We start from the raw sequence: 56204 nt of genomic DNA, 5'->3' as shown, positions 1-56204 counted from the left end.
ACCTGCCGATGACTGTGGAGCGTGAACAACTGCAGCTGCAGCCTGCTTAAGCCAACCAATCTTTTTCCCGCAAGCCTTTACGCCCGAGCTGATCGTCGATGAGCCTCACATCTCCACTGTTTTTCGCTTTCCTGGCCGGAGTCATTCTCGCCTATCACATCAGCGAGTCCGTTCCGTATCGCAGGTTGGTGCTCGGATTCGGCAATGCAATCTTCATCGCCAGTTACCTCACCGACTACATCCAGATCCTGCCCCTGCTTGCTTTTCTACTCTTGGGCTATGCATGCGTTTCGATTCTTTCCGTCTGGAAGTCTTCGCTTGCGCTGGGTCTCGCGGTCCTTGGCGTTCTGGCCTGCTATGTCTTCCTGAAGCGGTTTTCCTTCTTCGATGATCTCGGTCGTCTCCCCTTTCCATATTTGACGATCGGGCTGTCCTATATCCTGTTCCGAATCCTGCACATAATGGTCGATGTCCATTCGGGGGACCTCGAAGAGCGAATCGGGCCGACCGCATTCTTCCGCTACACGTGCAATTTTCTGTGCTTTGTGTCCGGTCCGATCCAGCGCTATCAGGACTTTCGCGCCGCAGATGGGATCGCCGTTGTCAAGCTCGACGCAGACGCCGTATTCCGGGCCTTTTCCAGAGTGGTTGCCGGCTACGCGAAATTTGTGATCATCGCCGCTGTGGCAGAGTACGCGTTCTCGTTCCTGAAGCCGCAGCTATTTCAGGCTGGCGACCCGTCGTTCGCGAGGCTGTGCATGCTCTATGCTGCCGCCGCTTCGCTCTACACCGTGTATCTGTACTATAATTTCTCCGGATACATGGACATAGTTCTCGGCAGCGGGGTGCTACTCGGTCAGACCCTGCCGGAAAACTTCGACAAACCTTTCTCTGCCCGCAGCTTCCTCGAGTTTTGGCAGCGTTGGCACATGACGCTCTCACAGTGGTTCAAGTTCTATCTGTTCAATCCGCTCGTCATGCTCCTGATGTCTTGTTTTCCTGCGCCCGCGCTCACGGCCTATCTTGGCGTTTTCGCTTTTTTCGTCACGTTTCTCGTGATGGGCGTTTGGCACGGGACCACGGCCGTGTTCGTCGTCTACGGATTGCTGATGGGGGCTGGCGCTAGCATCAACAAGCTATGGCAGGTCGCCTGCGCGGAACGCCTTGGAAAGAAGCGCTACAGGACGATGACCGAGACCTTGGGCTACGTCTATTTTGCGCGCGGCGTCACAATCAGCTATTTCGTGTTGGCCTTGACATGTCTGTGGACGCCTGAATTGTCCGATTTCACGCGTTTGATTGGCCGGCTTGGCCCTGCCGGGATGTCGGCTGCGTTTGCCGGGATTGCGTTTGCGTTTGGACTGTTCTGGTGGCTGGCTGATCGGGTCGCCCCCCGCCTGACCGCGCCAGCCTTTCTGGCAACCGCGCGCGACAGCCTTGTCGGCCGAAACCTGACGCTGGCGAGCCAGATGATGGTCATCGTCGCGGTCACCGCGTTGCTCCATAAGTCTCCCGACTTCGTCTACAAGGCGTTCTAAGTTGAGATATATCCTTCGACAGACCGCGCTGACCTTTGCATCATTCGCGTTTCTCTATGTTCTGATTGGCGGCCTGTCCTACTTGGTGTTCCCAGACCCTTCGCACGGAGGGCCTCGCGACTTTCAGGTGGCAGAGCGCACACTGTTCATGACAGTGCCGAAGTACGTGTTCCTCGGGCGCAGCGTGCTCGACACTCCGGACAGCAAGGTGCTTATCGTAGGAGCCTCCAACACGGCCGTCGGCTTCATCCAGAAGCTCATCCAGCCGAAACTGGCGTGCGCCAAGGTTAGCAATCTCGCGATGGGCGGCGCAAACATATCGGAGGTTGCTCAGGTCATCGATCTTGTGCGCGAGACGCAGAGCAGGCCCAGTGCTGCGCACAATACGTTCGTCATTGGGGTTTGGTATGGGATGTTTGCGGATTCCGACATCAGATTTGCTGATCCCGATCGGAATCGCGGAGAATCCGACCTCGATATTGAGAAGTACCGATACGGCTTCTACCGCCGGACCGCCAATGGCCCCGTCGCGGTCCTACCTTCCAAGTGGCTGGATGCCGGCGTCATGGCAATTCGCCCGCTTCTCCTTGTCGAGAAGGCTGCACGCGAAGCCAGAACGGGCGTCAATCTGCTCCTGACCGGGCGCCGGTCCGCACAACGGACCGAGGTTGAACGTGAGGCTGCGGTGATGTCGGAACAGGACAAGAAAAAGGCCCTAGAATATTGGCAGGAAAGCATGGGGTTCAAGAGTGGGATTTCCGAGACGCAGTTCAACCTACTGAGGAGCACGGTTGCGTCGTTACTTGATTCGGGAGAGCGGGTCGTACTCGTCGATCTTCCGATCCCGTCGTGGCACCGCGACGCAAGTCCGTATCAGCTCGGCTACGAACAAAAGCTTCAGGAATTGTCCGGGCAGTTCAAGGAACGATCAAATTTCATCTCAATATCGATGGGCGATCTTGACGGAAATTTGGATTACTCTGACGAGGTGCATGCAAAGCGACACTTGGCCAACATCTGGTCGGAAAGATTGGCTGGCATCTTGAGTTCTTTTGCCTGTCAGGAGAAGACTAACAAGCCAAAGGTCTCATCGAGAGCTCCCGAACAGGCTACGGCAGCCTCGTCCGATCATTGAATAGTCACCAACGGTCAATGCGCGAACATCGACGTTAAGGATATTCACTATGGATCAAGCTCAAATCTACGCGAAGCTCACATCTGTCTTCCGCGACGTGCTCGATGAGGACGACCTCGCCCTGACAGCGGCAACCACGGCCGATGACGTTGACGGCTGGGATAGCTTGTCTCACATTCGTCTCGTTCTGGCGGTCTCGAAATCCTTTGGCGTGAAGTTCTCCGCATCTGAGATCGGCGGATTGAAGAACGTTGGCGAGTTCGTCGAACTGATCCAGAAGAAGAGCTGAGAGACCGAGTTGTCGGAATCCAGCGAGATTGCTCCAGCCTTGGCTAACCTCGCCTTTCATCATTTCGGCTTGGCTGTCGCCTCTCCGGATGACGCATTTCGGTATCTGGCGTCGCTTGGCTATCGCGCGGGGAATTCGGCGTTTGACCCACTCCAGCGGGTCAACCTTGCCATGCGCCACCATCCGATGATGCCTGACGTTGAGGTGATTTGGCCTGGTGATGGCCCCTCTCCGATCGACAGGCTGATCAAGAAAACAGGCACGATGATCTACCATTTATGCTACGCATGTGCCGACGCTGACGCGGCGCTTACCGCCCTTTCGGCCGCTGGCATGGAGATCCTAACGGTTAGCCCCCCCACGCCAGCCATTTTGTTCGGTGGCCAGCACGTTTCGTTTCACCATATTTCAGGTTTCGGTCTCATCGAGATTTTGCATACTGGCTCGCCTGGGACCGTAAATGTCCGGCACATGGACAGTCGATGACAAGCAAGACCATTCGAAGAATTCCAACGCAAGCCAGCGTTGTTTTCGGAGCACTGCTGATCGCGCTGGCGATCTCCGGCAGATCGGCTCAAGCTCAACTCGGAAGAACGACCGCGCCCGTTTCCGGTGGCACGGGAGTTGCTTCGCAACCTCCCAATGCCTTTCAGGGAATGACCGGAACGTACGCGCCGCCACACAAGACGCCGGATGGCCGAGCCTGCATCGCGGTCCACCCCATGACGCGCGCGCAAATCGTCAACCCCAAAATCATTGATCAGATCGTTATCATCAACAACATATGCGGCCAGTCGATCAAAGTCCGAGTCTGCTATGCCGGCAGCAACGATTGCATTAATGTACCTTTGGGGGGATATGAGAGGTTACAGAGAACGTTGGGCGTTGGGGCCGGCTCAACTTCCTTCAGATATGAATATCGTGAGCTATACTGAACTTCTTGCAGCCGCAGCGCTCAGGCTCGCCTGCATGCCTAAGACGCGCGATATCCACTGGCTCGGGTCCCCGAGCACGGGCACACTGATGAAGAGAGTTCGACCCAAAGCCTATACGGCTCGTTTCACGTCGCGCGGCGTTGCCGGGTTTAGTCTTGCCTGCGTATTGGCCGCGTTCATTTTCATGTCGCTGACTTCCTCCCCAAGCCAAGGGGGAGAGCTTCCGGCCGCGGAGTATACCCTCCAACTCAATCGCGCCATATCGCCCGCGTCGGGCGGAACGATTCTGGCCGCCTCTGACGGTCTGTTCACGCGGGCAGGGCTTAGCGTGCGCGTGGTGGCCGGCTCGGGAGACGCTGACGCAATAGGTGCAGTTGCGGTCGACGAGAATACCATTGGGATCGCATCGGCTGCGGCGTTCCTCAAAGCGCGATCGGAAGGGCTCGCAATAGTCGCCTTCGCCGGATGCTATGCGGCGAGTCCAGTCGAGTTTTTTACCCTGCCCGACACCACGCTGCTGCGGCCATCGGATCTGGAGGGAAAGCGAATAGGGTACAAGAGGGGACCCGAGCTTTCTGTCGTTCTCTACGAGTTTGTTGCGAAGAACTCCCTGGCACAAAGCAAGCTCCTCCCAATCGAAAGTGAGGACCCTTTGCAGGATCTGCTGGACCGGAGAATAGACGTGCTTCTTGGTCGCCTCGACATTGAAGGTCAGGAGTTGGCGCGGAGGAACATAGGGTACAAGACGCTAAGTCCCGCCTCCTATGGCGTGCGCGCAGCAGGACCAGTCTACTTTGTTCAAGAGCGCACCCTCGGTAAGCGGCGCAGTCTCGAGAAATTCGTCATCGCGACCGCTGCGGGCTGGAACGCTGCATACGCCGACTACGAGCGAACAATCCCCATCATCGCCAACTCTATTGATACGCCTCTTTCGCGGCCGCTGATTGCTCGACTCATGGATGCGCAGCGTGGTTTCTTGCGACCCTATGGGACAAGGTTTGGTGAGCTGGATGAGAGGCGCATTCACGTGCTTCATGCACAGCTTTTGCAGCGACGTCTCCTACAAGAAACGGTCGATCTGACCCGCGCGGTCAACTACGACATTCTGAAAGAGGCCTATCGTAGCGAGGCGAATAACCTAAGTCGCGATGAGCGCTGATCAGATGTCTAACGCTACTCAAGCTATCATTTTTGGCGGCGCAGGTTTTATTGGAACCCATCTGGCAACATGCCTCGTGGCATCGCAAAGGTATAAGCGCGTCGTATCGGTCGACATCGGCCAGCCCAGGGCCAATGTAGCCGGCGTCGAATACCTGCACCATGATGTGCGGCAGACCATCGATCCCGGCATTTCGGACGGGAGCCCCACCGACATTTTCAACCTCGCTGCGATCCATGTTACCCCGGGGCACCCGGACGGTGATTACTATTATACGAACGTTCTTGGAGCCGTGAACGTCTGCAGATTCGCCAACGCGATTGGCTGCAGCAACATAGTCTTCACAAGTTCCATCTCGATCTACGGACCAAGCGAAGCAGCCCTTGATGAAGAGGCCACGCCCGCGCCCGTGAGCGCTTACGGGCGCTCAAAGCTCGCAGCCGAGAAAATCCATCTGCTCTGGCAATCCGAAGCCCTTGATCGGAAGCTCACGATCGTTCGCCCCGCCGTCATCTACGGACTTCACGAGCGGGGAAACTTCACCAGGCTTTCGCGGCTGCTGAAAAGGAACTCCTTTGTCTATCCGGGGCGGACAGACACGATCAAATCGTGCGGCTACGTAAAAGATCTCGTCTCGTCCATGATGCACATGTCGAACCAGCATGACGGTGTGTCCATCTATAATTTCTCTTTTGAGCGCAGATATACAATCAGCGAAATCTGCGCTGCGTTCTCGTGCGTCGCTGCCTACAGAAAACCGCGGCTGACCATTCCAATCTGGTTCATGAATCTCGCCGTACTTCCCTTTGAAGCCCTGCATTCGGCTGGCCTCAAGACGGGCATCAATCGGGACCGCGTAAGGAAGCTATGGTTCTCGACGAACATTCTGCCTAAACGACTTGTCGAAAGCGGCTTCAAATTTTCGTACGATCTGGAGAGCTCGCTTGTCGAATGGAAGCGCGAGTCGGCTCTAAGGGACTTCGATTGATGTCGTTACTTGGTCGCGATCAACAATCCTTGATCAAGAGCAGAGCGGATGTTCGTACAATCGGCGATGAAGAGAAGCCTAGTTATCCAGCGATGCTCGCAGCATCGGGTCTCTGTACCCTGATTGCCTTGGCACCGCTTCCCTTCGCATCCATGGATATGCGAATTATCGCGGTTTGGGTGTTGTTGCTTTCCGGGGTGCTTTTGCTGACGGTCCCGCAGGAGATTAGCTCGCGAGACCTTGCTTTCCTGTGCGGATTCGCCGCGATCTCGTTATCTTGGGTATTCGTCGTCAGCGAGCAATTGAGTGAAACGTCGCTGCTATCTCGCCGACTGGCGGCCCCAATTTGGGGGCAGACTTCCGCAGTCCTGGGCGAGCAATTGAGCGGCTCGATTTCTGTAGCCCTCAATCAGCCCTTCTTCTCGGCCGGATCGCAGATCGCTTGCCTCCTGTCCATGCTGTGCGGGTATCTAGTTGGCCGCAACCGGCACACCGCCCGCTTGTTGCTGGTGTCATTTTTGGGCTCGACCTTGGCCTATGCTATCTATGGACTGATCGCCCATAGTTTCTGGCCGGACTATTTGCTATGGCACCGGAAGTACAACTATTTGGGTTCGCTCACTGCAACCTTCATCAATCCGAATGTTGCAGCTTGCTATTTCGGGGCCGCAACCATTGGATGGGTTCTTGTCTTCGCTGCAATGGGAGGAGATCGCCCCAGCGAACCGCCGCTTCCGTGGCGCGAGTGGGTCAGGTCTCGCCTGCACACCTTCTCGCCGCTAAGAACTCTTGGTCTGCTGGCATGCTTTGCAATGCTCTCCACAACGATGCTGACGGGATCGCGCGCGGGCTCGGTCCTAGCGCTGCTGTGCCTGGCCGGTGCGCTTGGAACCTACTTTCGCCGGGGGCTGCAGAAACGGGGGCTGCTCTGGATTTTTCCGATTGCGGCCATGCTTCTGATTGTCGGCGTCATTTCGATCCTCGCGCCCATGGTCAACCGAAGGTTCGGCGTGCAAGGATTCTTTGATTCGGGTCGCTGGCAGGCCTACGCATCGACGATGGAAATAATCAGAGACTTTCCCTGGCTCGGTTCTGGCCTGGGCACCTTTCGCTGGGTCTTTCCAGAATATCGAAGCGGCGACATTGCGTCATATGGGGTCTGGGATCAGGCGCATAATTCGACGCTCGAAGCGGCCGCCGAAATGGGCATTCCCTTCGCCCTTTTCTTGGGGATCGGTTGGCTCGTTTCCTTGGTCGTCCTGGTCCGAGGAATGTTAGGGCGTAACCGTGACGCGATCCTCCCGACCGCGGCCTTTTGGATTGGCCTATTGGCGATCCTTCATTCGCAGGTTGATTTTCCGCTGCAAGTTCCTGGCTTCGCTCTGGCAATCTGCCCCATTTTGGGCATGGGCATGGCTCAATCATTTTCGAGTAGAGCCAACGCGTTAACCCATCCTTTCAATAGGTCCTGAGCGGCTGTACATTTGCCTAATATTCTTTTAAAAACACCAAATTAGCAGGTCGGAAGAGGCTGGAATTATGAGCATTACGGGACGCCGGTTGTCGTCAAAGCTGATGTTTTCAGCCATGTTTTGTGCGTTTGCGTTCTGTCTGCCCAAAGGCGCGTTCGCCGCTTGCGTGAACGATCCTGATACCGCCCAGAAGGCAGCTGCCTTTACCACTAATCCGTCCTCGTTGCTCGAAGGACCCAATGGACCTCGTAGCCCAGATGACGTAGCCGCCGATGTACAAACCTTCGTGGCGTCCTATCCTCAGGCGCTTCCTGCGGTGCTGGCCATTTTGAAGGATCTGGAAAACAAGGGGCCTTCGAGTTCCGCGCTGCAGAAGGCCATTGGCACCGGCCTCGGAAAGGCGGCGAACGTCTGCAAGACGACCGATTTGACGTTTTCCCTGGAGATCCAGGGTGACTTGGGTGCCGCAGGATCGGCTGATGCCAACGCGCAATACGCGGCGCTTACCGGAAACGATCCAACCCGAAGCGTCGCTCTCTCAGGCGCCACAACCGGTTCCTCGGGCGGCGTGGGCGGCCAAACGTCAGCGACGGGCGGAACATCGGCTACCGGCTCGTCCTTTCAAACTTTTGTCGCCAACAGCGTGTCCAACAATCCGACAAATTATTTCAGTTCAAGCGTTAGCGGGGCGGGCTCAGCGGGCGGAACGACCACGGCGATCGTCTGTACCGTATCAGGTTCGTGCTGAGCTTTTGGCCTTCCTCCAACGATCCATCCGAATTTTTCGGCGTTCGGATGCGGTCGCTTTGATTTTAAGTAGCCGCGACGAATATCAGTCAGGATAGACCGGCCGGATGCTTCAAACACGAATCCCAAATGCTCATGCCTCGACGCAAATCCAAAGCGACGATACGGCGTCGTTTGAGCACACCGTTTCTGTAGCCCTTGGCCTGATCAGTCGGCAATACCCGGTGATGATCATCACGGTGCTGTTGTGCCTTGGCATGGCGGGGGTTTACTTGTTGACCGCACCCAAGCGCTACACCGGCACCGCCGTCCTTCTGATGGATAGCCGCAAGATGCAGGGGCTGCAAACGCAGGTCGGAGCGTCAGGAGACATTCCGATCGACACCGCCATGGTTGATAGCCAGGTCGAGGTCTTGAAATCAGAGACCATTGCCTCGGCGGTCATCAAGGATTTGCGGCTCTTGGATTCTCCGCAGTTTATGCGCGAGGACGCGGGTTTGTTAAGCGGAGTAACCCAGCTCTTCGCAAGCCTCTTCCCGGAAGAGAAGCCCTCCGATAACGAACTCATGCGAACGGCGATCGGGCGGATTGTAAGCGGGCTGACCATCAAGCGCGTCGCCCAAAGTTACGTCATCGAAATATCATACCAATCACTCTCGCGTGATCTGGCGTCTCGAATAGCAAATGCAGTCGCAGAGAATTACATTACCGATACCTTGGAATCAAAATACCAGGCCTCGCGCCGCGCCGCGGTTTGGCTCCAAGATCGTTTGAAGGAGCTTCGTGCTCAGGCGTCCTCTGCCGAACGCGCGGTGGCCGATTATAAGGCCAAGAATAATATCGTGGACGCCGGCGGGCGCCTGCTGACTGAGCAACAACTCGCTGAGATTAACAGCGGACTGACAGAGGCTCGCGGAAAGCGCGCGGAGGCCGAAGCCAAGCTGCAGCGGATCACCGCAATTCTCAATGCCGATGAGAGCGACTCTCAGGTCATTTTGAATGATTTGGCAACCGTCAATGATTCAATGGCCAATCCGGTCATTACGAAACTGCGCGGAACTTATCTTGATTACGCAGCTAAGGCGTCCGACTGGTCCAACCGTTACGGCCCAACCCACCTTGCTGTGGTAAATTTGCGCAATCAGATGCGCGAGATCCGGCATTCCATCCTAGATGAGCTTCGCCGGACCGCTGAAGCCTACAAGAGCGACCTTGCGATCGCCAACGCTCGCGAGGCAGCGAGCCAGAAGAGCCTCAACGATACGATCGCCGTATCAAATGATACGAGCCAAGCGCAGATCGTGTTGAGGGATTTGGAAAGCAACGCGCAAAGTGCCCGCGCCTTGTCGGATAATTTCCTGCAGCTCTACATGGTCTCGGTGCAGCAGCAATCCTTCCCGATGACGGAGGCGAGGGTCATCACTCAGGCCTCTGAGCTATCTTCGCCGAAGACTTCCCCCAAGACGGCCTTGGTTCTCTTGGCGGGTATCGTCGGTGGCGGCATTCTCGCAGGTATGGTTGCGATCTTCCTTGAAATGCTCGACCGCGTATTCCGAACCGTCCATCAGGTCGAAAGACTGATCCAGACCAATTGTCTCGCCTCTGTCCCGATCGTTGGTTTCGGAGCAGACCAGGGCGCAAATGGCTCGCTGAGCCGCCTCAAGGGATGGTTGCCGTTCGCGCGCGATTGGATGCCGGGCTCTCGCCCGACCGTTGCCACGGGTCAGCCGAGCTGGACCATGGAGGCGGGACCGGCTCATGGGACCCGCCCGGGCGATCGTCAGCTTAGAATCGACGACAGCGTTGGGCGCTTCGCGATCAATTCGCCATTTTCGCGGTTCGCGGAAGCGTTCCGTTCGATCAAATTGGCGACCGATCTGAGCAACTACGGCTCACCTCATAAGGTCGTCGCGATCACTTCAGCTCTTCCCAACGAAGGGAAATCGACGGTGAGCGAGGCTTTGGCTCAAACCACGGCGCAGAGCGGACTGCGCACCCTTCTCATTGATGGCGACATTCGTAATCCAAGTCTAACCCACCGTCTTGGTCGTTCGGCTGACGTTGGTCTCATCGAGGTCGTGTTCGGGAAGGTAGGCTTAAAGGACGCGCTCTGGGTCGATCCGCAGACCAATCTACACTTCCTGCCGTGCGTGGTAGCATCACGGTTCTCGAACTCGAGCGACCTGTTGGCCTCCGCGCAAATGCAAAAGTTCTTTCAGGATCTGCGCGAGCAATATGACCGCATCATCCTGGACCTCAGTCCGTTAGCGCCGGTTATCGACGTGCGCGCGACAGGTACGTTGGCCGACTCGTACATTTTGGTTATTGAATGGGCGAAATCGAAGGTCGACGTCGTCGAGCGTGTCATCCAAGAAACCCCAATGGTCCGTGAGCGCCTTATGGGCGCGGTTCTCAACAAGGTGAACGTCGCCGCCATGAGCCGTTACGATACGCACAGCGGAGGCTATTACCGCAATCGATATTACTCGCGATACGGGTACGTGGACTAACCGGTAGCGAATGGCCAATGCCGTTGGCAGATCAATCCTCGTACTGATCGCCCTCGTTTCAGCAGGCTGGGCCGTAATGTTTTTTTGGGGTCCAGCTCAGGACGTGCAGCTGGACAACATTGCCAACGCGGTTCTCTCCGGGACGGTGTTTGAGCGGAATTCGATTGCCGAAACTGCATTGGCTGCCGCCGAAAATCGGGCAACCTGTAACCCTCGCGAAATCAGGGCAGCGGCGATTATCCGCCTGCGTCTCTATGAGATGGCTGTAAGCTCCCTTGATGCGCGCCTTGCGAATGAGCGCCTAAGCTCGCTTCGCTCGTCTGTAAGAAGAGCCCTAGGCTGCGTCCCGACCGACGGGCTCTTATGGTTCATTGAGTATTGGAGCGCGATCAATCAGGGCGGCCAGGTCAGCGAGCATCTCGACGAATTGCGGATGTCGTATCGCCTTGCGCCGTATGAGGGCTGGATTGCTTTGCGCAGCCCATATGTGCTGGCGATCTATGACGTGCTTCCAGCTGACCTGCAGGAGAGTGCCCGCAAGGAATTTGTCGCCATGGTCCGAACGGGCTTGATCCGCGACGCGGTCAAGGTGCTGAAAGGGGCCGGATGGAGACACCACGATGTGCTCTTGGCCGGCCTTGCAACAGTAAGACTGGATTTTCGCCTTCAACTAGACCGCGCACTGAGGGGTGAAGGGCTGATCGCCGATATTCCGGGCGTGGAGCCCCGCGAGTTCAGGCCTTGGCGATACTAGCGGCGCTCGAACCGTGCCTGATCTGTGCCGATTTCAGGCGCCAATAAAAACTCGGCCACTCCCTCAACTAAGAAATTTTGACAGAGCGGCAGCCTGACGAAGAATGCGACTGGGACGTTGCAGCTGTTGGACGTTTGGACGGAGCCGGAGAAACGGAGCCGCAAAGAAGCGAGTTCGCTTGGACCTATGCGATCGTAGGTAACCAGTATAGACGCGCAGCCAGTCGGGTTACCCAGCAACTGCTGGCTTGAGGCGTGACCTGCCCCCTGTCAACCGCAACAAGTTCGCTTGCGGATATTTGCCCAGCCAAAGCGCCACGTAAATGGTACGTGGCGCGGGGCTCACTATTGCCGCAAGTTGAGCTTGAGGATCTGGGCGTTATTCGCCGTAACGATCGTATCGTTAGCAGTCGCGATCACGACACGAACGAACTGTAGGAATTTGGCCGTATCAACCGTCGCCGCATTGGCCGCGAAGAGCACGTCCTTGTCCCGCATGTCAAATTTGGTCGCAAGGAAGTAGGCGGCCGGATCCCTGAAATCCGCGTTGTAGACGATCGGCACGGTGGGACCGACGAACTTGGAACAATCCACTCCCAGCCGCTCCGCGAGCTCACGCGGCTCCCGGCGGTAGACATAGACACCACTGGGCTCGGCCTGAGCGTCCAGCAGACCTCCGGCCTTGGCCATGGCCTGGGCCATGTTGATTTTCCACATATCGAACGGGAACTGCCCCTGTGATCCCGACGCGCCAAAGGCCAGGAAGATCTGCGGTTCGCGATAGACGTAGATCGTATCGCCGGGATGCACCCAAACGTTGTTCGCCGGGGTGTAAACCAGGGCTCCAAAGGGAACCGTTGCGCGCTTTCCGTGACGCTCAAGCGTCACCCAGGTTTCCCATCCCTGCCCCTTCGGACCGCCGGCCCGGGAGATCACGTCCAGGATGCGCTCGCCGGCCGCGTTTGCGGTGAGACGCGTCGGAGTGTTGACCTCCCCGAGGACACTGATCAGCGACGTATTTTGGGTGATCAGTGACACCACCACCTGCGGTTCGATGGCACGATTCCCGATCGCCTTGACGATGTCCTGCTGAATCTCACTTGGCGTACGACCATTCGCCTTGATCGCACCCGCATACGGAACCGTGATGAATCCGGCAGAATCGACATTTTGGTTGGGCAGCGAAACAAAGTTACCCGGGCGAACGCCAGCCTCGGCCGGAATGAAGAGGCCGCCTGCGGCCGCTTCGAAGATCGATACTGATACGACGTCGCCGATACCGAATTTGATGGAGGGCGGCGGACGATTATCCGGGAAGGACCCAGCAATGGCTCCAGGACCGTATTCCCTGACGATGTCGACGACGGTGGGGGTGAGCTTCACCAGCCCGTAGTCAGGGCCGTTGACCGTCCGCTCGCTCTTGATGACGTGGTCCTCAGGACCCGACATCGGCATAATCGCGCACCCCGCCGAACTGAGCAGGACCGCGGTATACACACTCACCAGAACGAAGCCCCGTTTCAACAACACCCAAGTCCCCAATTTATCAGCCCGCAAACTCAGTGAATTCCTCAAGTGAGTCAACGAATAGAGGGCTGAAAAGGCCCGTCGCGACGACGAAACCCGGAAGTTGTTGCATTGCAGTTACAGGGCGCAAGGCCACTTCGGCACACAGGCTCAATACGCATTCCGGCGGTTTGTAAGTTCCAGACAGGTGAGCAAGAGAACCTTGAAGTCCAGCGCGAGGCTCCAGTTGTTAATATACCAGAGGTCGCAATCGATGCGTCCCTTCATTTGCTCCACGAGGGCGGTCTCGCCTCGATAGCCCTTGACTTGGGCCCAGCCGGTAATGCCCGGTTTGACATGGTGCCGGAACGCATATTCCGACAGCAATCTGCCATAGTGGCTATCATGCGCCAGCGCATGCGGCCTCGGCCCCACCAGCGACATGTCCCCCATCAGGACATTAATGAGTTGGGGAACCTCATCGATGCTGCTTCGACGGAGGAGGCGTCCAAACCTGGTGAACCGCGGATCAAACCGCTTGGCCTGGACAACCGTGGCACCATCCTCCATGACGGTCATCGTCCTGAACTTGAAGATGGAAAACTCCTTCGCGTTGAAGCCGTTGCGTTTCTGCCGAAAGAAGACCGGTCCAGGTGAGTCCAGCTTGACGACGATCGCGCTCAGAATCATCAAGGGAGCGAACACGACCAGCCCGACCAAGGCTCCGACGATATCGAGCAGGCGCTTGGATGCCTGTTCCGCCCGCGACAGCGGTCCCCGCTGAATTTCCACCGAAAGCGAGTTCTGCAATCTGAACGAGGGATTTCCTGCCAGCGAGCGGATTCGCCGGTCCGGCAACAATCGAACCGGAAGCGGCGAGATCCTAAGCCCATCGCGCACGAGTTCGACCTTGCGGGTATCGCTCCAAGGAAATGCCAAAACGATTGCTTCGGCCCCTCGAATGCGTGCAACCGCGATCGCGTGCTCTAGCGTGGCGGCCTCGCCCGTACTCATCGCAAACCCGCCTCGTCCGGCCGGGAACGCCACGCGCTCGACTTCGGTAAAGCCAAATTTTTCCAGCAATTCTTCGAGACCAAGTGCGGCCAGTTCCTCGCTTGTGCCCAGCAAAACGGCACGCTGACCCTCGACCTGCCCGTCAGCCACCACACCGGCCACGATGCGCTTGGCAAACCGCCGACAACCGACCAGCAGAAGAGGCGCAAGCAGACTGAAACAGATGACAGAGCCGCGGGAGTAGACGGCACCGCTCTTCATCAAGAACGCCAACGACGTAAGCAAAAGAATAACCAGGGTCCATTGTGCGAAGATCCGACCCGCATCCCTTTGCTTCTTTGCAAGCGCGGCACGAACATCGTACAACCCGGTCGAGTAGCCAATCAGCACATAAAGCAATGCCGCAACAGGGCCAATTCCGAACATTGGCTCAAGGTGATCAAGGCCGCTATTGGCAAGAATTTGGTAAAGTTCAGTCCCAACCACGCTCGCGAACAGGATCACCGCGGCGTCAAACGACGCGACCAGATGCGCAAGAGCGGAGTAGGGGATTTTGACGCCGACGCGACGATTTTGCCGATCTTCAATTAACGGCGCATTGTCGATTGGACCCTCCAATGACGCCGGCTCGTCCGGCGCCCGGTGACCGTCGGCTGAGGTTGAGGTTTGAGGGAACAAAATCGCCTCCTTGACAATGCCAACGCTTAATTGAACCTGCCACTCACCAGCAGATCATCGGGAATGCTGCATTGCAATAAAATAATGCGGTGCATTAATTCAAATTTGAATGGAGCCCGCTAGTGCCAAAAAGGTGAGCAGGGAGTCAAGTCACGGTTTGCAACGTCAGTCTGAGTTTCGATGAAGAATCTCCATTGCGTCCTCGCAATCATCGCGCTGGTTTCAATTCCCGACGCACGATCGCAGACCAACTCCGGAACGCGGGGGTGCGTTACCGGGGTCGGAGCTGCTCGGCAGCAAGAATGCGACAGCGAAGTCTCTAAACAGGTCGGCAGCGGCAGCAACATTATCCTACTCGATGGGGGGTGGCAGCTGGTCAAAACCAAGGACCCTTCAGGCGGACCAGATGCGGTCTCTATTATGCACGTTGCTGATGCGAAGAGGTCCGACATTGGGCTCGCGGGCCTCAGCCTCCAATGTGGCCGTCAAGGCATCGAAGTCCTTCTAATCATCCTGGAGCGGATGTCGCGCGGCGAGCCGAAGGTCACCCTGACGTCCGGGAACGGCCGAATTGAGGTGTTTGATGCATCCGTCGTGCAGGCAGGCCAAGCTCTGTTGTTACCTCGCAACGCTGCGGAGTTCGTAACCCGTGATTGGCAGCAGGCAAACGAGCTCTCTGTCGAAATTGAGGGAAAATCCGCTTCGATCCGCGGAACGGTCCCGATCGGCGGAATTGCTGCCGCTTACCAAATGCTAACCGAGAGCTGTCCTGCACGATGAGGAGGCGCCTTGTTCGGGAACCAGTTCACGGTTCGTTAGGAAAGCAGGTGGAATGGTGGCGCCGGAGACACACAATGACCCCGGTTGCCATATTTCTATTTCTCGCCGGCGCGGTCCTGGCTTGGCGTTTTCGCGTGTGGATTTTGGTGCCTTTCAGCCTGATCGCGGTCGTTGTCACGTTCCTGACCCAGCTATCGCTTGGTGCAGGACTAGCCGTCGCGTGCGGATACGGGTTTCTGATGGGTTTCGTCCCCCAAACCGGCTATGCCTTCGGCCTGTTGGCACAGACCACGTTGCTGGCCCGTTATTCGCGGAAGCAAACGTTTTCTCGCAAGGCATCCGTAGCAGCGCTCTACAGACGAACGTCAGCTGACCACACCGGACGGTAAATGGCCTGCAGGTTTTACGTCTTCAGATGCAGCCGACTGGCTCAAGGTGCCGCCAAAAAGGCGTTTGGCGGCGTTGATTCCCCGTGCGATAGTAAATCGATCTGCGGATCGTCGCCGGCTCGCCCTCCCCCTCACTATTTTGAAGTCTTCAATTGTCGATCGCCTTTTTCCTTCTGATCGCGCTGTTAGTCGCAACTCCAGCCGCACCATTCATTAGCTATATCTTCGTCCAGCATGCCCTGTATTTGGTCGCCGCGATCATGCTGGCGTCCGTCGCTATTGCGGCGAGCCCGGCGGATATCATTGCGGCTGCGACGCTCCGCAGATTTGCTTGGGCAGCGCTCTTCCCCATCGTCTGGATGATGATTCAGATTGTCCCGCTTCCAATTGCATCGCTTACCAGTCCAATCTGGCCCACCGCAGCGGTCGCTCTAAATGACCCCACTTTGGCCAGCCGAATCAGCATCGATCCCGGAAGCACCTTGCGGAGCCTGACCTGGTATTTGGCCGTGCTATCATTGATCATCTCGACGATCCTGATCGCCAGAGATCGAGAAAGGGCAGAAACCCTTCTGCTTACATTGACGGGCGCGGCGACATTCATTGCGCTTGAGAGCTTGGCTGATCAAATCGAGTTCCTCGCGACAGCCGTGCCTGACATCGGTCAGTCAAATAGCCATTCCTTTGCTATGGCTGCTGTCATTGCGGCACTCGGAAACAGTGCAACGATTGCCATGGCAATAGAGCGACATTCAAACCGCGCTGGCGCCGTCTTACCTCTAAGCACTCCTGTGCTGTTGCGCATGTCCCTCGGCATCACCGGAATCGTTGTTTCCCTTGCTTCCTTTGCCGCGCTCGGACAGGGAATGCTGCTTGGGCTGACCGGACTTGGGTTTGCGATCATGCTTTTCGTTTTAACCGTCCGCCGCCTTGGATTCCGGCCCTGGCCATCCGCAATCTTGGCAGCAGTCCTGATCGCAATGGCAGCCGTGGCAACGCTACCCCTGGCACGATCCACTCCTTTCGTTGATCTTCTGGGCTTTGTTAGATCCGACGATCAAGCATCTCTCGCCGTGGCGCGGCGCGCCATGTCCGACACCTCCTGGACTGGAAGTGGCGTCGGTACGTTCACACGGGTCGCGCGGATTTATCAAGATTATGGTGTTGGTAGCGCAGTGGCCGCCCCTTCGACGGCAGTTTTGGTTGCCATCGAATGGGGACGCGTGGCCATGCCAATTCTCGCAGGGTTTACGCTTCAGCTTTTCTTATTCGCCTTGCGCGGCGCCGTCGGGCGCGGACGAGACTCGTTCTTCGCGTCCGCAACGGCCGCTATCGTGGTTGTCGCCCTTTGCGACAGCTTTACCGACGCAAGCATGTTGAACCCGACGGCCGAGATCATGCTAGCCGCGGTGATCGGCCTAGGGCTGGCCCAAAGCACAGGACGAACCAGCTCAATCTGAGGCAACCCAGACCCTGCTGCTTACGATCGTCGTCCAGAGCTTTGAGTTGGGCATCTGCATGCGCACCCAACGATAGGGGACGCGCGACCACGGCTTGATCTGCGAGGTCATGTTATCGAGCACCAAATCTCCACTCGTGGTACGGACAACGAGAATGAGGTGATGCTCGCCGGAATTCACAACAACCTCGCTCAACAGTAGGGCCCGGGCCGGCCAGCCACGCGCCAGCAATTCATGCCGCTTGCTGACCGCATAGTCGTTGCAATCGCCCCGCGCTGGATTGATCACCCATTGCTCGCCGGCCAAGCCGAGCTCATTTCTCTCTGGGGCGATCTCCCGGTTAACCATCTGATTGACTTCCTTCAGATCCCCCCATCGATCCTCGGTCAGCCGAACCGGCCCGCCCCGAAACATCGGCCGTGTGCGGCACTCGTCCCGATACCGCAGGCAAAATTGCGTATACGCCATTGGCGGAAGGGTAGGAGTCTCGAGCTTAATTCGCTGGATTGCGGATTGAAGCCCCATCGGCATTCCCAGAAGTCTCGCATGGACCGGCTCGAACCAAGTGAGACCGGCCGCGATAACCCCCAGGGCCAAAGTTGTGATTTTACGCATTGGTTACTCCCCGCATGCTTATTGGCTAGGAAGTTACCCTCAAGAGTTTGAAATTCTGCGGCATTTCGCCCGCTAAATGGACTCAAAAGCCAAGCAGAACTTTGCAATTCCGTTTACTATGTGCGCTGAACGCAGTTATTCGAGCGATTGACGCCGGAAGACCGAAAAGGCCGCCAAGTTCGGCAGATGATGAGATTGTCGGGATCGAAGAATAAGACGCGAAAGCCGGTTTTGCCGGAGGGCATTCGTATCTATGCAATAAGCGACATTCATGGATGCGCTGATCTTCTTCAGCAAATGTTCACCGTAATTGACCGCGATCTCACCACGATAGGTTCGAGGCGCGCAATCCACGTTTTCCTCGGAGACTACATTGACCGAGGACCTGACTCGAATCGAACCATCGAACTGCTGATTGAACGCGGCTTGAAGCATGAATCGGTCTTCTTGAAAGGCAATCATGAGGCCTTCCTTTTGGACGTGCTGAACGCTCCCTCGCAGCTTCAGAACTGGAAACAATATGGCGGGCTCCAAACCTTGGCGTCATATGGACTTAGCCCCTCTCTCAATCCCGATCCGGCTGAACAAGACGAACTCATTCGGCAATTGTCGCAGGCAATTCCGGTCCGTCAGCTGTATTTTTTGAGGAGCCTGCGCGCGCGCTTCGTATGCGGCGATTTCTTTTTCGTGCATGCGGGCGTCAAGCCTGGCGTCGCCTTGGCAAGACAACAAGAGCAGGACATGCTCTGGATCCGTGAAGAATTTCTCGAAAGCAATCGGAACTTCGGAAAATACATCGTCCACGGCCACACCCCCGTCCAGCAGCCAGACATACGACCGAACCGAATAAACATCGATACTGGTGCTTATGCTACGGGCAATCTGACGCTTTTGGCCCTTCAGGACGACAGTATGCTCGCTCTCTAATTGACGCACGGCTGCCGTTTTCTCTTTGGAGATTTGATGAATTCAACAACCAGAGCTCGTGTCCTAATGTTAGCCCTTGCGGCAGGGGTCGGCTGCTTCGGGATCGTATCAGGAGCCGCGGAAATGACGGCCTTGAATCGGCCGGATTTCCCAAAGGATCCAACCAGGGCCAGTCTCAACTCAAACGCACCAGTCGAATGGATCGGAACGATCTCACCGCTGCGTTCCGACCTTGAAGGCAACCAGGCGCTGGTTCTGGCACTACAGGCGATCCAGCAGGCGAGAGCCGATCTCGGGATTCGAGCAAACAGCGAACTTGCCCGTTCGCATCTCAAGCACGCTCTTTCCTTGGCGCCGTATGATGCCGAATTGTGGTTAGCATTGGCAGTGCTGGAGGCCGGGCAGGACCCCGACGGACCTGCAGCAATCGAATCGTTGAAAATGAGCTACCTCACTGCGCCGAGCGACGCGCGACTGATGCCTCTAAGACTTGCTACCGTCACCCAATTTGATGCCCTTACCAGCCCAGATCTAAGGGACTTGGCCCAGGGTGATGTACGTCTCATGTTGACGCGGCAACCGGATCAGACGCCGGCGCTAGTGTCAGCCTATCGTCAAGCCTCAGGCCGGGGCAGAGAATTCTTGGAGAGTGCGATCCGGACCATCGATCCCGCACGTCTCAGAACGTTAAGGGGGTAGATGGGGCCGGCGGGCCCTGGGCAGTCGCACAGCAGGTCACTCCACAGCTGGCTTTTGGGGATATTGCCCGTTCCTCGGGGAACGTCTAAGATCAACTCTAGTTCGGGGACCCTACCATGCGATCCATTTTCGGATTAGTTGCGCTCATCTGGTGCTTATCCACGTTGGTGACCCCGTCATATGCGGCCGACTACGCGATCCCTGTGGTGAAGCATGCAACGCGTGTCCCTTACATAGACCGGGGTCCAAATCCATATTGCGGCCCACGCTGCGGCTGTCCGACCGTAGTCCAGGTACGGCACAAGTCGCTGCAACAGGCGTATCCTTATACATTCGATCCCCGTACGAGGGATGAGCCTCATTACTATTACGGGTCGGTGCGAACGTATGTGCGTTATGCGAACCCGTTGGACCCCCAGCGGGTCCTGGCCTATTAGTCTGGTCCTGCGACTTTGCACCGCCGTTAAGATCCGTTTACACCTAATCGCGTAATCTCGTTCGTAAGACGAGGTGATTTTGATGTATGCGGTCCAATTGCTGTCGTGCGCATTTTTGGTATGCACGACCGTTACACTCAGCAGTTACATTTTGCTGCGACACTGCCTGATGCAGTGGAGCGACGAGTCCTAGGTCGCATCCTATGGCCGATAAGGCTTAACGGTTTTCCCCCAAGCCGGGTCTGTAATCGGGAAACCGGCACAACACAGCCGCTTTCAGGACCTTGTAGTGAGCAATGGAAGAACCCAGTTCCTTCAGGCGGCGCTGCCCATTTTGGATTTCCCTATCAAATAGATCCTGATGATGATTATCCAGGGCCTCACGCTCCAGATATTCGTCATCGCCATTGCCGAGCGTTACGGCCGCCCGTGCCAGCACGTCCTCGACCCGCCGGTTCAGGCCCGATTGCTCCCGCTCGGCAGCGTGCAAAGCGTCTTCGATTGCGATCATGATGGCTTCGATGTGGGACTGATCGGTTTCGGCGTCGCGCTCGGGTGAGCGAGCGCGGAACCCCGCCTCCCCCTTGATGCGGTCTCTCAGGAAATCGTGGGTACGGGCCCGCAGGAACAGCTGGAACATACGTGCCTTTTCCGATTGAAGCGCCAGACAGAAAATGGGTCCGGGATGGTTAATAAAGACTAAAGCCCGCGGGCCGCTCACCGCGATTCTGAGCTATCCAATGCCTTCCAAGCGCCTTCGTGCTTGGCGTACAGTTCTTGCCAACGCTGCTCACCCGTGACGGGCCACAGGACGCCTTTGTCGCGTACGACACGGCGGTCTTCCAGATTGGCGACCGGCTGGCTATCCAGCCGTTCGAATTCGAAGGTCTCTTCAAGCGTCAACCCTATCAAAACGCGCTGCCCGCCTGCATCAACGAAATATCGCCGCGGAGCGTTATTTCTGAGGTCAGTCATGGCGCGCCTCTCCCGAGATCCACGGCCCGCTTAACACGCTGACGCGGCGGCCATAGACCCAGACGAACAGCGGTACACCCGCAACCGGTATGATCAACGCAACGAGCCAGATCATCAACTCAAATCCCAACTCAACAGCACACGGTGGCAATCAATGGCCTACAAAAATCCGTGCGCAACCTAGCCACCACCAACCCGGCAGACAACGGCGGCTGCGATTTAACCTAACCGGACATGGTTACCTCGGTCATGCCGGCTCCATATACAACACAGCATCCTCGATAACCCGATCTCCTTATGGTTGTATATCTTCAGAATGCGCGCCGTGTGGCCGGCCGGGACGTGGAGGAACTGTAGGGTGCGTAGAGTTGGCGCATGTGCTTGCGCTTGCGCGATCGCCACGCACGCGCGGCGTAGCCAACACCGAAGCCGGCGAAGAAGATCAAGATCACGGTCACGACTGGCATCATTGGAAAATCTTTCCATTTGCGGAACGCTCCCTTCTTCCAGACACAGCATTCCCATCGTGCAGTTGTGTCGACATGATGATGAATGCTGCTGATTTCGTTGTCAGACGCGAGAAATCTTGGGCAGCAATCTGCTTGAGGATCGATCATCCGCATGCAGTCAACTGAGGAACCATAGGACCAATCTCACCAGCAACAGCGTGATGAAATAGACCCAGCCTGCCATCGCGATCAATGCCACGCTGAAGAACGCGCCCTCGAACGCCCGTTCTCGAATCTTAGTGAAAGGCAATGCCGCCCAGGCTTTTTGAAGCATCTGCGTATTTCGTATTGTCCGTTTGCGCGATCATAGCGTGTAAGCAAGCTAGCGCGGAGCTATCGGCACGAAATCCGCATTCTGTCCATCGGCGCCGGACCTACCGCGAAACAGCAAGAACCCTTTGTCTGTCGAGACGATATCCCCTGGCCGCAACGTGTCGTCGCTCAGCACGCGCTGGGTGGCTATCTTCTCCTGCGGATCTGGCTCGACCATGCGCCGCGGGTCGTTGAGTCGCCAGTCCCGCCGCGCCTGCTCGGCGCGCTTGCGTGCATCGTCGACTCTGCGTTTCCAATCCTCGCGAGGAATCAGACTGTCGGAAGAAAGACCCATGTCGTTCGTCGGCTCCTCTGCCGTCGACATCTGGTCGCCGGCGCGGCCCGGCCCCGGCCATGTTTGGGCCGCCACGACCAGCGCGACGATTGCGATGAAATGGGCCTTCGTGCAGGTCATTACGATCGTCCGGACACGCCGCGTGCAGTATTGTCTGTCATGATCGTCATGTCTTTCGGGGGCCATACCGGCTTGCGCGAGCTGAGCCATGCATTATCACGTGGTGGACATTCGGCTTGGGCTTTGAAATCGCATGAAGGGCATTATCCTGGCAGAGGGAACGGGTTCCCGGCTCTATCCGGTAACCGCCGTGGCGTCGAAGCAGCTCTTGCCTGTCTTCGACAAGCCGATGGTCTACTATCCGCTGTCCACCCTGATGTTCACGGGTATCCGGGACATCCTCATCATCACGACGCCGCAAGACCAGCCGCTGTTCCATCGGCTGCTCGGCGACGGCTCCGAGATCGGTGTGGACTTCTCTTATGCCCATCAGGACAGCCCGCGCGGAGTGGCGGATGCCTTCATCGTCGGCCGCGACTTCGTCGGCAAGGACCCCGTCGCCCTGGCGCTCGGGGACAGCATCTTCTACGGCAGCCGCCTGCCGGAGATGCTGAGCCAGGCCGCCGCGCGCGGGCACGAGCCACGGTCTTCGGGTACCCCGTCAACACGCCGGAGCAATATGGCGTGGTCGAGCTCGACGCCAGCGGCCGCGCCTTGTCCATCGAGTAGAAGCCGAAACAGCCGCGTTCGAACATCGCGGAGACCGGGCTCTATTTCTACGACAACGACGTTCTCGACATCGCCGCCGGAATCGCGCCATCCGCGCGCGGCGAACTCGAGATCACCGACGTCAACAGGGTCTATCTGGAGCGCGGAGAGCTGTTCGTGCGGCTCATGGGCCGCGGCATGGCCTGGCTCGACATCCGCACACATTCCTCGCTGGTCGAAGCCAGCCATTTCGTCCAGATCCTCGAGCAGCGCCAGGGGCTGCGCATCGCCTGCCCCGAGGAAATTGCGCTGCGGCAGGGCTACATCTCCCTTGAAGCCTTCGAGAAGCTGGCGCAAAAAAACGCCAAGAGCAGCTATGGCGAATATCTACTGTCGGTCTACCGCTCGTTCGGGCGCGAGGCAGGCGGCTCCTGAAGCAGAGACGGAATGCGCTTTGACGGCACCACCATCTTCGTGACCGGCGGCGCGGGCTTCATCGGCTCGGCCGTGATCCGCCATCTGCTGGCGGACACTGGCGCACGCGTCGTCAACATCGACAAGCTGACTTACGCGGCTAACCTCGAGTCGCTGCCGGGCCCAACCGGCCATCCGCGCTATTCCTTCGAGAAGCAATGCATCGGCGAGAGCGCCGGCCTGCGGGCGTTGTTCGACAAATACCAGCCGGACGCCGTGATGAACCTCGCGGCGGAGAGCCACGTCGACCGTTCGATCGACGGCCCGGCGGAGTTCATCCAGACCAACGTGGTAGGCACCTTCATCCTGCTTCAGGAGGCGCGGCACCAATGGCGAAGGCTGGTGCCGGAGAGGCGTGCGCGATTCCGCTTCCTTCACGTCTCGACCGACGAGGTGTTCGGATCGCTCGGCACTAGCGGCCTGTTCAGCGAAGAGACGGCCTATGCGCCAAATTCGCCCCATTCGGCGAGCAGGGCCTCGTCCGATCATCTCGTTCGTGCCTGGCGGGAGACCTTTGAGCTTCCCACCATGGTGACCAACTGCTCGAACAATTACGGGCCCTATCATTTTCCCGAGAAGCTCATTCCGCACATGATCATTCGCGGACTGGCGAACGAGCAGCTGCCGGTCTATGGCGATGGCGGCAATATCCGCGACTGGCTCTATGTCGCCGGCCATGCGGAGGCCCTGACGCTCGTGCTCGAGCACGGCGGGGTCGGCGAGACCTACAATATCGGCGCGCGCTGCGAACACACCAATCTCGACGTAGTGACGCGCATCTACGATCTGCTCGACAAGCTCTCGCCCGGGACCGCTGACCGCCGCGACCTGATCAGCTTCGTGGCCGATCGGCGCGGCCACGACCTTCGCTACGCCATGGACCCCGGCAAGATCGAGCGCGAGCTCGGATGGCGACCGCGTGAGAATTTCGAGAGCGGACTCGCGAAGACCGTCCGCTGGTTCTGCGACAACCGGACATGGTGGCAAAACATCCTCGACCGACCGGCGCGCGCGGATCGGCCTCGGCTGACAAAAGCCCGTGGTTATACGGAGCGCTGCGCACCGATTTCATCGCGGTAAGGTTGAGCGGTTAGCTTAATCCGCGGTCTTTGTTGCGAGTTTTCCCCAATCACTTATCCATCTCAGCACCGGGCTTCCCCAAGGCCCGGCCCCACCCAAGCAAAGCCGTCGAGCGACACGGGTCCGCTTGGCGGCTTTGTCTTGTATCTGCGAGAGGATCGTTTCGGATATGGCGCGCAAGCCCTGGTCGTTCAAGGAAGACCGTCGGTTAATGGAGCTGGCCAAGTCTTCTACGTCGCTGGAAGAGGCGGCAAAGCAGCTCGGCCGGTCGCCCCACGCGATCAAGCGCATAGCGCTGCGCCTTGGCCTGTCGCTCAAATCGAAGGCCACCAAGCAGGGCTGACAAACGCAGCCACGAGGCCAGTCGAAGCTGGAACGGCCGACGGTTCTGTACGCCGGAAGCGGCTTGACTCGCCTTTTTGAGAAGAACCTCACGATCCGATCCTGGGGAGCTGAGCGGCCTGCTTACGAATTTGTCTGGCCCACGCGGACAAACGATCCTCAAACTCGATCGTCCTATTTGAAACGACGCCGCTTCAACATAGCGCTCATCCCTTGGCTCTGGTGGAGGCGGCAGCGCAGTCGGCGGTCATATCGGCGATAGATGCCGGAGATGGCGCGCGGCCCCAGAGGCACCGGATTTTTCCTCCTTAAGGTTGATCGGTGAGGTTAATTGCACCCACCATTTGTCGCTTTGTCACGCACCCGATATCCCGTCTCCTAAAGACAAGGATCGACATGCTCGATAGAACCGAGGAAATTACGTCGGTTAGTAAGCGCCGATGGATTGGCGATTACCTTCTACCAATCGCCTTCCTGGGCGTCGCCGGCGCCGCGACGATTGCATGGATCACCGCAATTGGCTGGGCCAGTTGGCGCCTGATCGCTCGGTTATCTTGACGAAGATAGTGACCGCAATGGCAGATTTTGCCAGCCTTTCCGACCATTTCATTCTACGGATGTATGAGTTCATCCGTCACGAGGTCCTGTCCGTCGCTTCGACCCGCCTCGCCGCAAGACAGCGAGCGGATGGACTTCTCCAGAAGATCGACCGCCGAGGTCTTTTCTACAAACCGATCGATTGGCCCGAGCACCACAACACCCGTTGGCACCCTGAGACGATCTCAAGCTGATCGTGCTCAATGCATGAGGTGTTCCGACCGATCGGATCGCTCGCCGGGCTTGGTCGCGGGTCGCGGACGTCGGTTCATGATCGCCTACAGCGCCTGAGAGAGAAACGCCGGGCTCAGCGCCGCAGAGCTTGAGCGAACTGACAGCCCTAAGGGATCGGCGATCCGACGACCGCACGCGGCGGTGCTAAGAAACGCCTTTGCACTTGTAACAAAGGCTTATTGAAATGCATATTTTCTTGGTATCGGCTGTCATGGCCAGCCTCGCGCTCGTCTCGCTCGATATAGCAAATGCGGCCCAGAACTGCATGTTACTCGCGGAAGCTGAAGGTATGCGGGAATGTTTCGAAAGGGCGTTCTTCACGACACCCAAGCCTGAAGCGGCGACTTCGGCCTCGCAAAAGTCTTCACGCCCGAACTGTCCCATCACCGAATACGCAGAGCGTTTCGTATGGGTCGCCCAAATAGTCTCAAGCCTCACCTACGGAAGCGCACGCTTCCTACTGACGCTCTTCGTAGCGATCGCAGCGGGCGTCCCCACGATTAATGTCCGAGTCGATCTCATCGAGCGGGGGAGTGCAGCGAAGCAACGAATATTTGTCGTCGTACGGCGCCGGTTGTCTGCGGCAAACACTCGCGCCGAGCGGCACTTGAATTGTCTGATTTCCGACGGTGTAAAAGCAATTGTCCGGCTTCTGATCCACTTTTTTCTCCCCCTGGTTTTGCGCGGATGCGAGCGCCGGCACGACTAGGACAGCTGCGACAATGGAAAACCTTCGCATCGACGTCTCCCTGATTTCCAAGGCATCGAAGTAAACTTAGGAGCCGTTGGTGAGCTATTCAACGCCTACCGGTGCCCGAAGAACTGCTCTGAGGGTGCGTACTTCGTAGGATCGGCGAACATTTGGTGACGCGGGACAGTCAGCTGTGGGCGGACCCCGTTCTCGGGTTATGCGAGGGGCTTTCCGATGATGAAGACCTCGGGGAATTACTGACCGAATCCAACACGACCGCACCGCTTGTTCGAGAGAGACCACCGACGAAGGCTACCATCGAAGCTAGCAATCTAGAGAGCCACAGGACGGGCCGACCGGCAAGCAGGGGCCACTGCAAAGAACGCTGCGGCCTCACTTCACGGTTCAGCCACTGGCACAAACTGCACATGTACCGGGACTTGGCGCACCGTTGGGGGCAAGTCGGCCTGCTACTTCCTCCGGAACCGATTTCCCGAGAGGTGTTACGCCAACGTATGCAATCTCACATTGCTACGAGGTTGTAAGCACAAAGCGCAACTCGAGCGACTTTGAAGTGAGGGGTCGGCGTGGCACGGGAACTCTCACCGTTGCACCCAGCGTCCTCCGACAGATAGGGAAGCATGACATGCGCCCTTTTTTACAACTGCTGCGCTGGCGATTGCGGGGATAATCGTCGGGCCTGACGCCGTCAATGCAGCGCAGCTGGAGATGCCGACGGGACCGCAGTTACCAACAACACGGCACATACGGTTCGAAACGCAGACGCTTCCACCGATGGCCTACACGATGTTTTGCCTGCGCTACGCGGACGAATGTCGCACGCAGCCGCTTTTTCGCGGGGCCTAGTTCGCCTGACTGGCGAATGCTGGGCCATTCTCAAACAGATCAATCAGACCGTCAACCGCAGCATTTGTCCGGACGGCGCGGAATTGAGCTCCGGCGTCGAAGCCTGGTTGATCAAACCGGATCGGGGCGATTGCAATGATTACGCAGTGACCAAGCGCCACAAACTGCTCGATCGAGGCTTGCCTTCAAGCGCGCTGCTGCTGGGCGAGGTCGTGACCCGTTGGGGAAAGCATCACCTCATTCTCGTCGTGCGTACCTGAAGTGGCGATCTGGTTCTCGACAATCTGACGCCGGCGATCAAGCCGTGGGCGCGTGTGCCCTATCGCTGGGTTCGAATTCAGATGCGGCTATGGACCACGATCGCCGACCGTGGGGAGTGAGCATCGGACCGGATCTTTACCACACGCAAAAACTGGCGGATGGATGCTCCTAGCAACACGGGCGAATGTCACGGCAGCGATCCTAGTCGCTTAAGTGCTAGCCGGTACTCTGAACAAGAGCCGGTACTCTGAACAAGAAGTGTGTGCCAACCTTGAGCTTGCGGACCAAGTAAATCGGACCCGCGTCCCCAGACGTATTATCGGGGTGATGAAAACATTTCTCGTGACCGCGATTACCCTTTTTGCTGTTCCGGTTGCCGCACAGCCGGCTGTGCCGCCTTCTGCCACGCCCAAAATATCATTTCGCGACCAAATCAAGGCAGCGCGCCCGGGACGCAGCAGAGGAAAAAAGCGGCTCAACCTCGCGGGCATGGGACCGGGACGTCAATGGAAAGCGCCCGTGGGACACTCCAGCGAAACCACCTAGCAACAGTTCGAAGCCTTAAAGGAAGTTGAAGCCCCCGTGGTTCGCTGCAACGAGGATGCTGAGCGGAAGAATGCTTCGCTAGCATTGTGCTGCGCTGCTTTTCATTCTGGCGTCTTCGAAATCGGGCTTGCTGCGTGCTGATCCGAGGCTGTTCCACGACGCTGCGTCGATTTAGGCAAGCCGCGTCCTGAAGTTGAACGCACCGGCTTAGTGCGGAACTGGATCCCTTCTGTTCAGGGTAAAGTGATTGTCGTCACAGGGATTCCGCGAAACCGCCTTATCCAGGTGGAACTATGTGCTTACACTATGCGTCGTCATGGCGCACTCGTCCACGAGGTCTTCCATTAATGCTCGGTCTCCTGCTCCTAGTTCTGATTGCGATGACCTCGTTCGCGGCTGGTTACGCCACCCGTTCAGCTATCTCACAAAAGCGACGCACAAAATATCTTAAGTGGGAGCCATACGTTCGACCTTCGCAACCGTCAAAGCCTCCGGAATTTCTGATGCGTTCGGACAAGCGCAACTTCCCGCCGATCCAGAGGTTTGCGTCCGGCGGTCGCCGTGGCGGCTGACGCATTAACAGGCTCGCAGGCGCATCTTTTGCAGACGATGACCATGAGGGCGCATCGCATCGTCTATAACGGACCGGCGCGGGCAGACCGGTTAACGATACAAACGCTTTTTTCGGCTCACTACATGCCGGTTGTTATATTACGCCTGCATGCGTCGTAACCAACTCATCGCCGCCGTAGGCATTTGCTTTTCGCTTATTGTCTACGCCACTCTCGCGAGGCTGGCGGGAAGGCCTGTGCTCGTGGGCCACCACGAAGCCTATTGGGTTGTCGTCATCGAGCGCTTCAGCGCATATGGGCTTTTAGGCTTCCTCCTCTCGTTCCTTTTGCCCGGCCGCTTTGCCATGGCCTGCGGACTTCTGCTAGCCGTCGCAGTCGGCTTGGAGCTCCTGCAAGGGCTAACGCCCGATCGCGATCCCTCATTGCTGGACGTGCTTCAAAAAGCGGCAGGGGGAACCGTCGGAGTGCTACTTGCTCAAGTGATCCTGGCTTTCTTGCCTCGGCCCCCGTCCTAGGCCCATGCTAGCCGATGTCCAATTGGCGCCAAGATGCGGTTGGCAATTCGCACTTCTACGTCCACAGTGGTGGTGTGGAGCGCTAACCGGATCGGAAACCTAATGAAACATTTTGCGATGCTCTTGGTCGGGGCCACACTCCTCGGCACTTGTCTGTCCGCTCATGCCCAAGGCACCTACTCAAACGGTATTCGCAGCGGATATGCCGGCACCGCACCGAGTTCGACGACCTCGACTACCACTTCTCCTGCGTCACCTTCCAATCCCGCACCCGCAACCAGAAATCTCGGAACGGGCCAAGGCCGAACTGAAGGGGCAATGGGGCTCACACCCCAACTCCAGCGCGAAATAGGGATTGGTCGCCAACAATAACGCCGCCATGGGGCATCTTTCGCGGGAAACACAGAGCGCAGCCCCAACCACTTTGGCCGGCCAAAGCAGCAGTTCGGCAATTAGGCCGCCCTATGCCCGGGACCAAACTTGTTCGGCGCCAAGAGTTCGGCCATCTGCCGGTGCGTTTTCTGTAGCGCTTCGATGGCACAATCGAGATCAAAATCTGCTTCGCGGATCGAGGCGAAGAATTTGGCTGTCAGCGCCAGATCGAGTTTGACGCGGGTTGCCCCATCGCGGCTTTTGCGACGGTCGAGTGACAAATGGATGGCCCGCATTCTGGCTTCTGCGGGCGTGCACTGACTAAGTCTCGCCAGTTCGTCATATGTCATCCAGATCTGAGGCATGTTCCTCTCCCTTGCATGAGCCTCAACCTAGTTTTGTAGGGTCTAAAGCATGGTTGCTGCAGCGCGGCCGCGTCATGTTTTCGCGACAACAGCGTCAATGCAAAGCTAAAGCGCAAGGACGTTGGGGGCGCGAGGGCCTGGCACGTGGCAAGCGTCTCCCACTGCCGCCGGGGACATCTCACTTCAACCTCGTTTCGGACACTTGTCTCTCTGCTTCGGGCAGGATGGTACTTGGAGGGGTAGGAAGCATTCGGCACCGTCAAAACGCCCTCCTCTGCAACCCTCTTGCATGTAGCGACTATAGCTCTATGCTCGGCTGCATTGATCAACCGTGAATTTAAGTTTAGATTACTTAAGCGAGATTTCCGTGAGATCACTCCTGAGCAACACAGCTGTCTCCGAAGAATCCGTTTGGTATCGTTCGACTTTTTCCCCCGCACGAGCCTTACCGCACCGATACATCGCTCGATTGCGCCGCAAGGGTCCTGACTGGATAGCGATTGCACTAGTCGTGGCTGCTGTAGATTTGCTGCTGGCGACGGTTACTTGGATAGTTTTGCATTGGCTCTGAGCTAAGAGGTCCAGGTGCGGGGAGATGGCGTGGCCGCAAACGGCTGTCGAGACCCTTGGACAACTTGTCGGCCTTGAGCTTGGCGACCGCGCACCTGGCATCCGCTGCCAGCGTGTTTTCCTGGCTGTAGATCTGCGTCGCCTCAAACTTGACGTCGGACGCTCCCTCGACCGTTCCCGAGCAGGTCGCCCTCGCGCCGTTGTACACGCCCAAGAGGTTGAGCTCGACCTTCCTCGGCCTTTTCCTACAGGTTCGCGCCACTCGAAGATCGGCTCCAGCTCATTCGCGCGCCGCTGGCTCTTCGCGTTTATGGCGCGCTGCCGTCCGAGCTGACGAACAATGCGGATAGGACTTCACCGGCATCTTCAGTGCACGCCTGTTCCCAAGCGCGGCCGTGCTTTATCAGACTGCAGCTGCTGAGCGCGTGCCGAGCTTATCAATCGTACATGTGGAGCGCCGGAAATCGACCGGGAGCTATTCCGACGCTACCTCACGGAAAAGGGAGCAACTTCGTCATCCCTGCTATCCGTCGGACGACAGGCCTGCCTATCTGAGGGACTAGCTCATTCCTTTACGGGCATCGCCGGCGAAGCTCGGCTCATGGACCAGCGTCGCCCTGAGCAATCAGGGTCTCAGTAGGCTTCCTGATGAATCAGCGCCAGCGCGGTCTTAAGGATGATCCTGATGTCGAGCCCAATGCTCCAGTTGCTGACGTACCAGATATCGTACTCGACCCGCTTTTCCATCAGATCGATAGTCGGGGTTTCGCCGCGGAAGCCGTTGACCTGGGCCCATCCGGTCAGGCCCGGCTTCATGTGGTGCCGGTACACGTAGTTGCTGATGAGCTCGTCGTAGTAGTTGTCGTGCGCGAGAGCATGCGGGCGCGGCCCGACCAACGACATCTCGCCGCGCAGAACGTTCCAGAGCTGCGGCAGCTCGTCGATGCTGGTCCGCCGCAGCACGCGGCCGACACGGGTGACCCGCGCGTCGCTCTTCGTCGCCTGCGTGACGACATGGCCGTTCTCCGCCACCGTCATGGAGCGGAACTTCCAGATCTCGAACTGCTTGCCGTTGAAGCCGCGCCGGGACTGCTTGAAGATCACCTTGCCCTTGGAATCGAGCTTGATCATGATCGCGGCCGTCACCAGCAGCGGCGCCAGCAGCAGCAGGGCGAACGAGGCAAGGCCGATATCGAGGCAGCGCTTCTGCGCCTGCTCGAACACGCTGAGCGGCGCGCGCTGGATTTCGATTGCGACCGTGCCGCTGACGGGCTGGAATGGACGCGAGACCAGATCGGCGATCGGGAAATCAGGCAGAAGACGAATCGGCTGCGGAACGACGCGCAGGTGCTGGCTCAGCTTCTGGAGAAGCGGCATCTCGTCCCAGTCGATGACCAGGAGATATTCTTCCACGTCCGCCGTCCGGCCCTGACGAATGATGTCGCGAATCTCGCGATCCCAGCCCGCGCCCTCTTCGGACGGCTCGAGCATGAAATGCCGCACGACGTTGAAGCCGTGCTTGCGAAGATCCTTGAAGCGGGTCGAAGTGAAATCGAGCGGCCTGAGGCTGAGCAGCACGACCTTGCGATCGACCAGACGGCCCTTGGCATAGCTCGAGGTCAGGGCCAGGCGCCACAACACGCGCAGCCCGCCCAAGGCAACGCCGCCGGTCGCAGCGAACAGCAGCGTGGTTCCGCGCGACAGATCCGCGGACGATTTGAGCAGAAACGCCTCGACCGCGAGGATGGTCAGCGAGATCAGCCAGACTGCCAGGGCCTTGCGCAGCTGCCAGACCGTGCTCAACAGGCGATGATGATCGTAGACGCCCTGGAAATAGGCGATCGTCACGAACACCGCGCCGACGACGAGACCGGCTCCGACGGACGAATCCTGCTCGACGACAAGCACGCGATACAAACCGCTCGCCACGAAATAGCTGAGCAGCACGGCGAGGAAGTCGCCGGCGATCAAGGCCACCTGGAGCGGCCTCTGGAGGACACCGCGTCGGTTCGATATAGCCGAATAATCGTTTTCCGAACCGTAAGTTGCTACAGCCATCCGAACCTCGCTGCCTCGCCACGCACCCGCAATGAATTGCGAGTAAATCGATCCGAATTTTTTTCGACGTGCGCCGAAGTATATCTTAACTAAACAAAGCGACATTGCGGCAGTGCACCGAAAAAATCAAATCGATTTTCACGCAACGCAGCATCGCAACGAGAGAATGCTCAAACTGCTGTCACACACGTGTCAATTATGCGGGCATCGCGCCGCGATTTCCATCAAATCGCGTCATTTTCGCGCAGATTGTCGCGCGCATTTGAACGGCTGTTCAACCATGCCGCTTAAGCCGTTATTAGCTCGCGGCCATTAACACTCGTGACCAATTCGAGGAGTTGTGTCGTGAGTACCGTCATCGTCTTCAGCCTGCTGATCGGATCGTTGCTGGGAGGCCGATTCCGAGTCTTCATCCTGCCGCTTGCCATCGTTCTCGGTGCAGCGATCCTCGGGGCGGGCGCTGTCTGGCAGGGACATGATTCGGCTCACACCGTTGTCATGATTCTCGTCTTTGCGGCGATGCTCCAGTTTGGCTATTTCTGCGGCGCGGCTCTGGTTCGCGTGCGAGCGTCAGCCCATCGCGGCAAGGCCGCGCCATCGTTCGACAGCCGGAGCTTCGGCTAGTCGGCCTGGAAGCGGCAGGGATCGGCGGTTCACAGAGCTCTGGATCGGCCTTCGGCAGCGGGCGGCAGGAAAAAAGCGGCTCGTGGCGCCTCGATTTCGTCGATAGCATATTGACATCCCGGGCGAAGCTCTCTGAAAGAGTTGGGCCCCATGCCCACGACAGCGCCCCGAAATTCGCCCCGGCCGAAGCTACCGAACGGCGTGCGCATCTATGCGCTCAGCGACATCCACGGCTGCGCGCACCTGCTCGAACAGATGTTTGCCGTCATCGATGCGGACATGGCGAACAGCCGGCCCTACCGCGCGATCGAGGTCTTCCTCGGCGACTACATCGATCGCGGACCGGACTCGCGCCACACCCTCGACCTCCTGATCAGGCGTAGCCGCCGCCGCAACACGGTCTTCCTCAAGGGCAATCACGAGGCCTACTTCACCTCGGTGCTGGAGCGCCACCGAATGGTTTCAGTTCGGCGGACTCCAGACCCTGATGTCGTATGGCGTGTCGGCCGCGCCTCGCCTCAAGGACGAACAGTCCGATCTCGTGCGTGAACTCACATCCGCGATGCCGCCGGAGCACATCGCGTTCCTGCGCCAGTTGCGGCCGACATTCACATGCGGCGATTTCTTCTTCGTCCATGCCGGGGTGCGCCCGGGCATTCCGCTCTCCGAACAGCGCGAATCCGACCTGTTGTGGATCAGGGACGAATTCCTCCAGAGCAAGAGGCGCTTCGGCAAATATGTCGTGCACGGCCACACGCCGGTGCGGCAGGCCGAGCTGCTGGAAAACCGCGCCAACATCGATACCGGCGCGTACGCCACCGGAAATCTGACGCTGCTGTCCATCCAGGGCAACAGCATGCTCGCGATCTAGCCCGCCAGCCTCGCGCTCCACACTCTAATTGGTGGAGCTTGCCGGAGGCCGGTATTCCGGAAAGCGGCTCAGCATCGCCGCCTTCAGGAACTTGAAATGAGCGATCGAGGCGCCGAGCTCCTTGAGCCGGCGCTGGCCGTTCAGGATCTCCTTGTCGAACAGATCCTGATGGTGATTGTCGAGCGCCTCGCGCTCGAGATATTCGTCATCGCCATTGCCGAAGGTCACGGCCGCACGCGCCAGCACGTCTTCGACCCGGCGGTTCAGGCCCGACTGTTCCCGCTCCGCCGCGTGCAGAGCCTCCTCGATCGCACTCATGATGGCTTCGACGCGCGTGCGATCGGTTTCGGCGTCGCGCTCGGGCGAGCGCGCACGGAACGTCTGCTCTCCCCCGAAACGATCTTTCAGGAAATTATGGGTGCGGGCCCGCAAGAAGAGCTGAAACATGCGTGCACTTTCCGGTTCGAGGCGCCAGACCAGAAAATGGGTCCGGGATGGTTAATAAAGCTTGAATCCTTCGCGCCGTTCGGTGCGGCTTTGCGCCATCCAGGCCCTCCAGGCGCCCTCGTGCTTCTCGTAGAGCTCGAGCCGGCGCCGCTCACCGGCATCCGGCCACACGTCACGGCCCTCGGACGCCACCTGCACCCGGCCCGGCGGCTGTCCACTGTCGAGCCGCTCGAACTCGAACGTCTCCTCGGGCGTCAGGCCAATCAGGACACGCCGGCCACCCGCATCGACGAAATAGCGCCGCGGCGCGGTGTCGGTCGAACTGGTGATGGCGTCTGCCCGCGTTCCCGTCATGATCCACTCCCCTGCCGCAATACAAGCCGGCGCCGTCACGCCGGTTGCAAATCTCAGAATACACGCCACGCTCTCGCCAACACGATGCGTCAATCTCGTCTACGAGTTGTGTCGAGATCATGATGAGCGCCGCTGATTTTCTTGTCACGCCCGAGATTTTTTGGGCAGCAGCGTGCTTGCGAAGTGGTCCGCCGCGCGCTCAGCTGAAGAACCAGAGGAACAATCGCACCAGCAACAGCGTGATGAAGTACACCCAGCCCGCCATCGCAATCAGTGCAACGCTGAAAAATGCGCCTTCGAATGCCCACTCTCTGATCTTCGTGAGGGGAAGTGCCGCTCGCGCTCTCTGAAGCATCTCGGTCTTCTGATTGTTTGATTTGTTCGTTGCCGTTCGCGCGAACATAGCCGAACGAATTCGACGATCTCGTGACGAGCCGTCTGAGCGAAGCGCAATGCTGCTTGTCGGGATCTGATTGCAGCATGCGTGTCGTCGCGATTGGATCGATTCTGGTTCGGCGCGATTGCGATCAACATCGCACGGTGATTCAATTGAAATTGATTTCGGGCCCCGCGCGAGGCGCGCCGCCGCGACGACGATTCTGCAATCGCGCGCAAGTCGTCGCGGCAGGATGATGTCTCCGGGTTTTGGCGCGGCGCCCGTCAGTCGTGGATGCGGCGCTGCGACGACTCGGCTCCGCACAGCGGGGCGCGGCCAGGCCGGCTTCGTGGCGGATCGGCCCGGCCACGATCGCCGCGACGCCGTGCTCCGCGACAACGTGGATCCCGGCAAGATCCGACGCGAGCCCGGCCACCGTCCCCCGCGAGGATTCGTGAGCGGGCTTGGCGAGGCCGTCCGCAGGTCCTGCGACAGCCGGACATGATGACAGAACATCCTCGATCGCGGCTGTCGGAGCGCGCGGATCAACCGCCGTTGACAAAAACACCGTGGTACTACGGACCGCCGTGCGCCGATTTCATCGCGGTAAGGTTGAGCGGTTAGCTTAATCCGCGTTGTTTGTTGCGAATGCCGAGGGATCGCATATCCATCTTCAGCACCGGGCTGCCCCAAGCCCGGCCCCACCCAAGCAAAGCCGTCGAGCGAACGTGGGTCCGCTTGGCGGCTTTGTCGTTGTGTCGACGAGAGGATGAATTCGGTTATGGCGCGCAGGCCCTGGTCGTTCAAGGAAGACCGCCGGCTGATGGAGTTGGCCAAGTCCTCGACTTCGCTGGAAGAGGCGGCGAAACTTCTCGGTCGCTCGCCCGATGCGATCAAGCGCATGGCCTTGCGTCTCGGCCTGACGCTGAAATCCAAGGGCACCAAGAAGGGCTAGCGTCCGTCGCGCCGGCCGCGCGCGACAGTTCACGAACGTGCGCGCCTGCCCCGTCGATTGGTGAGCGGAAAGCCGCCGATCGACGCAGCCCGAACACCTTCAGCACACTCGATCTCTCCGCGCCTCGATGTTAAGCTGTTCCGCGATGAAGATTGATCATCGACCAGCTTCGATATCCGCCCGATTGTTTGTTGGAGGAATGTATCATGTTGTCCCGCGCACTGGCCGTAGCTGTGCTTCTGGCTCTGCCCTCGATGGCGCCGGCGCAAGTCCCCGTGCGGTTCGGATTTCCGAATGGCGCACCATGGTGTGCCTTTGGCTTCGATTGCAGATTCCTGAATTACCGCGAATGCGCGGACTGGATCTATGATCCTGCGCGAAACTGCCTCAGGAATCCGTACTGTACGGCCACTACCCGACCGATGTCGACAAGGGCTGGTCCTACAATCGGCGCTGAACGACGCTTTCCAGCGAACGACTTCGCCATGCGGTCAGGCGTGCGGCTTCGTGCCTGACCCGGTTGGCCCGACTCGTCGATGACGAGAATTTGGGGAGGGACGATCGGCTGCCCCCTCCGCAAAGGCGGAACTCTCGACCGCGCCCCGCATTGGTCCCGAAAGGAATGCGGGAGGTGGAGTCATGGCAAGCTCTTTCCTGATCGTGCTGTCGATCTGGCTTGGCATCAACATCCTGTTCGTGGCCGTGAGATTGTGGGTCACGAGACCAGCGAGCCGGCGGATTGATGACGCCTCCAGCCAACTCACCGCCTGCATGAAGTCGCGACTGCATCGCCACGCTTGACGTCGTCAGGATGCGCAACCGCCGAAATGGGCCGTCGCAGCCGTTCGCTCGTGAACCTCGGTTCATGGCCTCGAAGGTTCATGAACCTTAACGATATTCTTGGCTTTCGAAAGCGACCAGCGGACCGAACGGTTGTGTTGGCGCCCATGCGCCGCAACCATCTCATCGCAGCCGCGGGAATCTGCCTCGCGCTCATCATCTATGCCACGCTCGCCAGGCTCGCGGGCAGGCCTGTGCTCGTGGCCCATGCGGAGGCCTACTGGGTCGTCGTCATCGAGCGCTTCAGCGCCTACGGCCTGTTGGGCTTCCTGCTGTCGTTCCTGCTGCCGGGGCGCCTCAAACTGGCTTGCGCGTTCGTGGTGGCCGTTGCCGTCGGCCTCGAGGTCTTGCAGGCGGTGACGCCGGATCGTGATCCGCGGCTCATCGATATGCTGCAAAAGGCCGCCGGCGGCACCATCGGCGTCCTTCTGGCGCAGACCATCCTGGCTTTCCTGCCGAGGCCGCCGTCCTAGCGCGGTCGACGGCCGAGGGCGCGGTGGACTTACACCACGCCGCGCCTGAGCCTCTCCTGCTCGGTCGCGAGAACTCCCGACATCTGCCGATGGGTTTCACGCAACGCCACGATCGCATCATCGAGACCGAATTCGGCTTCGCGAATGCTCTCGAAGAACCGGCCCATCAAGGCGAGGTTCAGCTTGACGCGGGTGTTTCCATCGCGGCTCTGGCGGCGGTCGAGCGACAGTTGCTGCGCCTGAAGCCGGGCTTCGGCAGCGCTACAGCCGTTGAGCGTCGCGAGTTCGTCATATGTCATCCAGATTTGAGGCATACCCCTGTCCGTCTCTTGTTATGGGTCCTAACCTAGATTTCACCTCTAAAGGCACGGTTGCCGCAATGCGGTGACGAAGGGTTTTCGCGACAACAGCGTCAGCTAAGACGCGGGAGCCTTTGCGGGACCCTTGGGCGACGCAAATGGATGGCGCGGCCGGGAGCGGCTGTCGGGACTCTTGGGCAATTTGTCGGCATTGAGCTTCACGACCGCGCATCGCGCGTCGGCCGCCGGCGCATCTTCCTGGCTGTAGATCAGCGTCGCCTCGAACTTGACGTCGGGCGCTTGCTTGGCCGTGCCCGAGCAGGTCGCGACCAAGCCACTGCACACACCCGCAAGATCGACCTCGACCTCGTCCGGCCCGAACACGCTCGGCGGACCATCCGCGTACCGGTTCACGATCAAGACGGCCGAGAAGTGCTTCTCATCGACACGATAAGAGCCGCCATAGGTGAAGAAGCTGTCGCTGCCCGAGATCCGGCCCTCAATCAGATCCACGACGCCGGTGCCCTGGCCGCGCGGGGTCCTGAACCAGGCAGCGTATTTGCCGTCTCTCAACATGCGACATTTCTCGACGTGAAATTTGACAGGTATTTGCGACGAACTCTGGGGCGCGACAATGACCAAACCATCGGCGCTTTCGGCAGGGTTAACACCCAGAAAACCCAATCCATCGAATTGCCGCCGGCGCGCGAGGCGACGCCGGCGCCGACATCAAAACAATTCTATGCCGTCATCGGCGGTCTCGACCGCCTCGACGCGCCGCGTGGCGGCGATCGACGCAAGCCCGAGCGTTTGCAGGAACTCCCGGTGGACGTCCCGCTCGCGCTCCATCGTGTAGCGCGCGAAGAGATCGTCGAGCATGGCCTCGTCCTGCGCAATTGGTTGCGGTCGCCGGGCGACCGCACTCGCAGTCTCAAGGCGCGCGGCAACCGCAGGCAAAGTCGCGGAGCTTTCGCCGAGCTTGTTCATCAGGCCTTGCGCCGAATTCATCAGGCCTTCGAATTCCGCGCCCTCGTCGACGAGCCGGCTCATCAGCTTGTCGAGCCGTTCGTTGCCGGCCTCGACCTCGCGCAGCGCCTGGAGGATCTGCGGCTCGAGGTTGGCAAGCTGCGTGGGATCGCCCTGCACGCGCAGCTCCTTTAGCGCCTTGGCCGAGTGCTCGATGCCGTCGAGCACGGGCCGGAGGCGCGCCGCCCCCGCCGAAACCTGGTCGGCAGTCGCCTTGAGCTCGTTGGCGATCACGACAAAGGCGCTGCCGCGGCTGCCGAGATGGCTTGCCTTGAGGCCGGCGTTCATCCCGATCAGGGTGATGTCGACGGTCGCATCGGCGAGCCCGGCGATCGCCTGGCGAAATTTCCCCAGCGTATCCTCGACAATGGCCAGTGCGTCATCGACCGAACGGCCGGCGCTCTCGCAGGTGGCGATCAGGGTCGAAGCATGCGCCAGTATCTGCTTGATGCGCGTCAGGAACGACGACGAGCCGCCCTCCTCGCCGCCGAACAGCGCGCGGCCGTTGCCGACGACGCTGCCCGCATCATGCAGGATAGCCGTCAGCGCGCGAACGATCTGACCGATGTCGCCGCCGAACTCGCGCTGGGCGTCCTTGAGCTGGGCCGCCTGCAACAGGCAGATGGCGCGTGCGCCGTCATCGCTCGTGACCGGTTCGGGAACGAGGCTTGGAGAAGGTCCTGACGCACGACCGAGACCGTGACAGACATGCTCGAGGCGCTGGCGCGTGCTGTCGCCGGCCTGCAAGGAGATGATCGCGCTGCCGACTGCCTCGGCGATCTTCCTGGTACTGGCGCTGGCGAGGTCGGCGACATGGCTGCTCTTGCTGCGCTGGTCGCGCAATCCGCCATAGGCCTCGCCGAGCTCGGCGCTCTCCGAGACCAGCTGGTTCCCGTAACGGCTCTCGAACTCCTTCTGCCGGACGGAGGCGGTGGCAACGGCTTCCGACAGGCGTTGCTGGTCCCGTGCGCAGCCCTCGATCGAGCGCTGCACGGCCTTGCCGAGATCGTAGGCTTCCTGCGTGAAGGCGAGAAAGCCCTCACGGTCGCCATCGAGCGAGGCCGCCTCGATCCGCGCGCTGCGCGCGATAATGGTGATCATCCCGATGTGCTTGAACAGCGGCTTGAGCAGCGAGGACGCCTCCGCCGTACTCGTGCCAATCGTCGCAAGCAGGGCGCTCTCGGCTGGCAGGGTTTGCGCCAGCTCGCTGAGCCGCGCCGCGATCTCCTGCAACGCGGTCGCAGCGCCCTCGATCTCGGCGCCGGAGAGCTCCTCGGAGAGCGTCGCGAGGCCCTGGTTCAGCTCCTTGAAGATGAGGTGGCCGCGACCGAGCTCCCGACCGACGCGCGCGAAGACGTCCTCGATGCGCGACGAGACGTCCTCGATCGCCGCAGTCGCTTCAGTGAGCGTGGTGGCCGGAATGGTGGGCATAGCAATCAACCTGCCACCGCAACGTGTCCGGCCTGGTACCAGAGCATGATCTCGCGCGAAATATGGTGCAGCGGCACGACCTTCTCGACCCCGCCATGGGCGATGGCCTCCTTGGGCATGCCGAACACCACACAGCTATCCTCGTCCTGCGCCCGCGTCGAGGCACCGAGCTTGCGCATCTCCAGCATGCCGCGCGCGCCGTCGTCGCCCATGCCGGTCATGATGACGCCGAGCGCGTTGGCGCCGGCGTGCTGGGCCGCCGATCGGAACAGCACGTCGACGGACGGGCGATGCCGCGACACCGGCGGGCCGTCCTTGATCGCGATCTGGTAGCGTAGGCCGATACGCTGGAGCAGCATGTGACGGGCGCCCGGGGCAATATAGGCCCCGCCCGGCAGCACCGGCTCGCCGTCCTCGGCCTCCTTGACCCGGATCTGGCAGACGCTGTCGAGACGTCTGGCAAATGCCGCAGTGAACCCCGCCGGCATGTGCTGGACGATGACGATGGGAGGGCAGTGCGGCAGCAGCATCTCGAGGACGTCGTTGAGCGCTTCGGTGCCGCCCGTCGATGCGCCGATACACACGATGCGCTCGGTCGTCGGCCGGACCCTGCCCTGCACCGGTGGCGGGATGATGGCGTCGGCCGTCAGCTTCTTCTCGATCCCCCGGCGCTCCGCGCGCGGGCGCACGCGGGCGCGCGCCGCCGACTTCACGGCCTCGCGCAGCCGCGTGGAGCATTCGAGCAGCGCCTGCCGCGTGTCGATCTTCGGCTTCGGCACGATGTCGACCGCGCCCGCCTCGAACGCCTCGAACATCACGTCAGAGCCTTCTTCGGTCAGCGAGGAGCAGATGATCACCGGGATCGGACGTTGCGCCATGATCTTGCGCAGGAACGTCATGCCGTCCATGCGCGGCATCTCGATGTCGAGGATCATGACGTCGGGGATCTCGTTCTGGAGGCGGCGCGCAGCCGCGAACGGATCGGACGCGGTCCCCATCACCTCAATGTCCGGATCGTCATTGAGGATCGTCTGAAGGATTTGGCGCACCGACGCCGAATCGTCCACGATCAGCACGCGAACTTTCTCCCTCGGCATTCTGGTTGCGCTCCGGCTAGACCTTGAAAATGGTTGGCTGAACTTGCTTCAAACCCGGCACGGCACTGTGAATCATCGATTCCGAATGCCCGACCAGCAGATAGCCGCCGGGCCGCAGATGGCTGCACAATTGCTCGATCACCTTGCGCTGCGTCTCGCGCTCGAAATAGATCAGGACGTTGCGGCAGAAGATGATGTCGACGTCGCGATCGACGGGATAGGACGCATCCATGAGGTTCATCCGCATGAAATGCGTCATGCGCCGCAATTCCGGCACCACCCGCACCTCGCCGCGCGACCTGTCCCGCGACGACAGGAAGTATCGCTTCACGAAGGGCTCCGGCACCGGCGCGAGAACGTCGCGGGTATAGATCGCAGCCTTGGCGAGGCGCAGCACTGCAGTCGAGATGTCGGTCCCGAGGATGCGGTACTGAAACCGCGAGCCGTTCCGCGTCATGTCGTCCAGCACCATCGCGGTCGTGTAGGCTTCCATGCCGGTGGAGCTCGCCGAGCTCCAGATCTTCAGGTTTGCATTCCTGCGTCCATGCAATTTGAGCAGGGCTGGAATCGCGACGTCCCGCATGAAGGTGAAGTGCTGGGGCTCGCGGAAGAAGTCGGTCTTGTTGGTCGTCACCACATCGATCAGATGGGTGAGCTCGGTGTCGAAATGCTCGGCCCCGAACAGGTTGTCGACATATTCGTTGAGGTCGGAGAAGTTCAGCGCGCGCACGCGCTTGTGCAGCCGCCCCTCCAGCATCAGCCGCTTGCCTTGCGGAAGCTTGATGCCGACTTTGCCCTCGATCAATTCGGCGATGGTCCGGAAGTCACGGTCCGACAGATGCACGGCCATGTCCTGCACGGCGGGCATCATGGTCGCCGGCCCCGGTCCGCGATGGCCGCCTGCACTGAATGTCGGGCCGTCCGGGCCATCTTGAATCCCACACTTTCACGCAATCACTGAAGACAGATCGGCCCCGGTGAGAGCCGATCTCTCAAAGCGCCTTAGCGCTGGAAATCGGCGTCCCGATCGTCCTCGCTGTCATTCATGTCGAAAGCGAAGCCACCGCCCGCAACCTTCAGGGCGCGCGCGGGCTTGCCCTGGAGCTTCCTCGCCGGACGCTCGACCGCCGCCATGGTGGCCGCCTTGGCCCGCAGCTGGTTCACCGCCCGGTCGATCGGCGCAGCCGCATTGCCCTTTGCGCCATGCTCGATCCGGAAATAAGCGATGGTGGACTGGAGCTGCTCGGCCTGCGAGGCGAGTTCCTCTGAGGTCGAGGAAACCTGTTCGGAGGCGCTGGCATTCTGCTGGCCGACCTTGTCGAGCTGCTGGATCGCCTGGTTGATCTGGGCCGAACCGACGTCCTGCTCGCGGCAGGCCGCGGTGATCTCCTCGACCAGCTCGGCGGTCTTCTTGATATCAGGGACGAGCTTGGAGAGCATGTTGCCGGCTTCCTGCGCGACCTTGACGGTTTCGGTCGAGAGCGTGCCGATCTCGGCCGCCGCAGCCTGGCTGCGCTCGGCAAGCTTGCGCACTTCGGACGCGACGACGGCAAAACCCTTGCCGTGCTCGCCGGCGCGCGCGGCCTCGACCGCCGCGTTGAGCGCGAGCAGATCGGTCTGACGTGCGATCTCCTGCACGATCGTGATCTTCTCGGCGATGGTCTGCATCGCATTGACGGCACGTCCGACGGCTGCCCCGCTGGCCTCGGCGTCCTTGGCCGACTGCGCGGCGATCTTCTCGGTCTGGTTGGCGTTGTCGGCGTTCTGCTTCACGTTCGAGGCCATCTCCTCCATCGAGGAGGAGGCTTCCTCGGCGGACGAAGCCTGCTCGGTCGCGCCTTGCGAAAGCTGCTCGGCGCTCGCGGAGAGCTCCTGGCTGCCGGCGGAGACGTTCTGCGCCGCGGTGAGCGCCTCCGACACGATCTGCCGGAGCTTCTCCACCATGCGCTCCAGGGCAAGACCCAGCGTGTCCTTGTCCGACTGCGGCTTGGCCTCAACCATGAGATTGCCCTGCGCGATCTCGTTGGCGACCGCCGCGGTGGCATTCAGGTTCACGGTCATCGCATTCAGCGATTTGATGAGATCGCCGATCTCGTCATTGCTCGACGATTCGATCTTGTGGCTGAGATCGCCGATTGCAACGGCGTCGGCAAGGTCGACGGCCTGTGCCAGCGCCCGGCTGATGTTGAGCGCGATCCAGGTCGCGGCGACCGCTGCGATCAGCAGCGAGGCAATCACCAGGCTCATCAGCAGCATCTCGGCGCGCGAGCCGTCCTGTCTGGCCTGCTCGGCCTGCTCCGCCATGTTCTTCTTGACGTTGTTGATGTAGGCATTGGCCGCATCCAGCGCGTCGGCGACGAACTTGCGGCCGTCATGCATGGAACGGTCCAGGGCCTTCGGCTTGTCGGACTTCGCGAGCCTGACCGTCTCATCCTGATAGGCGTTCAGCTTGGCAAACGCCGTGGAGAAGTTCTCCATCAGTTTCTTGCCGCCTTCGCTGGCGGCGGCGTGGATCTCATCCTTGGACTTGACGAGTGCTTCGCGATTCTTGGCGAGGTCGGCTACAAACTGATCGTATTCCGCATCGCTCGCCGCGAGGATCGAGTTCTTTTCGGCGCGCACCAGAAACAGGATGCCTTCCTTGAGTTCCGCGGCCTTTTCCATGCGGCCCGCGCGACTGACCAGAGTCTCGGTGGTGCCGACCATGTCCGACAGCTTCACATAGCCGACCGCACCGGCGATCATGGAGAGCAGGATGACGACGCCGAAGGCGCTGGCAAGCTTGGCTTTGACGGTGAATCTCATGTCAATCTCGTTGGTTCGAATTGGGGGGCTTACGCTTGACAATGCTTACTTTTGCAAACTCAGGCGGCGCGGGGCGCATCGCGCCCTTCCGGGATCTCGTCATGCGCCATCAGCTTGGCGAGGTCGAAGATCACGACAAATTTCTCGCCCTTGCGGCCGATGCCGGCGGCATAGTCGGACTGCCATTTGCCGCCGACCTCGGGGATGGGCTCGATCGCCTGCTCGTCGATGTCGGTGACCTCGAACACGCAATCGGCGACGAAGCCGACGCCGACCAGACGGTCCTTCATCGGTACATCGAGGATGATGATGCGGGTCGCCTCGGTCGCCGCCACGCTCGGCAGGCCGAGCTTGGTCCGGAGGTCCACGATCGGATAGCCGCTGCCGCGCACGTCGATCATGCCGAGCAGGAAGTTCGGCGCATGCGGCAGCCGCGAGATCGGCCGCATGTCGAGAATTTCACGGACGTTGCGGATACTGATGCCGAACGTCTCGCCGGCGAGCCCGAGCGTCAGATATTGCGAGGTTGCGGCCATGCTGCAGTCCAGGGGTCCCGGGGTTTGCGAATGAGCACGATCCGGCACGAGGCCGGACCACTTGATCAGCGTTGGAATTCGGCGTCGCGGTCGTCTTCGCCGTCGTGCATGTCGAACGCGAAGCCGCCCCCGCCGGCGACCTTCATCGCACGTGCCGGCTTGCGGACAGGCGCGGGCTTCTTCGCGCCGCGATCCGCCGCAGCCATGTGCGCCGCCTTGGCGCGGAGCTGGGTCACGGCACGATCGATCGGCGCCGGCGCCGCGCTCCCGCTGCGGCCAGCATGCTCGATGCGGAAGAAGGAGATGGTGGACTGGAGCTGCTCGGCCTGCGAAGCGAGCTCCTCCGAGGTCGAGGACACCTGCTCGGAGGCGCTGGCGTTCTGCTGGCCGACCTTGTCGAGCTGCTGGATCGCCTGGTTGATCTGGGCTGAGCCGACGTCCTGTTCACGGCAGGCGGCGGTGATCTCCTGGACCAGCTCAGCAGTCTTCTTGATGTCTGGCACGAGCTTGGACAGCATGTCGCCGGCCTCCCGGGCAACCTTCACCGTCTCCGTGGACAGCGTGCCGATTTCGGCCGCGGCCGCCTGACTGCGCTCGGCGAGCTTGCGGACCTCGGAAGCGACCACCGCAAAGCCCTTGCCGTGTTCGCCGGCCCGCGCCGCCTCGACCGCGGCGTTGAGCGCCAGCAGATCGGTCTGCCGCGCGATTTCCTGCACAATGGTGATCTTCTCGGCGATGGTCTGCATCGCATTGACCGCACGACCGACGGCGGCGCCGCTGGATTCCGCATCTTTGGCGGACTGCGCGGCAATCTTCTCGGTCTGGTTGGCGTTGTCGGCGTTCTGCTTCACGTTCGAGGCCATTTCCTCCATCGAGGAGGAGGCTTCCTCGGCGGACGAGGCCTGCTCGGTCGCGCCCTGCGAGAGCTGCTCAGCGCTGGCGGAGAGCTCCTGGCTGCCGGCCGAGACGTTGCTTGCCGCGGTGAGAGCCTCCTCGACGACTTGCCGGAGCTTTTCGACCATCAGGTTCAGCGATTTGACGAGATCGCCGATCTCATCGTTGCTGGAGACGTTGATCGTCTGGCTGAGATCACCGGCGGCCACGGCACCGGCGAGGCCGACCGCACGGCCGAGACCGCGGGCAATGCTGATGGAAATCCAGATCGCGGCGATCATGCCGATGACGAGCGACGCCACCACGGCCGATATCAGCAGCACGTGAGCCCGGTTGCCGTCCTCGTGCGCCCGGGCCGCCTGATCGGCCATGTTCTTCTTGACGTTGCTGACATAGACGTTGGCGGCGTCCATCGCCTCGCGGACCGCCTTGCGAACCTCGATCGCGGAGCGTTCGACGGCTTTCGTCCTGTCTGTCCGGGCGATCTTGAGCGCGTCGTCCTGAACGGCATTCATCCGGGCGTAGGCGGCGCCGAAATTCTCGATCAGCTTCTTGCCTTCGGGGGAGGCCTGCGCGTGGATCTCATCCTTCAGCTTCAGAAGCGTCTCGCGCTGCTTGGCGATCTCGGCGACGAAGCCATCCGCTTCGCTATCGGGCGCAAGAAGGAGGTTCTTCTCGGCGCGGACCTGGAGCAGGATTCCCTTCTCGATTTCCGCCGCACGGTCCATTCGGCCGGCGCGCGACACGAGGCTGTCGGCGGTGTCGATCATCTCGCTCAGTTTCACATAAGCGAGGCCGCCCGCCGCCATCGAGAGCAACAGGACCACGCCGAACGCGCTGGCAAGCTTTGCCTTGACCGTAAATCTCATTTCCAGCCCCTAAACCTCAAGTCCCACCCCTGGGACCCATTTCAATTCAGAATGCGTTCCATGTTGGGAACGATGATGAACTCTTCACGCCACTTGGCGATGAAGCGAATGAACTCCGGCTTCCAGTGCATGCCGACGCGCGGCGTCTGCTGCACGTCGGTCTGCGAGATCTCCGTAACCTCGTAGACCTTGTCGGCGGTGACGCCGACCAGGACAGGCTCGCCGTCGAGCTCCAGCTCGATGACGACGATGCGCGTGTCGGCCGAGTTGTCGAGCTGCGGCATGCCGAAGCGGATGCGCAGGTCCGCAAGCGGGATGACGTTGCCGCGTACGTTGATCACGCTGGGAACGAACGCCCGCGCGCCGGCGACCTTGGTCACCGGCACGGGATCGATGATCTCGCGCACGAGGCCCGCGTCGAGCGCGAACTTCTCCTCGCCGAGGCCGATCATCACGACCTGCATCGCGCCCGTCTGATGCTCGCCGGCTAAAGTCTCGTTCATCACGCCGCCTCGCTGATGTGCTGCTTCTCGACCTTCGACTGCGCCAGCGCGACGAGCTGCGCGACGTCGAGGATCAGCGCCGCCGTGCCGTCACCCAGGATGGTCGCGCCCGAGAAGATCGTGACGTCCGAATGCAGCTTGGAGAGCGACTTGATCACGGTCTGGTGGTTGCCGATGATCTGGTCGGCGACGAGACCGACGCGGCTCTCGCCGGTCGAGATGATGATCGTCTTCTGGTGCCGGTCGGGCGAACCCGACGACGACATGATCTCGCGCAAGCGCAGGAACGGGACGAGGTTGCCGCGGACGTTGAGGAAATTGCGGCCGCGCGAGCGCTCGTCCTCGGCCGTCAGCTCGACGCATTCCTCCACCGCCGACAGCGGAATGATGTAGCGGCCTTCGCCGACACGGATCAGGAGGCCTTCGATGATCGCGAGCGTCAACGGCAGGCGCAGCGTCACGGTGGTGCCCTGGCCCGACCGGGTCGACAGGTCGATCGTGCCGCGCATGTTCTCGATGGTGCGCTTGACCACGTCCATGCCGACGCCGCGGCCGGACAGCGCCGAGATGGTCTGCGCGGTCGAGAAGCCCGGGTGGAACAGGAACTGGTGGATCTCGTGATCGGTCAGCACGGCGCCGGCCGCGATCAGCCCCTGCTCTTCCGCTTTTGCACGGATGCGCGCGGTGTTGAGGCCGCCGCCATTGTCCTTCACGGTGACGAGCACCTGCGCGCCGGAATGAACGGCGGCGAGCTCGATCCGGCCCTGTTCGGTCTTGCCGTTGGCGGCGCGCGTTGCGGTGTCCTCGATGCCGTGGTCAATGGCGTTGCGGATCAGGTGCACCAGCGGATCGGCCAGGCACTCGATCATGGTCTTGTCGAGTTCGGTGTCCTCGCCCGTGGTGACGAATTCGACCGGCTTCGACAGATCGCGCGACAGATCGTGGATCAGGCGGCGGAAGCGGCCGAACAGCGAGCCGATCGGCACCATGCGCGCGCCCATCGTGGTGTCGCGCAAGGAGGAGGCGAGGCGCTCGATCTCCTCGGCGATCATCTTGATCGAGAGATCGGAGCCGGACGATGCGAGCTGGGTCAGCCGTGCCTGGGCGATGACGAGTTCGCCGACCCGGTCCATCAGTTCGTCGAGACGTTCGGCCTGGACGCGGACGGTGGCGATGCCGCGATCGTCGCGCCTGGCCTCGGCCTTCGGCTCCGGCTTCGGTTCAGATTTGGGCTCCGCCTTTGCGGCGGGCTGCGCGGCAGCAGCCTCGGCCACCGGCGCAGGCATCTCGGCCACAGGCGCCGGCTCCTCGTCGAGGAGCTGGAATAGCGGCATCGGCGCGGGCGCCTCGACGTGCTCCAAGGGCGAGAGGGTCAGCTTCATCTCGTCCTGGACGAACATGAAGACGTCGTCGATCGCGTCCTTGTCGCAGACCGCGTGCAGCTTGACGTCCCACTTGAGATAGCAGTCTTCCGGCTCCATCTCGTCGAGGAACGGGATGCCGTCGGTAACAGGCACGACGAAGCAGGGGCCGAGCTTGCAGAGGTCTTCCAGCAGGTCGAGCGGGTTCGAGCCGTTGCGAAGGATGTGGGATTCGAATTCCAGATACAGGTGCCAGCCGGCCTGCTTGCTCTCGACCGGCGCCGCCGCCTCCGTGATCTCGGCAACCGGCGCGACAGGCTGATCGGACGAGACAAAGCGCTTGAGGTCGTCGAGGATGCCGTCGCCGATGACGTCGTCGGTCGACTGGGGATCCTCGATCAGCGCGCGGATATAGTCCTTGGCGGCGAGCGCGACCGAGATCAGTTCCTGCGTCGGCTTGATCTCGCCCTTGCGGACGCGATCGAACGCGGTCTCGAATTCGTGGGTGAAGGAGGCGACCTTGTCGAAGCCGAACATGGCGCCCGAGCCCTTGATCGTATGCAGGGCGCGGAAGGCGGAATCGACGAGTTCGCGGTCATCGGGACGCAGGCCGAGATCGAGCAGGGCTCCTTCAAGAACTTCGAAGAGCTCGCTGGCTTCCTGACGAAAGACCTCGGTCGGGTCCATTGCACTCATGCGCGCACCAGCTTGCCGACAACGGCGAGCAACTGCTCCGGCTTGAAGGGCTTGGTGATCCAGCCCGTGGCGCCGGCGCTCTTGGCCTCCTGCTTCACCGTGTCGTTGGATTCGGTGGTCAGGAAAACGATGGGCATGCCGACCGCGCTCGGCAGCTTGCGCAGCGCCCGGATCAGCTCCAGCCCGTTCATCACGGGCATATTGAGGTCGGTGATCACGAGGTCGAGCTTGCCGGCCTGGGCCTTGGCGAGCCCTTGCGCGCCGTCGCCGGCCTCGATCACGTTATGACCGGCCGGCTCGAGCACGACCTTGATCATTTGCCGAATGCTGGGGGAATCGTCGACGGTCAGAATCGTGGCCATTAGGTGCCATCTTTCTTTTGCGGGAAGTGCTGATCGATCATCGCGTCGCTGGCAAAGCCGGCGCGGCGAAGGGTGTTGCGCAGAGACTGGGAGAATGAGGTGAGCACCACCGGGCGGCCCTGGGCCTCGCCCGTCTTGGCGGTCGACAGCAGAAGCTGGATCGAAGTCACGTCGGCCTTGTCGACGCTCGAGCAGTCGATCTCGAGCCGCTCCTGGCGGCCGAACGCCTCGCGAATGAGATCATAGACATTGCGAATGGCCGCGATGCTGCAATCGGCGGGTAACCGCAACGACCACTTCGGCTCTGTCGGATTGAGCGCCATCGCTGTCCCCGCACTTGCAAAATTCCGATACACGTTTGACGCGAATCAAGTGAGCAAACCCCTAACGGGAGAGTCCGTACAACTACGGGTCACATTCCCAAAGACTTCGCGCAACTGCATGCAACCGCGCATAGCCTGCTCAAATCCCATGCGACGCGCGCATGTCCGCGGCGCCGTGCGCACGCACGGCGCATTTGCTTCGCGTTAAATTCGCCCGGGTTATGCAGTGGGTTCGTGCCCTTGCCAGCGAAGAAAGCCCCGGCCGCCGATGCTGACCCAAGCGCTTCTGGTTGACGACAGCCGCTCCGTCCTCAACTTCCTGAAACGTCACATCGAGGCCGAAGGTCTGGTCGAGGCCACCACCTTCCTCGATCCCGTGGCGGCGCTGGCCTGCGCACGCGAGCGCGTCTTCGACCTCGTGCTGGTCGACTACGAGATGCCGCACATGGACGGCATCAGCTTCATCCGCACGCTCCGCACCCTTCCCGGCTGCGCCGACATTCCGATCGCGATGATCACGTCGCGGCAGACCGATGACGTGAAGATGGAAGCGCTGCAGGCCGGTGCAACCGATTTCCTGCCGAAGCAGCCGCAGAGCGTCGAGATGACGGTGCGTCTGCGGAATTTGATTCAGCTTGGTGCAGCCGTACGCAAGCTCAACGATCGCGCCGCGCATCTGGCCAGCGAAGTCGCGGCCGCGACGCGCAAGCTCGGCGAGCGCGAGGAAGAGATCATCCTGCGGCTCGCGCTCGCGGTCGAATACCGCGACAACGACACCGGCGAGCACACCTTGCGGGTCGCCCGCTACAGCCGCATCATCGCCGAGCAGCTCGGCCTGCCGGCGCGGCTCTGCCGCGACATCTACCTCGCCGCGCCGCTGCACGACGTCGGCAAGGTCGCCATTCCCGACAATATCCTGCTCAAGCCCGGCCGGCTGACCGACGAGGAGATGGCGGTGATCCGTACCCACGCCAGGATCGGCGCGCATATCCTGGCGGACTCCGGCTGCGAGCTGATCCAGCTCGGTGCGCAAATTGCCGCAGGATCACGAGCGCTGGGATGGCGCGGGCTATCCGAACGGCCTCAAGACGGACGAGATCCCGGTTGCAGCACGCGTGGTCGCGGTCGCCGACGTCTTCGACGCGCTGACGACGCGGCGGCCATATAAAGAGCCGATGCCGCTCGAGGTGGCGCGCAACTACCTGGTCGAGAACCAGGGACGGCAGTTCGACCCGGCCTGCGTCGAGGCTTTTCTGTCGCGCTGGGACGAGGTCGTGGAGATCGCCGCCGGGCAGCAGGCGGCACCATTTCAGAAGGCGGAGGCAACGCTCACTCCTGGTATGGAGCGAGCCGTCGAGGGCGGTCCGGCCAAAGACCGGTCGCCGGAGGCCGTTTCGCTCGCCTGACATTGACCATCCTGGCAACAGCCTGCCGCGGCTCTGTTTTCTCCGGTCGCCGGTTTGAACCGGTTCCTGATAGAGTGCACGAATATCTAAGAGTGATTCTGGTCACACTTGCCTGGGCGCTCCGCTGCTAAACATCGGACCAGGACAGGGACCGGCAGAGCAGCGGTCGAATTGGATGAGAATACCCATGAGAAGCCTGATCGGCGCCGTTGTCGGCGCGCTCTATATTACGACCCCCGCCCTGGCGGAGACGCCGGCCGCGATCGTCGAGGACGTCCAGGGCAAGGTCGACGGCATCGCGTTCATGGACTATGTGGCGCCGGGCAAGATCATCAAGCTCGGCCCGAAGGCGAGCGTCACGCTCAGCTATCTCAAATCCTGCCTGCGCGAGACGATCAGCGAAGGCGTCGTGCTGGTCGGCGCCGAGCAGAGCACCGTGCAACTCGGCGAGGTCAAGCGGGACAAGGTGCCCTGCGACACCAACGCGGCGCAGCTGTCCGAGCGAGAGGCCAACCAGAGCGCCGCGACCACCTTCCGCACCGTGCGCTCGGACGCCAAGGGCGCGCCGGCCCCCAAGCTGCCGACGATCTACGGCGTCGCACCGCTGGTGCAGGCCAAGAGCGGCAGCACGCTGGTGATCGAGCGCACCGACGGCAAGGAACCCACGATCAGCGTGCCGCTCAGGAACGAAACCATGATCGGCGGCAAGTTCTATGATTTTGCCAAAGCCGGGAAGTCGCTCACCCCCGGCGGCAGCTATCTCGCCATTCTCGGCGCCAAGCGCTATGCCTTCCAGGTCGATGCCAGCGCCACGTCATCGCCGACGCCGATCGTCGGCCGCCTGCTGCGGCTCGAATAGGCGGCTTGCGACGGGGCGATGCGGCGGATCGGAAGGCGGGACATCGTTGCGGCGATCCTGATTGCGCTCCTCGCGGGCGCGGTCTTCACGTCTCCGCCGCTTCAGACGCTGCAAGGCCTGTCGCTCGACATCCTCACCGCGGTGCGCGGCATGCTGGACGGCAACCGCCGTGATCCCGCGACATCGCCGGTCGTCGTCGTGGCCATCGATGGTGAGACCTACGACACCCCGCCCTTCAAGGGATCGCCGACGCAGACCTGGACACGCGAGATCGGCCGGGTGCTCGGGAGCATCACCGAAGGCGGCGCCAAGGTCATCGGCTTCGACGTCATCTTCAAGAACTCAATCGAGCAGTCGGAGATTCCGTTCGGCGATACGTCGTTCGGCAGTCGCATAAGAGGATTTGACCGGGACTACCTCATCGCGCTCCGGCAGCTCTCCGACAGCGGCAAGCTGGTGCTCGGCGAAATCCTGAGCAATGACCATCCGGAAGTGCCCTATCGTGCGCAGCAAGTGGCAGTGCGCAACACCGTCCGCGCGCTCAATGTCCACACCGACCACGACGACGTGATCCGACGAATGCCGTTGAGCTTTGCCATCGAGGGCAGGCCGATCCCCGCGATGGCGGTGGAGCTCGCTGCGCGTGCGCTTGGCGGAAAGCCTGAAATTGCGCCGTCCGGCGCGACCGAGCTGTCCGGCTATGCGATCCCGAGCGCGATTCCGAATACAATGACGCTCAACTTTCGAGGGCTGGGACGCGACGTCCCGACCTTCTCCTTCGCCGACCTGCGCGCCTGCGTCGAGAAGGGCGATCGCGATTTCTTCCGCCGCGCCTTCGACGGCAAGGTCGTTCTGCTCGGCACCGTCCTCAATTTCGAGGACCGCAAGCTTACCTCGATGCGCCTGTCCCGCGGATATGACGGCTCGCCCGCGTCCCGCTGCGCCCTGCCCGCCCCGGCGGGCGCCGCGCAGAAGGCCCGCAGCGACATCGCCGGCGTCTTCGTGCATGCCACCGCGGTCCGAAACCTGATCGAGCGCGATGCGGTGACCGAGCTCGGCTTTCCGGCGCGGAGCATTCTCACGATCGCGTTCGCGCTCGTCATCGCTTGCGCCGCCTGCATGCTTGCGCCGAGCGGCGCACTGATTGCATGGCTCGGCCTCACCGCCGTTTACGCCGCAATGGCCGTCGGTGCCTTCGTTCACGCACTGGCACTGCCGCTGACCGAGCCCGCGCTCGCAAGCCTTGCCGCGCTCGCGATGATGATCGGCTACCGTTTCGTGCTGGCCGATCGCGACGAGCGCTTCCTGCGCAGGAGCTTTGCCTTCTATCTCGCCCCTGAAGTGATCAACACCATGGTTGCCTCCGGCAACATGCCGGCGCTCGGTGGCGAGATGCGCAACGTCACCATGTTCTTCTCCGACCTCAGCGGGTTCTCCTCGATCGCAGAGACGATGACGCCGGGCGAGCTGGTCACGCTGATGAACGAATATCTCTCCGCCATGACCGACATCATCGAAGGCCATGGCGGCTATGTCGACAAATATATCGGCGATTCCATCGTCGCCATGTTCGGCGCGCCCGCCGACGATCCCGCCCACGCGCGCAACGCCGTCCGCGCGGCGCTGAAGTGCCACGAAAAACTGGCGGACCTCAACGCCAACAACGCCGTCTTCGCCGGTCACGGCCTGTCGCACCGCATCGGGCTCAACAGCGGCGAAGCCGTGGTCGGCAATATCGGCTCCCGCCGCCGCTTCAACTACACCGTGATGAGCGACACCGTGAACGTCGCCTCGCGGCTCGAGGGTGCGAACAAATATTACGGCACCGCGATCATGGCCTCGGAGGCGACAGTGGCGCAGACAGCTGACGCCTTCACCTGGCGCGAGCTCGATGCGATCAGGGTGCTGGGCCGTGGCGAGGCGATCAAGGTGTTCGAGCCGCTGGCGGAGAAAGGCGCGGAGAGCGGCGAGCAGACGAAGGTCACCGCGGCTTATGCGGAAGGGCTGGCGTGCTGGCGGGCAAGGGAGTTTGCGAAGGCGGCCGATACGTTCGACGGGGTGGCGAAGGTCGATCCGCCATCATCCATGTTTGCAAAGCGCGCGAGAGCGCTCGTCACAAATCCACCGCCGCCGGAGTGGACGCCGGTCAACACGCTCGAAGGGAAGTAGTGGCCGCTTACCCTCCCCTGGAGGGCGAAAGAGGGCGCCGCATTCGTCGAAATAGTCCCGCTTAAAACGGCAGTCCCACATAATTCTCCGCGAGCAGGCGCTGCGCCGTCTCGGACGAGAAAAGATATTCCAGCTCCGTCTGCTGAAGACGATCCTCATAGTCGAGACGATCGGGGAAACGATGCAGCATCATCGTCATCCACCAGGAGAAACGCTGCGCCTTCCAGATCCGCGCCAGCGCCTTGGCGGAATAGCCTTCGAGGCCGGAATCATCGCCGCTCTGATAGTGTGCGAGCATGGCATGGTAGAGATAGTAGATGTCGGAGGCGGCGCTGTTCAGCCCGCGCGCGCCGGTCGGCGGCACGATATGGGCGGCATCACCGGCGAGGAAGAGGCGGCCGTAGCTCATCGGTTCGGCGACGAAGCTGCGCAACGGCGCGATGCTTTTTTCGATCGAGGGCCCCGTGATCAGGCGGCCGGCGACCTGCTCCGGCAGGCGGCGCTTCAGCTCGGCCCAGAACGCATCGTCCGACCAGTTCTCCACCTTGTCGGTGAGCGGCACCTGGATGTAATAGCGGCTCAATACTTGCGAGCGCAAGGAACACAGCGCAAAGCCGCGCTCGTGCTTCACATAGATCAGTTCGGGTGAGACCGGCTTGGTGCGCGACAGCACACCGAGCCAGCCGAACGGATAGACCTTCTCGTATTCGCGCAGCACGTCCTTCGGGATCGACTTGCGACTGACGCCGTGAAAGCCGTCGGCGCCGACGATGTAGTCGCAATCGACGCGAACGATCTCGTCGTTCGATCGGTACGTCACGTAGGGGCGATCCGACGCCAGGTCATGCGGCGTCACGTCCTGCGCATTATGCACGACCTTGCCGCCCAGACGATCGCGCGCCTCGTAGAGGTCGCGCGTCAGCTCGGTCTGGCCGTAGACCAGAACCGAATTGCCGCCGGAGTGCTTGTGCAGATCGATCTGGGAGAGCACCCCGTCATGGGCGATCTCGAACCCCCGGTGGATCTCGCCCTCGCGGTCCATCCGCTCGCCGCATTGCGCCTCGCGCATCAGTTTTGCGAAACCGTGCTCGAGCACGCCGGCGCGGATGCGGGCCAGCACGTGCTCACGGCTGTATTTCTCCAGCACGACCGTGTCGATGCCCTTCAGGTGCAGAAGCTGGGACAAGAGCAGCCCGGACGGCCCGCCGCCGATGATACAGACCTGAACTTTCATTTTTGCGTCCTCCCGACGGCACTTTTTTGCAGATTTAACTGCGCAAACCGATGGAGGGTTTCGTCTTTGTCTTGTACTATTCGAACATGAGAAGCGCCGCCCCTGCCCCCGCGATCCGGGTCTACAATTTGTTCGGCGAGTCCGGCGACCTGCCCGACGTCGTGCATTGCGAGACGATCGCGTCCCGCTCGGTGCTTCACGACTGGACCCTGGCCGTACACCGCCATGCCCGGCTGCACCAGGTGCTACTGATCGAGCGCGGCGGCGGCGAGGCGACGCTCGACGGACGCGTGGTGCCGTTGAGGCCGATGCAGATCGTCAACGTACCCGTCGGACACGTCCACGGGTTCCGCTTCGTGCCAGAGACCCAGGGCTGGGTGCTGACCATCGCGGCGGAGATCCTGGACGAGGCGCTGCTCGCCGCCGAAGGCCTGCGCGGCGCCCTGTCACGATCCGGCGTGGTGCGCAGCACGCCACAGATCCGCGCCACCATGAAGCAGATCTTCGCGGAACACGCTGCCCGCGATTTTGGCCGCGCGCATGTGCTGCGCGCCTTGTCGGCAGCCATGATCGGGCTGGTGGCCCGCGCGCTCACGAGCGAGAGCGTTGGGAATGGCACGGCCGAATCCGGCCTGTTCCGCCGCTTCGAGGCGCTGCTCGAGCAGCACCATCTGGAACGCTGGAGCGTCGCGGACTACGCAGGCGCGCTGTCGATCACGCCGACCCATCTCAACCGGGTGACGCGGGCCGCGACTGGCGACACCGCCTCGCACCTGATCCTGAACCGCCTGATCCGCGAGGCGCGGCGCAACCTCGTCTACACCAACCTTCCGGTCTCGACGATCGCCTACTCGCTCGGCTTCGAGGATCCCGCCTATTTCAGCCGTGTTTATGCTGCTGCCACGGGGCTATCACCGCGCGCCTTTCGCACCCGGCTGCATGGCGATGAAGGCTGACACATCGGCCGATCGGACAGCCGCGCCTCTGGCCGAAGGCCAAGCTGCGAACCGCAACGGCCTT

The 56204-nt window shown here is 60.6% G+C and carries 56 protein-coding genes and 4 pseudogenes (1 of these 60 only partly in view); 33 read left to right on the top strand and 27 right to left on the bottom strand.

Annotation, left to right across the window (positions count from 1 at the left end):
- The 12 genes from XI08_RS02155 to XI08_RS02100 form a co-directional block, all read left to right on the top strand.
- Positions 1–50, top strand: partial view of an HAD-IIIC family phosphatase gene (locus XI08_RS02155; RefSeq protein WP_271573166.1) — the final stretch only. It extends 1870 nt beyond the left edge of the window; only the last 50 of its 1920 coding nucleotides appear in the window; its start codon lies beyond the left edge, outside the window; it ends in the stop codon at positions 48–50.
- A 48-nt stretch (positions 51–98) separates the two neighbouring features.
- The gene (locus XI08_RS02150) at positions 99–1538 is read left to right on the top strand and encodes an MBOAT family O-acyltransferase (RefSeq protein WP_271573165.1); all 1440 of its coding nucleotides are present in this window, start codon (positions 99–101) and stop codon (positions 1536–1538) included.
- 1 nt (position 1539) lies between these two features.
- On the top strand, positions 1540–2673 hold the full coding sequence (locus tag XI08_RS02145; protein WP_271573164.1) for a hypothetical protein: 1134 nt from the start codon (positions 1540–1542) through the stop codon (positions 2671–2673).
- 49 nt (positions 2674–2722) lie between these two features.
- A complete protein-coding gene (locus XI08_RS02140) occupies positions 2723–2962 on the top strand; it encodes an acyl carrier protein (RefSeq protein WP_135177770.1) in 240 nt (79 codons plus the stop codon).
- A gap of 9 nt (positions 2963–2971) precedes the next feature.
- Positions 2972–3448, top strand: a complete 477-nt coding sequence (locus XI08_RS02135) for a VOC family protein (protein ID WP_271573163.1) — start codon at positions 2972–2974, stop codon at positions 3446–3448.
- A complete protein-coding gene (locus XI08_RS02130; protein ID WP_271573162.1) occupies positions 3445–3897 on the top strand; it encodes a hypothetical protein in 453 nt (150 codons plus the stop codon). The genes XI08_RS02135 and XI08_RS02130 overlap by 4 nt, the downstream gene beginning before the upstream one ends.
- Positions 3898–3985: 88 nt before the next feature.
- On the top strand, positions 3986–5056 hold the full coding sequence (locus XI08_RS02125) for an ABC transporter substrate-binding protein (protein WP_271573161.1): 1071 nt from the start codon (positions 3986–3988) through the stop codon (positions 5054–5056).
- Positions 5046–6044 carry an NAD-dependent epimerase/dehydratase family protein gene (locus XI08_RS02120; RefSeq protein WP_271573160.1) on the top strand — a complete coding sequence of 333 codons (999 nt, stop codon included), beginning with the start codon at positions 5046–5048 and terminating at the stop codon, positions 6042–6044. The genes XI08_RS02125 and XI08_RS02120 overlap by 11 nt, the downstream gene beginning before the upstream one ends.
- Entirely contained in the window at positions 6044–7516 is a 1473-nt protein-coding gene (locus tag XI08_RS02115; RefSeq protein WP_271573159.1) for an O-antigen ligase family protein, read from the top strand. Before XI08_RS02120 ends, XI08_RS02115 begins: the two co-directional genes overlap by 1 nt.
- 67 nt (positions 7517–7583) lie before the next feature.
- Entirely contained in the window at positions 7584–8264 is a 681-nt protein-coding gene (locus XI08_RS02110) for a hypothetical protein (protein ID WP_135177776.1), read from the top strand.
- A gap of 106 nt (positions 8265–8370) precedes the next feature.
- A complete protein-coding gene (locus XI08_RS02105) occupies positions 8371–10773 on the top strand; it encodes a polysaccharide biosynthesis tyrosine autokinase (protein WP_271573158.1) in 2403 nt (800 codons plus the stop codon).
- Between the two features lie 10 nt (positions 10774–10783).
- The gene (locus XI08_RS02100) at positions 10784–11527 is read left to right on the top strand and encodes a hypothetical protein (protein ID WP_271573157.1); all 744 of its coding nucleotides are present in this window, start codon (positions 10784–10786) and stop codon (positions 11525–11527) included.
- Between the two features lie 344 nt (positions 11528–11871).
- Here the strand turns inward: XI08_RS02100 and XI08_RS02095 are convergent, their stop codons facing one another.
- On the bottom strand, positions 11872–13056 hold the full coding sequence (locus XI08_RS02095) for a polysaccharide biosynthesis/export family protein (protein ID WP_271573156.1): 1185 nt from the start codon (positions 13054–13056) through the stop codon (positions 11872–11874).
- Positions 13057–13203: 147 nt separating this feature from the next.
- The gene (locus XI08_RS02090; RefSeq protein ID WP_271573155.1) at positions 13204–14724 is read right to left on the bottom strand and encodes an undecaprenyl-phosphate glucose phosphotransferase; all 1521 of its coding nucleotides are present in this window, start codon (positions 14722–14724) and stop codon (positions 13204–13206) included.
- Between the two features lie 180 nt (positions 14725–14904).
- Here XI08_RS02090 and XI08_RS02085 point away from each other — a divergent pair, with 180 nt between their 5' ends.
- The 3 genes from XI08_RS02085 (at position 14905) to XI08_RS02075 (ending at position 17353) form a co-directional block, all read left to right on the top strand.
- Positions 14905–15504: a hypothetical protein gene (locus tag XI08_RS02085; RefSeq protein WP_271573154.1), complete on the top strand. Its 600-nt coding sequence runs from the start codon at positions 14905–14907 to the stop codon at positions 15502–15504.
- Between the two features lie 74 nt (positions 15505–15578).
- Positions 15579–15893, top strand: a complete 315-nt coding sequence (locus tag XI08_RS02080) for a hypothetical protein (protein ID WP_271573153.1) — start codon at positions 15579–15581, stop codon at positions 15891–15893.
- Positions 15894–16045: 152 nt separating this feature from the next.
- Positions 16046–17353, top strand: coding sequence for a hypothetical protein (locus XI08_RS02075; RefSeq protein WP_271573152.1), 1308 nt, complete (start codon positions 16046–16048; stop codon positions 17351–17353).
- Here XI08_RS02075 and XI08_RS02070 read toward each other — a convergent pair.
- The gene (locus tag XI08_RS02070) at positions 17345–17968 is read right to left on the bottom strand and encodes a transglutaminase-like cysteine peptidase (protein ID WP_271573151.1); all 624 of its coding nucleotides are present in this window, start codon (positions 17966–17968) and stop codon (positions 17345–17347) included. The genes XI08_RS02075 and XI08_RS02070 overlap by 9 nt on opposite strands.
- A gap of 189 nt (positions 17969–18157) precedes the next feature.
- Between XI08_RS02070 and XI08_RS02065 the strand changes: the two genes are divergently transcribed.
- Both XI08_RS02065 and XI08_RS02060 read left to right on the top strand, forming a co-directional pair.
- Positions 18158–18895 carry a metallophosphoesterase family protein gene (locus XI08_RS02065; protein ID WP_271573214.1) on the top strand — a complete coding sequence of 246 codons (738 nt, stop codon included), beginning with the start codon at positions 18158–18160 and terminating at the stop codon, positions 18893–18895.
- 123 nt (positions 18896–19018) lie between these two features.
- Positions 19019–19594 (top strand): hypothetical protein, encoded by a 576-nt coding sequence (locus tag XI08_RS02060; RefSeq protein WP_271573150.1) that lies wholly within the window; start codon positions 19019–19021, stop codon positions 19592–19594.
- Positions 19595–20248: 654 nt separating this feature from the next.
- On the opposite strand, the gene XI08_RS02055 is transcribed toward XI08_RS02060, so the two are convergent.
- The 6 genes from XI08_RS02055 to XI08_RS02030 form a co-directional block, all read right to left on the bottom strand.
- Positions 20249–20671 carry a hypothetical protein gene (locus tag XI08_RS02055; RefSeq protein WP_271573149.1) on the bottom strand — a complete coding sequence of 141 codons (423 nt, stop codon included), beginning with the start codon at positions 20669–20671 and terminating at the stop codon, positions 20249–20251.
- A gap of 77 nt (positions 20672–20748) precedes the next feature.
- Positions 20749–21006, bottom strand: coding sequence for a hypothetical protein (locus tag XI08_RS02050; protein ID WP_333926737.1), 258 nt, complete (start codon positions 21004–21006; stop codon positions 20749–20751).
- The gene (locus XI08_RS02045; RefSeq protein WP_271573148.1) at positions 20999–21121 is read right to left on the bottom strand and encodes a hypothetical protein; all 123 of its coding nucleotides are present in this window, start codon (positions 21119–21121) and stop codon (positions 20999–21001) included. Before XI08_RS02045 ends, XI08_RS02050 begins: the two co-directional genes overlap by 8 nt.
- Positions 21122–21317: 196 nt before the next feature.
- The gene (locus XI08_RS02040) at positions 21318–21629 is read right to left on the bottom strand and encodes a hypothetical protein (protein WP_271573147.1); all 312 of its coding nucleotides are present in this window, start codon (positions 21627–21629) and stop codon (positions 21318–21320) included.
- A 4-nt stretch (positions 21630–21633) separates the two neighbouring features.
- On the bottom strand, positions 21634–21789 hold the full coding sequence (locus XI08_RS02035; protein ID WP_167771361.1) for a hypothetical protein: 156 nt from the start codon (positions 21787–21789) through the stop codon (positions 21634–21636).
- 48 nt (positions 21790–21837) lie between these two features.
- Positions 21838–22242 (bottom strand): hypothetical protein, encoded by a 405-nt coding sequence (locus XI08_RS02030; protein ID WP_271573146.1) that lies wholly within the window; start codon positions 22240–22242, stop codon positions 21838–21840.
- A 133-nt stretch (positions 22243–22375) separates the two neighbouring features.
- Here XI08_RS02030 and rfbA point away from each other — a divergent pair.
- The 7 genes and pseudogenes from rfbA (at position 22376) to XI08_RS45930 (ending at position 29009) form a co-directional block, all read left to right on the top strand.
- Positions 22376–23265, top strand: a pseudogene (gene rfbA / locus XI08_RS02025) (glucose-1-phosphate thymidylyltransferase RfbA).
- A gap of 12 nt (positions 23266–23277) precedes the next feature.
- Positions 23278–24384: a dTDP-glucose 4,6-dehydratase gene (gene rfbB / locus XI08_RS02020; RefSeq protein WP_271573145.1), complete on the top strand. Its 1107-nt coding sequence runs from the start codon at positions 23278–23280 to the stop codon at positions 24382–24384.
- Between the two features lie 169 nt (positions 24385–24553).
- Positions 24554–24727 carry a hypothetical protein gene (locus tag XI08_RS02015; RefSeq protein WP_167771362.1) on the top strand — a complete coding sequence of 58 codons (174 nt, stop codon included), beginning with the start codon at positions 24554–24556 and terminating at the stop codon, positions 24725–24727.
- A 502-nt stretch (positions 24728–25229) separates the two neighbouring features.
- The gene (locus tag XI08_RS02010) at positions 25230–25517 is read left to right on the top strand and encodes a hypothetical protein (protein WP_271573144.1); all 288 of its coding nucleotides are present in this window, start codon (positions 25230–25232) and stop codon (positions 25515–25517) included.
- A gap of 224 nt (positions 25518–25741) precedes the next feature.
- Complete coding sequence (locus XI08_RS02005) at positions 25742–26266, top strand: hypothetical protein (protein ID WP_271573143.1); 525 nt, start codon at positions 25742–25744, stop codon at positions 26264–26266.
- Positions 26267–27081: 815 nt separating this feature from the next.
- Positions 27082–27495 (top strand): annotated as a pseudogene (locus XI08_RS02000) (transglutaminase-like cysteine peptidase).
- 1148 nt (positions 27496–28643) lie between these two features.
- The gene (locus XI08_RS45930) at positions 28644–29009 is read left to right on the top strand and encodes a VanZ family protein (RefSeq protein WP_333926732.1); all 366 of its coding nucleotides are present in this window, start codon (positions 28644–28646) and stop codon (positions 29007–29009) included.
- A 452-nt stretch (positions 29010–29461) separates the two neighbouring features.
- Here XI08_RS45930 and XI08_RS01995 read toward each other — a convergent pair whose 3' ends face one another.
- Both XI08_RS01995 and XI08_RS01985 read right to left on the bottom strand, forming a co-directional pair.
- Entirely contained in the window at positions 29462–29746 is a 285-nt protein-coding gene (locus tag XI08_RS01995; RefSeq protein WP_271573142.1) for a hypothetical protein, read from the bottom strand.
- Positions 29747–30949: 1203 nt separating this feature from the next.
- The gene (locus XI08_RS01985) at positions 30950–32374 is read right to left on the bottom strand and encodes an undecaprenyl-phosphate glucose phosphotransferase (protein ID WP_271573141.1); all 1425 of its coding nucleotides are present in this window, start codon (positions 32372–32374) and stop codon (positions 30950–30952) included.
- A 345-nt stretch (positions 32375–32719) separates the two neighbouring features.
- On the opposite strand from XI08_RS01985, the gene XI08_RS01980 reads away from it, so the two are divergent.
- Together XI08_RS01980 and XI08_RS01975 are read left to right on the top strand one after the other, a co-directional pair.
- Positions 32720–32998, top strand: coding sequence for a hypothetical protein (locus XI08_RS01980; protein WP_271573140.1), 279 nt, complete (start codon positions 32720–32722; stop codon positions 32996–32998).
- Between the two features lie 150 nt (positions 32999–33148).
- Positions 33149–33869, top strand: a pseudogene (locus XI08_RS01975) (metallophosphoesterase family protein).
- 24 nt (positions 33870–33893) lie between these two features.
- On the opposite strand, the gene XI08_RS01970 reads toward XI08_RS01975, so the two are convergent.
- The 3 genes from XI08_RS01970 to XI08_RS01960 all read right to left on the bottom strand — a co-directional run bounded on the left by XI08_RS01970 (position 33894) and on the right by XI08_RS01960 (position 35025).
- Positions 33894–34316, bottom strand: a complete 423-nt coding sequence (locus tag XI08_RS01970; RefSeq protein ID WP_271573139.1) for a hypothetical protein — start codon at positions 34314–34316, stop codon at positions 33894–33896.
- 51 nt (positions 34317–34367) lie between these two features.
- Positions 34368–34670, bottom strand: coding sequence for a hypothetical protein (locus tag XI08_RS01965; protein ID WP_271573138.1), 303 nt, complete (start codon positions 34668–34670; stop codon positions 34368–34370).
- A 199-nt stretch (positions 34671–34869) separates the two neighbouring features.
- The gene (locus tag XI08_RS01960; protein WP_271573137.1) at positions 34870–35025 is read right to left on the bottom strand and encodes a hypothetical protein; all 156 of its coding nucleotides are present in this window, start codon (positions 35023–35025) and stop codon (positions 34870–34872) included.
- 790 nt (positions 35026–35815) lie between these two features.
- Between XI08_RS01960 and XI08_RS01955 the strand changes: the two genes are divergently transcribed.
- From XI08_RS01955 to XI08_RS01945, 3 genes are all read left to right on the top strand, one after another.
- On the top strand, positions 35816–36001 hold the full coding sequence (locus tag XI08_RS01955) for a hypothetical protein (RefSeq protein WP_135177793.1): 186 nt from the start codon (positions 35816–35818) through the stop codon (positions 35999–36001).
- A gap of 639 nt (positions 36002–36640) precedes the next feature.
- Positions 36641–36802, top strand: coding sequence for a hypothetical protein (locus tag XI08_RS01950; protein ID WP_271573136.1), 162 nt, complete (start codon positions 36641–36643; stop codon positions 36800–36802).
- Positions 36803–36948: 146 nt separating this feature from the next.
- Positions 36949–37314 (top strand): VanZ family protein, encoded by a 366-nt coding sequence (locus XI08_RS01945; RefSeq protein WP_271573213.1) that lies wholly within the window; start codon positions 36949–36951, stop codon positions 37312–37314.
- A 29-nt stretch (positions 37315–37343) separates the two neighbouring features.
- On the opposite strand, the gene XI08_RS01940 is transcribed toward XI08_RS01945, so the two are convergent.
- The 12 genes from XI08_RS01940 to XI08_RS01885 form a co-directional block, all read right to left on the bottom strand.
- Entirely contained in the window at positions 37344–37628 is a 285-nt protein-coding gene (locus XI08_RS01940) for a hypothetical protein (RefSeq protein WP_271573135.1), read from the bottom strand.
- A 102-nt stretch (positions 37629–37730) separates the two neighbouring features.
- Positions 37731–38189: a hypothetical protein gene (locus XI08_RS01935; protein ID WP_271573134.1), complete on the bottom strand. Its 459-nt coding sequence runs from the start codon at positions 38187–38189 to the stop codon at positions 37731–37733.
- 153 nt (positions 38190–38342) lie between these two features.
- Positions 38343–40070 carry a chemotaxis protein gene (locus XI08_RS01930; RefSeq protein WP_271573133.1) on the bottom strand — a complete coding sequence of 576 codons (1728 nt, stop codon included), beginning with the start codon at positions 40068–40070 and terminating at the stop codon, positions 38343–38345.
- A gap of 5 nt (positions 40071–40075) precedes the next feature.
- Positions 40076–41167, bottom strand: coding sequence for a protein-glutamate methylesterase/protein-glutamine glutaminase (locus tag XI08_RS01925; RefSeq protein WP_271573132.1), 1092 nt, complete (start codon positions 41165–41167; stop codon positions 40076–40078).
- Positions 41168–41183: 16 nt separating this feature from the next.
- Positions 41184–42038 carry a CheR family methyltransferase gene (locus XI08_RS01920; RefSeq protein WP_271573131.1) on the bottom strand — a complete coding sequence of 285 codons (855 nt, stop codon included), beginning with the start codon at positions 42036–42038 and terminating at the stop codon, positions 41184–41186.
- Positions 42039–42169: 131 nt separating this feature from the next.
- On the bottom strand, positions 42170–43972 hold the full coding sequence (locus XI08_RS01915) for a methyl-accepting chemotaxis protein (protein ID WP_271573130.1): 1803 nt from the start codon (positions 43970–43972) through the stop codon (positions 42170–42172).
- Between the two features lie 59 nt (positions 43973–44031).
- Complete coding sequence (locus tag XI08_RS01910) at positions 44032–44508, bottom strand: chemotaxis protein CheW (protein ID WP_027549415.1); 477 nt, start codon at positions 44506–44508, stop codon at positions 44032–44034.
- A 65-nt stretch (positions 44509–44573) separates the two neighbouring features.
- Positions 44574–46271: a methyl-accepting chemotaxis protein gene (locus XI08_RS01905; protein WP_271573129.1), complete on the bottom strand. Its 1698-nt coding sequence runs from the start codon at positions 46269–46271 to the stop codon at positions 44574–44576.
- Positions 46272–46312: 41 nt separating this feature from the next.
- Entirely contained in the window at positions 46313–46774 is a 462-nt protein-coding gene (locus tag XI08_RS01900; protein WP_271573128.1) for a chemotaxis protein CheW, read from the bottom strand.
- The gene (locus XI08_RS01895; RefSeq protein ID WP_271573127.1) at positions 46774–48831 is read right to left on the bottom strand and encodes a chemotaxis protein CheA; all 2058 of its coding nucleotides are present in this window, start codon (positions 48829–48831) and stop codon (positions 46774–46776) included. The genes XI08_RS01900 and XI08_RS01895 overlap by 1 nt, the downstream gene beginning before the upstream one ends.
- A complete protein-coding gene (locus XI08_RS01890) occupies positions 48828–49193 on the bottom strand; it encodes a response regulator (protein ID WP_008142319.1) in 366 nt (121 codons plus the stop codon). Before XI08_RS01890 ends, XI08_RS01895 begins: the two co-directional genes overlap by 4 nt.
- Positions 49193–49516 (bottom strand): STAS domain-containing protein, encoded by a 324-nt coding sequence (locus XI08_RS01885; RefSeq protein ID WP_271573126.1) that lies wholly within the window; start codon positions 49514–49516, stop codon positions 49193–49195. The genes XI08_RS01890 and XI08_RS01885 overlap by 1 nt, the downstream gene beginning before the upstream one ends.
- Before the next feature lie 268 nt (positions 49517–49784).
- Between XI08_RS01885 and XI08_RS01880 the strand changes: the two are divergent.
- The 3 genes and pseudogenes from XI08_RS01880 to XI08_RS01870 all read left to right on the top strand — a co-directional run bounded on the left by XI08_RS01880 (position 49785) and on the right by XI08_RS01870 (position 53950).
- Positions 49785–50922, top strand: a pseudogene (locus tag XI08_RS01880) (HD domain-containing phosphohydrolase).
- 187 nt (positions 50923–51109) lie between these two features.
- Positions 51110–51781, top strand: a complete 672-nt coding sequence (locus tag XI08_RS01875) for a hypothetical protein (protein WP_049824050.1) — start codon at positions 51110–51112, stop codon at positions 51779–51781.
- A gap of 18 nt (positions 51782–51799) precedes the next feature.
- Positions 51800–53950 (top strand): adenylate/guanylate cyclase domain-containing protein, encoded by a 2151-nt coding sequence (locus tag XI08_RS01870; RefSeq protein ID WP_271573125.1) that lies wholly within the window; start codon positions 51800–51802, stop codon positions 53948–53950.
- A 61-nt stretch (positions 53951–54011) separates the two neighbouring features.
- Here XI08_RS01870 and pobA read toward each other — a convergent pair whose 3' ends face one another.
- Positions 54012–55184 (bottom strand): 4-hydroxybenzoate 3-monooxygenase, encoded by a 1173-nt coding sequence (gene pobA, locus XI08_RS01865; protein WP_027549423.1) that lies wholly within the window; start codon positions 55182–55184, stop codon positions 54012–54014.
- 50 nt (positions 55185–55234) lie between these two features.
- Here pobA and XI08_RS01860 point away from each other — a divergent pair, with 50 nt between their 5' ends.
- Positions 55235–56140, top strand: coding sequence for a helix-turn-helix domain-containing protein (locus XI08_RS01860; RefSeq protein ID WP_271573124.1), 906 nt, complete (start codon positions 55235–55237; stop codon positions 56138–56140).
- The last annotated feature ends 64 nt before the right edge of the window (positions 56141–56204 follow it).

The organism is Bradyrhizobium sp. CCBAU 11361 (assembly GCF_028128935.1).
Classification (GTDB): Bacteria; Pseudomonadota; Alphaproteobacteria; order Rhizobiales; family Xanthobacteraceae; genus Bradyrhizobium; species Bradyrhizobium niftali.
Note: the sequence above shows the minus strand (reverse complement) of the source record. Positions and strands in the feature narration are given on the sequence as shown.

What these genes read in the sequence shown, in the direction of transcription:
- XI08_RS02150 (WP_271573165.1), top strand. Translation starts at nt 99, where the DNA reads ATGAGCCTCACATCTCCACTGTTTTTCGCTTTCCTGGCCGGAGTCATT.
- XI08_RS02140 (WP_135177770.1), top strand. Translation starts at nt 2,723, where the DNA reads ATGGATCAAGCTCAAATCTACGCGAAGCTCACATCTGTCTTCCGCGAC.
- XI08_RS02130 (WP_271573162.1), top strand. Translation starts at nt 3,445, where the DNA reads ATGACAAGCAAGACCATTCGAAGAATTCCAACGCAAGCCAGCGTTGTT.
- XI08_RS02125 (WP_271573161.1), top strand. Translation starts at nt 3,986, where the DNA reads ATGAAGAGAGTTCGACCCAAAGCCTATACGGCTCGTTTCACGTCGCGC.
- XI08_RS02120 (WP_271573160.1), top strand. Translation starts at nt 5,046, where the DNA reads ATGAGCGCTGATCAGATGTCTAACGCTACTCAAGCTATCATTTTTGGC.
- XI08_RS02115 (WP_271573159.1), top strand. Translation starts at nt 6,044, where the DNA reads ATGTCGTTACTTGGTCGCGATCAACAATCCTTGATCAAGAGCAGAGCG.
- XI08_RS02110 (WP_135177776.1), top strand. Translation starts at nt 7,584, where the DNA reads ATGAGCATTACGGGACGCCGGTTGTCGTCAAAGCTGATGTTTTCAGCC.
- XI08_RS02105 (WP_271573158.1), top strand. Translation starts at nt 8,371, where the DNA reads ATGCTTCAAACACGAATCCCAAATGCTCATGCCTCGACGCAAATCCAA.
- XI08_RS02100 (WP_271573157.1), top strand. Translation starts at nt 10,784, where the DNA reads ATGGCCAATGCCGTTGGCAGATCAATCCTCGTACTGATCGCCCTCGTT.
- XI08_RS02085 (WP_271573154.1), top strand. Translation starts at nt 14,905, where the DNA reads ATGAAGAATCTCCATTGCGTCCTCGCAATCATCGCGCTGGTTTCAATT.
- XI08_RS02080 (WP_271573153.1), top strand. Translation starts at nt 15,579, where the DNA reads ATGACCCCGGTTGCCATATTTCTATTTCTCGCCGGCGCGGTCCTGGCT.
- XI08_RS02070 (WP_271573151.1), bottom strand. Translation starts at nt 17,968, where the DNA reads ATGCGTAAAATCACAACTTTGGCCCTGGGGGTTATCGCGGCCGGTCTC.
- XI08_RS02065 (WP_271573214.1), top strand. Translation starts at nt 18,158, where the DNA reads ATGAGATTGTCGGGATCGAAGAATAAGACGCGAAAGCCGGTTTTGCCG.
- XI08_RS02060 (WP_271573150.1), top strand. Translation starts at nt 19,019, where the DNA reads ATGACGGCCTTGAATCGGCCGGATTTCCCAAAGGATCCAACCAGGGCC.
- XI08_RS02055 (WP_271573149.1), bottom strand. Translation starts at nt 20,671, where the DNA reads ATGTTCCAGCTGTTCCTGCGGGCCCGTACCCACGATTTCCTGAGAGAC.
- XI08_RS02050 (WP_333926737.1), bottom strand. Translation starts at nt 21,006, where the DNA reads ATGACTGACCTCAGAAATAACGCTCCGCGGCGATATTTCGTTGATGCA.
- XI08_RS02045 (WP_271573148.1), bottom strand. Translation starts at nt 21,121, where the DNA reads ATGATCTGGCTCGTTGCGTTGATCATACCGGTTGCGGGTGTACCGCTG.
- XI08_RS02040 (WP_271573147.1), bottom strand. Translation starts at nt 21,629, where the DNA reads ATGCGGATGATCGATCCTCAAGCAGATTGCTGCCCAAGATTTCTCGCG.
- XI08_RS02035 (WP_167771361.1), bottom strand. Translation starts at nt 21,789, where the DNA reads ATGCTTCAAAAAGCCTGGGCGGCATTGCCTTTCACTAAGATTCGAGAA.
- XI08_RS02030 (WP_271573146.1), bottom strand. Translation starts at nt 22,242, where the DNA reads ATGACCTGCACGAAGGCCCATTTCATCGCAATCGTCGCGCTGGTCGTG.
- rfbB (WP_271573145.1), top strand. Translation starts at nt 23,278, where the DNA reads ATGCGCTTTGACGGCACCACCATCTTCGTGACCGGCGGCGCGGGCTTC.
- XI08_RS02015 (WP_167771362.1), top strand. Translation starts at nt 24,554, where the DNA reads ATGGCGCGCAAGCCCTGGTCGTTCAAGGAAGACCGTCGGTTAATGGAG.
- XI08_RS02010 (WP_271573144.1), top strand. Translation starts at nt 25,230, where the DNA reads ATGGATCACCGCAATTGGCTGGGCCAGTTGGCGCCTGATCGCTCGGTT.
- XI08_RS02005 (WP_271573143.1), top strand. Translation starts at nt 25,742, where the DNA reads ATGCATATTTTCTTGGTATCGGCTGTCATGGCCAGCCTCGCGCTCGTC.
- XI08_RS45930 (WP_333926732.1), top strand. Translation starts at nt 28,644, where the DNA reads ATGCGTCGTAACCAACTCATCGCCGCCGTAGGCATTTGCTTTTCGCTT.
- XI08_RS01995 (WP_271573142.1), bottom strand. Translation starts at nt 29,746, where the DNA reads ATGCCTCAGATCTGGATGACATATGACGAACTGGCGAGACTTAGTCAG.
- XI08_RS01985 (WP_271573141.1), bottom strand. Translation starts at nt 32,374, where the DNA reads ATGGCTGTAGCAACTTACGGTTCGGAAAACGATTATTCGGCTATATCG.
- XI08_RS01970 (WP_271573139.1), bottom strand. Translation starts at nt 34,316, where the DNA reads ATGTTTCAGCTCTTCTTGCGGGCCCGCACCCATAATTTCCTGAAAGAT.
- XI08_RS01965 (WP_271573138.1), bottom strand. Translation starts at nt 34,670, where the DNA reads ATGACGGGAACGCGGGCAGACGCCATCACCAGTTCGACCGACACCGCG.
- XI08_RS01960 (WP_271573137.1), bottom strand. Translation starts at nt 35,025, where the DNA reads ATGCTTCAGAGAGCGCGAGCGGCACTTCCCCTCACGAAGATCAGAGAG.
- XI08_RS01955 (WP_135177793.1), top strand. Translation starts at nt 35,816, where the DNA reads ATGAATTCGGTTATGGCGCGCAGGCCCTGGTCGTTCAAGGAAGACCGC.
- XI08_RS01950 (WP_271573136.1), top strand. Translation starts at nt 36,641, where the DNA reads ATGGCAAGCTCTTTCCTGATCGTGCTGTCGATCTGGCTTGGCATCAAC.
- XI08_RS01945 (WP_271573213.1), top strand. Translation starts at nt 36,949, where the DNA reads ATGCGCCGCAACCATCTCATCGCAGCCGCGGGAATCTGCCTCGCGCTC.
- XI08_RS01940 (WP_271573135.1), bottom strand. Translation starts at nt 37,628, where the DNA reads ATGCCTCAAATCTGGATGACATATGACGAACTCGCGACGCTCAACGGC.
- XI08_RS01935 (WP_271573134.1), bottom strand. Translation starts at nt 38,189, where the DNA reads ATGTTGAGAGACGGCAAATACGCTGCCTGGTTCAGGACCCCGCGCGGC.
- XI08_RS01930 (WP_271573133.1), bottom strand. Translation starts at nt 40,070, where the DNA reads ATGCCCACCATTCCGGCCACCACGCTCACTGAAGCGACTGCGGCGATC.
- XI08_RS01925 (WP_271573132.1), bottom strand. Translation starts at nt 41,167, where the DNA reads ATGCCGAGGGAGAAAGTTCGCGTGCTGATCGTGGACGATTCGGCGTCG.
- XI08_RS01920 (WP_271573131.1), bottom strand. Translation starts at nt 42,038, where the DNA reads ATGATGCCCGCCGTGCAGGACATGGCCGTGCATCTGTCGGACCGTGAC.
- XI08_RS01915 (WP_271573130.1), bottom strand. Translation starts at nt 43,972, where the DNA reads ATGAGATTCACCGTCAAAGCCAAGCTTGCCAGCGCCTTCGGCGTCGTC.
- XI08_RS01910 (WP_027549415.1), bottom strand. Translation starts at nt 44,508, where the DNA reads ATGGCCGCAACCTCGCAATATCTGACGCTCGGGCTCGCCGGCGAGACG.
- XI08_RS01905 (WP_271573129.1), bottom strand. Translation starts at nt 46,271, where the DNA reads ATGAGATTTACGGTCAAGGCAAAGCTTGCCAGCGCGTTCGGCGTGGTC.
- XI08_RS01900 (WP_271573128.1), bottom strand. Translation starts at nt 46,774, where the DNA reads ATGAACGAGACTTTAGCCGGCGAGCATCAGACGGGCGCGATGCAGGTC.
- XI08_RS01895 (WP_271573127.1), bottom strand. Translation starts at nt 48,831, where the DNA reads ATGAGTGCAATGGACCCGACCGAGGTCTTTCGTCAGGAAGCCAGCGAG.
- XI08_RS01890 (WP_008142319.1), bottom strand. Translation starts at nt 49,193, where the DNA reads ATGGCCACGATTCTGACCGTCGACGATTCCCCCAGCATTCGGCAAATG.
- XI08_RS01885 (WP_271573126.1), bottom strand. Translation starts at nt 49,516, where the DNA reads ATGGCGCTCAATCCGACAGAGCCGAAGTGGTCGTTGCGGTTACCCGCC.
- XI08_RS01875 (WP_049824050.1), top strand. Translation starts at nt 51,110, where the DNA reads ATGAGAAGCCTGATCGGCGCCGTTGTCGGCGCGCTCTATATTACGACC.
- XI08_RS01870 (WP_271573125.1), top strand. Translation starts at nt 51,800, where the DNA reads ATGCGGCGGATCGGAAGGCGGGACATCGTTGCGGCGATCCTGATTGCG.
- pobA (WP_027549423.1), bottom strand. Translation starts at nt 55,184, where the DNA reads ATGAAAGTTCAGGTCTGTATCATCGGCGGCGGGCCGTCCGGGCTGCTC.
- XI08_RS01860 (WP_271573124.1), top strand. Translation starts at nt 55,235, where the DNA reads ATGGAGGGTTTCGTCTTTGTCTTGTACTATTCGAACATGAGAAGCGCC.